Annotated in this window: 53 protein-coding genes (1 of these 53 running past the window's edge); 24 read left to right on the top strand and 29 right to left on the bottom strand. The window is 69.8% G+C overall.

Annotated elements, in window-relative coordinates; genetic code table 11:
* The 5 genes from QM582_RS12775 to dapA all read right to left on the bottom strand — a co-directional run.
* Nucleotides 1-1065: the 5' portion of an Mrp/NBP35 family ATP-binding protein gene (locus tag QM582_RS12775; protein WP_415084949.1), read on the bottom strand. The gene continues 90 nt to the left of window position 1, outside the view; the window shows 1065 of its 1155 coding nt (coding positions 1-1065); the start codon lies at nucleotides 1063-1065; its stop codon lies beyond the left edge, outside the window.
* 245 nt (nucleotides 1066-1310) lie between these two features.
* Nucleotides 1311-1883, bottom strand: a complete 573-nt coding sequence (locus QM582_RS12770) for a DUF1003 domain-containing protein (protein ID WP_415084947.1) — start codon at nucleotides 1881-1883, stop codon at nucleotides 1311-1313.
* On the bottom strand, nucleotides 1870-3093 hold the full coding sequence (locus tag QM582_RS12765; RefSeq protein WP_415084957.1) for a magnesium transporter MgtE N-terminal domain-containing protein: 1224 nt from the start codon (nucleotides 3091-3093) through the stop codon (nucleotides 1870-1872). The genes QM582_RS12770 and QM582_RS12765 overlap by 14 nt, the downstream gene beginning before the upstream one ends.
* Nucleotides 3094-3249: 156 nt before the next feature.
* Nucleotides 3250-3645, bottom strand: a complete 396-nt coding sequence (locus tag QM582_RS12760; RefSeq protein WP_415084946.1) for a sec-independent translocase — start codon at nucleotides 3643-3645, stop codon at nucleotides 3250-3252.
* A gap of 222 nt (nucleotides 3646-3867) precedes the next feature.
* Nucleotides 3868-4749, bottom strand: a complete 882-nt coding sequence (gene dapA, locus QM582_RS12755) for a 4-hydroxy-tetrahydrodipicolinate synthase (protein ID WP_415084945.1) — start codon at nucleotides 4747-4749, stop codon at nucleotides 3868-3870.
* A gap of 125 nt (nucleotides 4750-4874) precedes the next feature.
* On the opposite strand from dapA, the gene QM582_RS12750 reads away from it, so the two are divergent.
* Nucleotides 4875-5534, top strand: a complete 660-nt coding sequence (locus QM582_RS12750; RefSeq protein ID WP_415084943.1) for an O-methyltransferase — start codon at nucleotides 4875-4877, stop codon at nucleotides 5532-5534.
* 237 nt (nucleotides 5535-5771) lie between these two features.
* Here the strand turns inward: QM582_RS12750 and glgC are convergent, their stop codons facing one another.
* Nucleotides 5772-6989: a glucose-1-phosphate adenylyltransferase gene (gene glgC, locus QM582_RS12745; protein WP_415084942.1), complete on the bottom strand. Its 1218-nt coding sequence runs from the start codon at nucleotides 6987-6989 to the stop codon at nucleotides 5772-5774.
* A gap of 216 nt (nucleotides 6990-7205) precedes the next feature.
* On the opposite strand from glgC, the gene glgA reads away from it, so the two are divergent.
* A complete protein-coding gene (glgA, locus tag QM582_RS12740) occupies nucleotides 7206-8390 on the top strand; it encodes a glycogen synthase (RefSeq protein WP_415084955.1) in 1185 nt (394 codons plus the stop codon).
* A gap of 78 nt (nucleotides 8391-8468) precedes the next feature.
* Here the strand turns inward: glgA and QM582_RS12735 are convergent, their stop codons facing one another.
* The 5 genes from QM582_RS12735 to dapE form a co-directional block, all read right to left on the bottom strand.
* Nucleotides 8469-8642, bottom strand: a complete 174-nt coding sequence (locus QM582_RS12735) for a DUF3117 domain-containing protein (protein WP_298131522.1) — start codon at nucleotides 8640-8642, stop codon at nucleotides 8469-8471.
* A 91-nt stretch (nucleotides 8643-8733) separates the two neighbouring features.
* Entirely contained in the window at nucleotides 8734-9165 is a 432-nt protein-coding gene (locus QM582_RS12730; protein WP_415084939.1) for a DivIVA domain-containing protein, read from the bottom strand.
* Nucleotides 9166-9216: 51 nt separating this feature from the next.
* On the bottom strand, nucleotides 9217-9945 hold the full coding sequence (locus QM582_RS12725) for a TIGR00730 family Rossman fold protein (protein ID WP_415084954.1): 729 nt from the start codon (nucleotides 9943-9945) through the stop codon (nucleotides 9217-9219).
* Nucleotides 9946-10001: 56 nt separating this feature from the next.
* On the bottom strand, nucleotides 10002-10928 hold the full coding sequence (locus QM582_RS12720) for an LCP family protein (RefSeq protein WP_415084938.1): 927 nt from the start codon (nucleotides 10926-10928) through the stop codon (nucleotides 10002-10004).
* A gap of 215 nt (nucleotides 10929-11143) precedes the next feature.
* Nucleotides 11144-12199 (bottom strand): succinyl-diaminopimelate desuccinylase, encoded by a 1056-nt coding sequence (gene dapE, locus QM582_RS12715; protein ID WP_415084936.1) that lies wholly within the window; start codon nucleotides 12197-12199, stop codon nucleotides 11144-11146.
* A gap of 60 nt (nucleotides 12200-12259) precedes the next feature.
* Between dapE and dapD the strand changes: the two genes are divergently transcribed.
* The gene (gene dapD, locus QM582_RS12710) at nucleotides 12260-13189 is read left to right on the top strand and encodes a 2,3,4,5-tetrahydropyridine-2,6-dicarboxylate N-succinyltransferase (RefSeq protein ID WP_415084934.1); all 930 of its coding nucleotides are present in this window, start codon (nucleotides 12260-12262) and stop codon (nucleotides 13187-13189) included.
* A 35-nt stretch (nucleotides 13190-13224) separates the two neighbouring features.
* Nucleotides 13225-14034 carry a hypothetical protein gene (locus tag QM582_RS12705; RefSeq protein ID WP_415084933.1) on the top strand — a complete coding sequence of 270 codons (810 nt, stop codon included), beginning with the start codon at nucleotides 13225-13227 and terminating at the stop codon, nucleotides 14032-14034.
* 247 nt (nucleotides 14035-14281) lie between these two features.
* Here the strand turns inward: QM582_RS12705 and dapC are convergent, their stop codons facing one another.
* Both dapC and fdxA read right to left on the bottom strand, forming a co-directional pair.
* On the bottom strand, nucleotides 14282-15382 hold the full coding sequence (dapC, locus tag QM582_RS12700; RefSeq protein ID WP_415084932.1) for a succinyldiaminopimelate transaminase: 1101 nt from the start codon (nucleotides 15380-15382) through the stop codon (nucleotides 14282-14284).
* Entirely contained in the window at nucleotides 15379-15699 is a 321-nt protein-coding gene (fdxA, locus tag QM582_RS12695; RefSeq protein ID WP_415084930.1) for a ferredoxin, read from the bottom strand. The genes dapC and fdxA overlap by 4 nt, the downstream gene beginning before the upstream one ends.
* 72 nt (nucleotides 15700-15771) lie before the next feature.
* Between fdxA and QM582_RS12690 the strand changes: the two genes are divergently transcribed.
* A complete protein-coding gene (locus tag QM582_RS12690; protein ID WP_415084928.1) occupies nucleotides 15772-16248 on the top strand; it encodes a hypothetical protein in 477 nt (158 codons plus the stop codon).
* A gap of 116 nt (nucleotides 16249-16364) precedes the next feature.
* On the opposite strand, the gene QM582_RS12685 is transcribed toward QM582_RS12690, so the two are convergent.
* Entirely contained in the window at nucleotides 16365-16694 is a 330-nt protein-coding gene (locus QM582_RS12685; protein WP_415084926.1) for a hypothetical protein, read from the bottom strand.
* A gap of 172 nt (nucleotides 16695-16866) precedes the next feature.
* Between QM582_RS12685 and QM582_RS12680 the strand changes: the two genes are divergently transcribed.
* Together QM582_RS12680 and QM582_RS12675 are read left to right on the top strand one after the other, a co-directional pair.
* Entirely contained in the window at nucleotides 16867-17373 is a 507-nt protein-coding gene (locus QM582_RS12680; RefSeq protein ID WP_415084924.1) for an AAA family ATPase, read from the top strand.
* Nucleotides 17374-17449: 76 nt separating this feature from the next.
* Nucleotides 17450-17779 (top strand): hypothetical protein, encoded by a 330-nt coding sequence (locus QM582_RS12675; protein WP_415084922.1) that lies wholly within the window; start codon nucleotides 17450-17452, stop codon nucleotides 17777-17779.
* A 27-nt stretch (nucleotides 17780-17806) separates the two neighbouring features.
* On the opposite strand, the gene QM582_RS12670 is transcribed toward QM582_RS12675, so the two are convergent.
* The 3 genes from QM582_RS12670 to sppA form a co-directional block, all read right to left on the bottom strand.
* Entirely contained in the window at nucleotides 17807-18667 is an 861-nt protein-coding gene (locus QM582_RS12670) for a bifunctional 5,10-methylenetetrahydrofolate dehydrogenase/5,10-methenyltetrahydrofolate cyclohydrolase (RefSeq protein WP_415084921.1), read from the bottom strand.
* A gap of 170 nt (nucleotides 18668-18837) precedes the next feature.
* A complete protein-coding gene (locus tag QM582_RS12665) occupies nucleotides 18838-20559 on the bottom strand; it encodes a VanW family protein (RefSeq protein WP_415084919.1) in 1722 nt (573 codons plus the stop codon).
* A 62-nt stretch (nucleotides 20560-20621) separates the two neighbouring features.
* Nucleotides 20622-22340: a signal peptide peptidase SppA gene (gene sppA, locus QM582_RS12660; RefSeq protein ID WP_415084918.1), complete on the bottom strand. Its 1719-nt coding sequence runs from the start codon at nucleotides 22338-22340 to the stop codon at nucleotides 20622-20624.
* Nucleotides 22341-22472: 132 nt separating this feature from the next.
* Here sppA and QM582_RS12655 point away from each other — a divergent pair, with 132 nt between their 5' ends.
* Nucleotides 22473-23087: a lipoprotein LpqH gene (locus QM582_RS12655; protein WP_415084916.1), complete on the top strand. Its 615-nt coding sequence runs from the start codon at nucleotides 22473-22475 to the stop codon at nucleotides 23085-23087.
* Between the two features lie 128 nt (nucleotides 23088-23215).
* Here the strand turns inward: QM582_RS12655 and QM582_RS12650 are convergent, their stop codons facing one another.
* The 4 genes from QM582_RS12650 to QM582_RS12635 form a co-directional block, all read right to left on the bottom strand.
* Nucleotides 23216-25642: a peptidoglycan-binding protein gene (locus QM582_RS12650; protein WP_415084914.1), complete on the bottom strand. Its 2427-nt coding sequence runs from the start codon at nucleotides 25640-25642 to the stop codon at nucleotides 23216-23218.
* Nucleotides 25643-26165: 523 nt separating this feature from the next.
* Nucleotides 26166-28235 (bottom strand): transketolase, encoded by a 2070-nt coding sequence (gene tkt, locus QM582_RS12645; protein ID WP_415084912.1) that lies wholly within the window; start codon nucleotides 28233-28235, stop codon nucleotides 26166-26168.
* A 172-nt stretch (nucleotides 28236-28407) separates the two neighbouring features.
* Nucleotides 28408-29730 carry an MFS transporter gene (locus QM582_RS12640; RefSeq protein ID WP_415084911.1) on the bottom strand — a complete coding sequence of 441 codons (1323 nt, stop codon included), beginning with the start codon at nucleotides 29728-29730 and terminating at the stop codon, nucleotides 28408-28410.
* A 210-nt stretch (nucleotides 29731-29940) separates the two neighbouring features.
* Nucleotides 29941-32208, bottom strand: a complete 2268-nt coding sequence (locus QM582_RS12635) for a glycoside hydrolase family 3 C-terminal domain-containing protein (RefSeq protein WP_415084909.1) — start codon at nucleotides 32206-32208, stop codon at nucleotides 29941-29943.
* Nucleotides 32209-32372: 164 nt separating this feature from the next.
* Between QM582_RS12635 and QM582_RS12630 the strand changes: the two genes are divergently transcribed.
* A complete protein-coding gene (locus QM582_RS12630; RefSeq protein ID WP_415084907.1) occupies nucleotides 32373-33338 on the top strand; it encodes an NAD-dependent epimerase/dehydratase family protein in 966 nt (321 codons plus the stop codon).
* Nucleotides 33339-33425: 87 nt separating this feature from the next.
* A complete protein-coding gene (locus tag QM582_RS12625) occupies nucleotides 33426-33548 on the top strand; it encodes a hypothetical protein (protein WP_415084906.1) in 123 nt (40 codons plus the stop codon).
* A gap of 30 nt (nucleotides 33549-33578) precedes the next feature.
* Here QM582_RS12625 and QM582_RS12620 read toward each other — a convergent pair whose 3' ends face one another.
* From QM582_RS12620 to QM582_RS12605, 4 genes are all read right to left on the bottom strand, one after another.
* Nucleotides 33579-34850, bottom strand: a complete 1272-nt coding sequence (locus QM582_RS12620) for a F390 synthetase-related protein (protein ID WP_415084904.1) — start codon at nucleotides 34848-34850, stop codon at nucleotides 33579-33581.
* Nucleotides 34843-35685, bottom strand: coding sequence for an MBL fold metallo-hydrolase (locus QM582_RS12615; RefSeq protein ID WP_415084902.1), 843 nt, complete (start codon nucleotides 35683-35685; stop codon nucleotides 34843-34845). Before QM582_RS12615 ends, QM582_RS12620 begins: the two co-directional genes overlap by 8 nt.
* A 28-nt stretch (nucleotides 35686-35713) precedes the next feature.
* Entirely contained in the window at nucleotides 35714-36700 is a 987-nt protein-coding gene (locus QM582_RS12610) for a 3-oxoacyl-[acyl-carrier-protein] synthase III C-terminal domain-containing protein (RefSeq protein WP_415084900.1), read from the bottom strand.
* Nucleotides 36701-36763: 63 nt separating this feature from the next.
* Complete coding sequence (locus tag QM582_RS12605) at nucleotides 36764-41155, bottom strand: acyl-CoA dehydratase activase-related protein (protein WP_415084898.1); 4392 nt, start codon at nucleotides 41153-41155, stop codon at nucleotides 36764-36766.
* 112 nt (nucleotides 41156-41267) lie between these two features.
* Here QM582_RS12605 and QM582_RS12600 point away from each other — a divergent pair, with 112 nt between their 5' ends.
* Nucleotides 41268-41846 carry a TetR/AcrR family transcriptional regulator gene (locus QM582_RS12600; RefSeq protein WP_415084897.1) on the top strand — a complete coding sequence of 193 codons (579 nt, stop codon included), beginning with the start codon at nucleotides 41268-41270 and terminating at the stop codon, nucleotides 41844-41846.
* A gap of 44 nt (nucleotides 41847-41890) precedes the next feature.
* Here QM582_RS12600 and pulA read toward each other — a convergent pair whose 3' ends face one another.
* The 3 genes from pulA to QM582_RS12585 form a co-directional block, all read right to left on the bottom strand.
* Complete coding sequence (gene pulA, locus QM582_RS12595; protein ID WP_415084895.1) at nucleotides 41891-44575, bottom strand: pullulanase-type alpha-1,6-glucosidase; 2685 nt, start codon at nucleotides 44573-44575, stop codon at nucleotides 41891-41893.
* Nucleotides 44576-44686: 111 nt separating this feature from the next.
* Entirely contained in the window at nucleotides 44687-45079 is a 393-nt protein-coding gene (locus QM582_RS12590) for a YbjQ family protein (protein ID WP_415084893.1), read from the bottom strand.
* Nucleotides 45080-45108: 29 nt separating this feature from the next.
* Complete coding sequence (locus QM582_RS12585; protein WP_415084891.1) at nucleotides 45109-46908, bottom strand: ABC transporter ATP-binding protein; 1800 nt, start codon at nucleotides 46906-46908, stop codon at nucleotides 45109-45111.
* Nucleotides 46909-47219: 311 nt separating this feature from the next.
* On the opposite strand from QM582_RS12585, the gene QM582_RS12580 reads away from it, so the two are divergent.
* The 9 genes from QM582_RS12580 (at nucleotide 47220) to QM582_RS12540 (ending at nucleotide 53430) form a co-directional block, all read left to right on the top strand.
* Nucleotides 47220-48491 carry a citrate synthase gene (locus QM582_RS12580; RefSeq protein ID WP_415084889.1) on the top strand — a complete coding sequence of 424 codons (1272 nt, stop codon included), beginning with the start codon at nucleotides 47220-47222 and terminating at the stop codon, nucleotides 48489-48491.
* Entirely contained in the window at nucleotides 48488-49093 is a 606-nt protein-coding gene (locus QM582_RS12575) for a GNAT family N-acetyltransferase (RefSeq protein ID WP_415084887.1), read from the top strand. Before QM582_RS12580 ends, QM582_RS12575 begins: the two co-directional genes overlap by 4 nt.
* A gap of 93 nt (nucleotides 49094-49186) precedes the next feature.
* Nucleotides 49187-50257 (top strand): redox-regulated ATPase YchF, encoded by a 1071-nt coding sequence (gene ychF, locus QM582_RS12570; RefSeq protein WP_415084885.1) that lies wholly within the window; start codon nucleotides 49187-49189, stop codon nucleotides 50255-50257.
* 51 nt (nucleotides 50258-50308) lie between these two features.
* Nucleotides 50309-51364: a ParA family protein gene (locus QM582_RS12565; protein ID WP_415084883.1), complete on the top strand. Its 1056-nt coding sequence runs from the start codon at nucleotides 50309-50311 to the stop codon at nucleotides 51362-51364.
* Complete coding sequence (locus QM582_RS12560; RefSeq protein WP_415084882.1) at nucleotides 51345-51986, top strand: hypothetical protein; 642 nt, start codon at nucleotides 51345-51347, stop codon at nucleotides 51984-51986. The genes QM582_RS12565 and QM582_RS12560 overlap by 20 nt, the downstream gene beginning before the upstream one ends.
* 261 nt (nucleotides 51987-52247) lie before the next feature.
* Nucleotides 52248-52370, top strand: coding sequence for a type II toxin-antitoxin system RelE/ParE family toxin (locus tag QM582_RS12555; protein WP_415084880.1), 123 nt, complete (start codon nucleotides 52248-52250; stop codon nucleotides 52368-52370).
* A 10-nt stretch (nucleotides 52371-52380) separates the two neighbouring features.
* Entirely contained in the window at nucleotides 52381-52680 is a 300-nt protein-coding gene (locus QM582_RS12550) for a HigA family addiction module antitoxin (RefSeq protein WP_415084879.1), read from the top strand.
* Between the two features lie 97 nt (nucleotides 52681-52777).
* Nucleotides 52778-53017 (top strand): type II toxin-antitoxin system Phd/YefM family antitoxin, encoded by a 240-nt coding sequence (locus tag QM582_RS12545; RefSeq protein WP_415084878.1) that lies wholly within the window; start codon nucleotides 52778-52780, stop codon nucleotides 53015-53017.
* Nucleotides 53014-53430, top strand: a complete 417-nt coding sequence (locus QM582_RS12540) for a type II toxin-antitoxin system VapC family toxin (RefSeq protein WP_415084876.1) — start codon at nucleotides 53014-53016, stop codon at nucleotides 53428-53430. Before QM582_RS12545 ends, QM582_RS12540 begins: the two co-directional genes overlap by 4 nt.
* A gap of 215 nt (nucleotides 53431-53645) precedes the next feature.
* Here the strand turns inward: QM582_RS12540 and QM582_RS12535 are convergent, their stop codons facing one another.
* Entirely contained in the window at nucleotides 53646-53879 is a 234-nt protein-coding gene (locus QM582_RS12535; protein WP_415084874.1) for a hypothetical protein, read from the bottom strand.
* A 225-nt stretch (nucleotides 53880-54104) separates the two neighbouring features.
* On the opposite strand from QM582_RS12535, the gene QM582_RS12530 reads away from it, so the two are divergent.
* From QM582_RS12530 to QM582_RS12515, 4 genes are all read left to right on the top strand, one after another.
* Complete coding sequence (locus QM582_RS12530) at nucleotides 54105-55070, top strand: aldo/keto reductase (protein WP_415084872.1); 966 nt, start codon at nucleotides 54105-54107, stop codon at nucleotides 55068-55070.
* Nucleotides 55067-55468, top strand: coding sequence for a MerR family transcriptional regulator (locus QM582_RS12525; protein ID WP_415084870.1), 402 nt, complete (start codon nucleotides 55067-55069; stop codon nucleotides 55466-55468). The genes QM582_RS12530 and QM582_RS12525 overlap by 4 nt, the downstream gene beginning before the upstream one ends.
* Entirely contained in the window at nucleotides 55465-56517 is a 1053-nt protein-coding gene (locus QM582_RS12520; RefSeq protein ID WP_415084868.1) for a phosphotransferase family protein, read from the top strand. The genes QM582_RS12525 and QM582_RS12520 overlap by 4 nt, the downstream gene beginning before the upstream one ends.
* Nucleotides 56518-56628: 111 nt before the next feature.
* Nucleotides 56629-56853, top strand: coding sequence for a hypothetical protein (locus tag QM582_RS12515; RefSeq protein ID WP_415084867.1), 225 nt, complete (start codon nucleotides 56629-56631; stop codon nucleotides 56851-56853).
* Nucleotides 56854-57035: the final 182 nt, after the last annotated feature.

Below are 57035 nucleotides of genomic sequence, written 5' to 3'. Positions count from 1 at the left end.
GGCCGGCTTGGCGCTGTCGGCCACCACGACCGGCATGCCGTCGTCGCCGCCGACCCGAACCGCCGGGTCGAGCGGCACCTCGGCCAGCAGCGGGATCTGGTAGCCCAGCCGGGTGGTCAGCGTGTTGGCCACCTCCGCGCCACCCCCGGTGCCGAACACATCGACCCGGTGGCTGCCGCCGCAGTGCGGGCACTCGGCGTCCAAGTAGCTCATGTTCTCGACGACGCCGATCACCTTCTGGTCCATCATCGACGCCATCGTCCCAGCCCGCTCGGCCACCTCGGCGGCGGCCTGCTGCGGCGTGGTGACCACCAGCACCTCGGCGTTGGGCAGCTTCTGTCCCAGCGACAACGCCACGTCGCCGGTGCCGGGCGGCAGGTCGAGCAGCAGGAAGTCCAGATCGCCCCAGAACACGTCCGAGAGCAGCTGGTGCAGCGCCCGGTCGAGGATCGGACCGCGCCAGGCGATCACCTGATCGCGGCTCGCCTTGAGCATGCCCATCGAGATCACCTTGAGACCCAGGGTGGGCACCGGCAGGATCATCCCGTCCAGCGATGTCGGGCTGGCATCGACCACCCCCAGCATCTGCGGAATCGAGTGGCCGTAGATGTCGGCGTCCAGCACGCCCACCGACTTGCCCTGCTCGGCCAGCGCCATCGCCAGGTTCACCGTCACCGACGACTTGCCGACGCCGCCCTTGCCGGAGGCCACCAGGATCACCTGGGTCAGGTTGTTGGCGTCCGCGAACGGGATAGCGCGCTCGGCGATGCCGCCGCGCAGCTGGCGCTTCATCTCGGCGCGCTGTTCGTCGTTCATCGCGCCCAGGGTCAGGTTGATGCCGCACACCCCCGGCACCGCCGTGACCGCGGCGGTCACGTCATGCTCGATGGTGCTCTTCATCGGACAGCCCGGAATGGTCAGCAGCACGGTGAGCGAGACCACGTCGTCGTCATCGACGGTCAACGACTCCACCATGCCCAGCTCGGTGATCGGACGCTTGATCTCGGGGTCCACCACCCCGGCCAGCGCCTCTCGGACGGCGGCGAGCAGTTCGTTGTCGGGCATGCCCTGAACCCTACTCCGGGCCGCCTTCACCGCCGTCGGGTATCGCGCAGGGCGTACTCCGGACACGTCCGGAACGATCGGGGGCGGTTCTCGCTGATCGGGGACGGTTCTCAACGGTCGGGGACGGTTCTCGAGCGTCGAAAACCGACCAGGGGGGACAGATCTACCCGGCTAGAACCGTCCCCAATCGTCGAATTTCAACCGTCCAGAACCGTCCCCAACCGTTGAGAACCGTCCCCGTTGGTTCAACGGGACTGGTGCGAACCATCCCGACCGGATGGACGCCCCCCATCCCGGACGCCGGAGCGCCCGGACTCCCGGCTGGTGCGGGAGCCGTCCTCGGCGTCCTCGCCCTTGTCGAGTTCCTCCAGCAGGTCGCGCAGCTCGCTGCGGATGAAGTCGCGGGTGGCCAGGTCACCGATCCGCATCCGCAGCGCGGCGATCTCGCGGGCCAGGAAGTCGGTGTCGGCGCGGGCCTGGGCGGCCACCTCGCGGTCATGCTCCAGGCTGACCCGCTCGCGGGCCTCCTGGCGGTTCTGCGCCAGCAGGATCAGCGGCGCCGCATAGGACGCCTGCAGCGACAGCAGCAGGGTGAGGAACAACCAGGGGAAGGGGTCGATCTGCCATCGATCGGGCGCCAAGCTGTTCCAGCCCAGCCAGGCCACGATCAGCACGGTCATCCAGATCAGGAAGCTGGCGGTGCCCATGAACCGGGCGAAACCCTCGGCGAACGTGCCGAAGACCTCCGCGTCCACCCGGACCCGGGGCAGCCAACGGCGTTCCCGTCCCGGCGTATTGAGTCGGTCACTGGTGGACATCGGTCACCCCTTTGCGCAGTTCGTCCAGCTGAATCCCGCGCCAGTCGTTGGGCAGGATGTGGTCGAGCACGTCGTCCACGGTCACCGCGCCGAGCAGCCGGCCCTCGGCGTCCACCACCGGCGCGCAGACCAGGTCGTAGGTGGCGAAGTAGCGCGACACCACGGCGATGTCGGAACTCGGGGTGAGCGGCGTGATGCCCTTGTCCACCAGGGACGCCGCCAGCGTCGACGGCGGTTCGCGAAGCAGCCGCTGGATGTGCACACCGCCCAGGAAGCGCCCGGTCGGGGTGTCCAGCGGCGTCCGGCAGACGAAGGCCAGGCAGGCCAGCGCCGGCGTCAACTCCTCGTTGCGCATCATCGCCAGCGCGTCGGCCACGGTGGCGTCCGGGGCCAGGATCACCGGCTCGGGCGTCATCAGGCCGCCCGCGGTGGACGCGTCGTAGCTGAGCAGCGAGCGGACGTCCTCGGCCTCCTCGGGCTCCATCCGCTCCAGGATGTCCTCGGCCACCTCGGGCGCCAGCTCGGCGATCAGGTCGGCGGCGTCGTCGGGATCCATCTCCTCCAGGACGTCGGCGGCCCGCTCGGCCTCCAGCGACTGGATCACCTCGACCTGCTCGTCCTCGGGCAACTCCTCCAGCGCCTCGGCGAGCAGCTCGTCGTCCATCGCCTTGACCACCTCGGCGCGCCGCTGCGGGTCCATGTCGTGCAGCTCGCGGGCGACGTCGGCCGGCTTCATCTCCTGCAGTTCGGCGAGGATCTGATCGGCGCCGCGCCCCGGGATCAGGGTGAAGTCGGGCACCTCGTTCCAGGGCACGATGGTGATGTGCGGCTTGGCGAACGGACGCCGGCGCGCCTGATCGCGCAACGCCACCTCGGACAGCTCCCAGTCCCGCTGCCGGGCCCGGCGGATGGCCAGGTCGTAGATGGTGAACGGCTCGGGGTTGCCGCGCCGGAACACGGTGCGGTCGAACAGGTCGTCGATGGCCAGGTTCTCCTGCTCGCGCGATTCGAACCGGCGGGTGTTGACCACGCCCGAGATGATCACCTGGTTGGGGTCGATGGAATGCACCCGCTCCATCGGGAAGAAGATCCGGCGCATCGCGAACAACTCCACCACCAGGCCCTTGACCCGGGGCGCCCGTTTACCGGGACGGTTCTGCAATACGACGTCGCGCACCTTGCCGACCTGGTCGCCGCTGGCGTCCAGCATCGGGAGTCCCTTGATCCGGGAGACGAAGATCGAGGAGGTGGAGGTCACTGTGGGAGGTTAGCGCGTCCCGCCTCGAATCGACCCCGCAAGGACCCGGATTCGAGCCGCGCAGCGCGCCCCGATCACCGCCGCACACGGCCTAACGCCGCGGGCCGCTCAGGTGGCCTCGGCGTCGAACGGCGGCACCGGGCGCTCGGCGTCCGGGACGTCGTCGTCATCCTGGTCCGGGTCGGTCTCCGGGCCACCCGCGATCGCGTCGTCCAGGCTGCTCCGGGCACCCCTCACCTCGGCGGCGACACTGTCCAGTTCGGCGGTGGCGTCCGGCCCCAGGTGCTTGGCGATGAACGCCTTGGGGTTCAGGTCGGAGAGCTGCAGATCGGCGTATTCCGGCCCGAGCTCCTCCCGCAGCCGGCCCTGGGCGTCGTTGGCGATGCGGCGGACGTAGTGCAGCACCCGCGCCGCCTTGCGGGCCAGTTCGGGCAGTTTCTCGGGGCCGAACAGGATGATGGCCAACACGAGCAGCAGGACGATCTCGCTCGCATTGAAGTCCATGGCTCACAGGGTAGTGGGCGCGGTCGTCCGTCCGTCCACAGCACAGCCTGCGGGTTCGGCGTCCCTGCACCGGACGGTTCGGCCTGGCGACGCCCGGACGGTTTCCGCGGCCGTCCCCTCGGACGGGCGCGACGTAGCTGCGCTTGGGACAGGTGGCTACGTGGACTCCGGACGGGGAGAGGGGGCGCACCCGAGTTGCGGTCGGACGCGGGACGCGAGCTCTCAGAGCCCGGCCGCGTCCAGCACGGCGACGAAGCTTGCGGCCTGCTCCGGCGAGGCGGCCAGCAACGGCGCCCGCAGCACCGCGGGGGCGAAGCCCCGGGCCGCCAGTCCGGCCTTGACCAGCATGCAGCCCTGGGTGGCGAACACTCCGGTGAAGACCGGCAGCAGCGCGGCGTTGTCGGCGATCGCGCCGGCCACGTCCCCGGCCAGGAATTTCTCCATCATCGCCTTGGCCCGGGCCCCGGTGAAGTGCGTCGAGGTGCCGACCACACCGACTCCGCCGACGGCGAGCAACGGCAGGGTCAGGGCGTCGTCACCGGAGTAGTAGTGCAAGCCGGTGGCGGCGATCACCGCGGCCGAGGCGACCAGGTCGCCCTTGGCGTCCTTGACCGCGACGATCCGCGGATGCTCGGCCAGTTCGAGGAAGGTGGCCGTCTGGATCGGCACGCCGGCCCGGTGCGGGATGTCGTACAACATCACCGGCAGGTCGGTGGCGTCGGCGACGGCGCGGAAATGGGCCGCCACGGCGTCCTGCGGGGGCTTGGAGTAATACGGCGTGACCACCAGCAGTCCGTCGGCACCGGCCGCGGCCGCCTGCTCGGCGAGTTCGATGGTGTGCCGGGTGTCGTTGGTCCCGATCCCGGCGACGATCATCGCCCGATCGCCGACCTCGTCCTTGACCGCGGCCAGCAGCGCGGACTTCTCGGCGTCCGTGGTGGTCGGTGACTCGCCGGTGGTGCCGTTGATCACCAAGGCGTCGTTGTGCTGGACGTCGACTAGCCGGGCCGCCAACTTTCGGGCCTGCCCCAGGTCGATCGCACCGTCGGCGTCGAACGGTGTGACCATCGCGGTGAGCAGGCGGCCGAACACAGGCTGGGACATGGCGGCAGTGTAACGGCGCCGGTTGAACCGGTGAGGCTGCCGGGGCCGCGGGAGGCCAGGTTTCGGCGGTCGACCAACCACGGAGCCGGCAGCCACGCCCGGCACCGCTTCGATAGGCTGACCCCGTGAGTCCCGCATCGCGTTCGTCCGCCAAGGCTGCCAACCCGTCCCCGTCCTGGGCGTTCTCGGAGTCGTTCGTCCCCGACGACGACACCATGCGGCTGGCCCGCGCGGCCAGCCGTCAGTTGGCCCTCACCCCGGCAAGCCAGGGCGTCACGTCCGCGCTCACCTTCCTGGCCCGGCTGGTCCGGGCCCGCGCCGTGGTCGAGATCGGCACCGGCGCCGGGGTCTCCGGGCTGGCACTGATCCGGGGCATGGAGCCCGACGGCATCCTGACCAGCATCGACCTGGAGACCGAGCACCAGGTCGCGGCCCGGCAGATCTTCGCCGCCGAGGGCGTCCCGACCCGGCGCGTCCGGCTGATCGCCGGCTCGGCGCTGAACGTGCTGCCGAAGCTCAGCGACGGCGCCTACGACCTGGTCGTGGTGGACGGCGACCCGCTGGAGTTCGTCGAATACGTCGACCAGTCCCAGCGGCTGCTGCGCAGCGGCGGCGTGCTGGTGCTGCATCACGCGCTGTGGAAGGGCCAAGTGGCCGATCAGGCCAACGAGGACGACGAGACGATGATCATCCGCGAGGCGCTCCAAGCCGTCCAGGAGATGGACGATTTCACCGCCACCCTGCTCCCGATCGGCGACGGCCTGCTGGTCGCGGTCAAGAGCTGAACCACCGCGTCCCCGGCACCGATCGGGCGCGCACCGCAAACCCCTGCCTAACTGTCTACGCCCTCCCACATACGGGAGGGCGTAGATAGTTAGGCAGGGCCTTGTCGGACGGCGACCCGATCCCGGACGCGGGACCCCGGTCCCTGACACCCGGCCCCGGACACCTGACCCGGATCCCGGACGCCGAACGGCCGGCCCGGGGAACCGGGCCGGCCGTCACGGGTAGCTGGGACGTGGTTACGGGCTGGGGATCGGGAAGTTCTTGGACACCACGGTGAGGCCCTCCTCGACGTGGAAGCCGCGCGCCTTGTCGTGCTCGGGATCGACACCGATCTCGACACCGTCGGGCACGTGCACGTTCTTGTCCAGAATCGCCCGCCGGACGACCGCGTTGCGGCCGATCTTGCAGCCCGGGAAGACGATCGACTCCTCGACCTTGGCCCACTTGTCGACGATCACGTTCGGCGACAGCACGGAGCGGTCGACGTCGCCGCCGGAGATGATGCAGCCGGCGCTGACGATCGAGTCCTCGGCGTTGCCGCGCAGGGTGAACTTGGCCCCCGGCGCCTGCACCTGGTTGGTGAACATCGGCCACTGCCGGTTGTACAGGTTGAAGTCCGGATCGACCGAGATCAGGTCCATGTGGGCGTTGTGGTACGCCTGGATGGTGCCCACGTCGCGCCAGTAGTTGAGGTCGCGCTCGGTGGCACCCGGCACCTGGTTGAGGGTGAAGTCGTACACCCCGGCATCGCCGGCGTTGACGAAGTCGGGGACGATGTTGCCGCCCATGTCGTGCTTGGTGTCGCGGGCCGCGTCATCGTTGAGCGCCTCCACGAAGGCCTTCCGGGTGAAGATGTAGTTGCCCATCGAGGCGAAGGACTCCTCCGGGCTGTCCGGCAGGCCGGGCGGGTCGGCCGGCTTCTCCAGGAAGGTCTTGATCTTCGCGTTCGCGTCGGCGTCGATCACGCCGAAGGCGCTGGCCTCCGACCGCGGCACCCGAATGCCGGCGACGGTGCAGCCGAAGCCCGATTCGATGTGCTGATCGAGCATCTGCGAGACATCCATCCGGTAGATGTTGTCCGCCCCGAACACCACGACGTAGTCGGGATCCTCGTCGTTGATCAGGTTCATGGACTGGTAGATGGCATCGGCGCTGCCTTGGAACCACTGCTTGCCGGTGCGCTGCTGAGCCGGCACGGACGTGACGTAGGCGCCCAGCAGGGTGGACATCCGCCAGGTCACCGAGATGTGCCGGTCGAGGGAGTGGGACTTGTACTGGGTCAGCACACAGATCTTCCGTAGATCGGAGTTGACCAGATTGGACAGGACGAAGTCGATCAGGCGGTAGGTGCCGCCGAAGGGGACAGCCGGCTTGGCACGGTCTGCTGTGAGGGGCATCAGCCGCTTGCCTTCACCGCCCGCCAGGACGATGGCCAGGACGCTCGGTTTGCTCATGACTCGAACATAGAGGCCACCGCTGCTTCGGGACAGTGCTCCGGACGAAATTCTCCGACCGTGTCGCCGGGCAGGCCCCGCAACCGGGCGGCGATCAGGCGTTCCGGGGCCGCGCCCGGGCGTCCCGCCGTCTCAGCCAGGGGGCTCCGGCGTCCCGCGAGTGACGCCGAGCCCTCCCCCGGCGCCGGTGCGGTGTGCAACGATCCGGTCATGTCACTGCGTGTATCCATCCTCACTCGTGAGTATCCACCGCACATCTACGGCGGCGCCGGCGTCCACGTCGGTCAGCTGGTCCCGCAGTTGCGCAAATTCACCCAGTCGGTCGACGTCCAGTGCATGGGCGAGCCGCGCGACGGCGCGACGGCACACGCCGAGGACTTCCCGCCCGGCGCCAACGCGGCGCTGCGCATCCTCGGCACCGACATCTCCATGGCCGCCGCCATCCCCGAGGTGGACGTCATCCACTCGCACACCTGGTACGCCCAGTTCGCCGGCATCGTCGCCGGTGAGTTCCAGGACGTCGCGACCGTCGTCACCGCCCACTCCCTGGAGCCCGACCGGCCCTGGAAGGTCGAGCAGCTCGGCGGCGGCTACCGGGTCAGCTCGTGGATCGAGAAGACCGCCTACGCCGAAGCGGACGCCGTGATCGCGGTCTCCGCGGCGATGATCAAGAACATCAAGGACGCCTACCCGTTCGTCGACGACGACAAGATCCACGTGGTCAAGAACGGCATCGACCCCGAGGAGTTCAAGCCGGACCAGAACACCGACGTGATCGACTCCCTCGGCGTCGACCGGGACAAGCCGATCGTCACCTTCGTGGGCCGGATCACCCGGCAGAAGGGCCTGATCCACCTGGTCCGGGCCGCGCAGCAGTTCGATCCCGACACCCAGGTGCTGTTGCTCGCCGGCGCCCCGGACACCCCGGAGATCGCCGCCGAGTTCGACACCGCGTTCGCCGATCTGAACAAGACCCGCAGCGGTGTCACCTGGGTGCAGGAGATGCTGCCGCGGGCCGCCGTGCGTCAGGTGCTCACCCATTCCACGCTGTTCGCCTGCCCGTCCATCTACGAGCCGCTGGGCATCGTGAACCTGGAGGCGATGGCCTGCGAGATCCCGGTGGTGGCTTCCGCCGTCGGCGGCATCCCGGAGGTCGTGGTGGAGGGCGAGACCGGCCTGCTGGTCGACTACGACCCGGCCCAGGCCGGCGACCCCGCGTTCATCAAGGGCTTCGAGGAGAAATTCGCCGAGAGCGTCAACACTCTCACCCGCGATCGCGGCCGGGCTCGCCAGATGGGTCTGGCCGGACGCCAGCGCTGCATCGACGAGTTCAGTTGGGAGAAGATCGCCCAGGAGACCGTCGACGTCTACAACAAGGCGATCGCCGCGCACAACAGCTGATCGCGCCGCCGAACCGGCCCACGCAGAAGGCCCCCGGGATTCTCCCCGGGGGCCTTCGCGATATTCGGGTCGCCTGGATCAGGCGGGATTCACGACGCCGGTCAGCGCTTCCAGAAGTTCCGCCGCCTCGGCCGCGTTCATCTCGATGACCAGGCGTCCGCCGCCCTCGGCTGGGATCCGCATGGCGATCACGCGCCCTTCCTTGGCCACCTCGATAGGCCCGTCGCCGGTCCGCGGCTTCATTGCTGCCATTGCTCACCCTCGTTCTGGTTGTGGACTTACCCGGTCCATTATTCCAGAACGCTGTGTCCGATGCCCGGAAGGCCGGGAGGCCGCCGGCGTCTCAGCCAGGACGCGTCCCCTCGCCGGCTTCGGACGCCTCCGCGGATTCGGCGCCGCGGCCCGGCAGTCCCGGTCCGGACGCCCAGCCGGCCTCGGTCGGTTCGGCCTCGGCGGGGGCCCGCACCGCGACCTCGACGGCCGGCTCGTCCGGGGCCGGCTGGGCGAAGCCCTGCCACTCCGGCGAGACCGCCGGGCCGCCGTCCAGCTGCCGGGCCAGCCGGTCGAGCAACTCGTCCACCTGGTCCATCGAGTAGCCGCGCGGCACCACGGCGAACCGCAGCCCGCGCAGATCGTCACCGGTCAGCACCCCGGTCGGCACGTGCGGCCGCGGAGTGTCGGTGACCGTCCCGGGCAACTCGCCCAGCCGTCCGGACGCGGCCACCGCCGCCAGGCCCAACACCGCGACGGCAACCATCCACAGCACCCACTGCATACCGCGATCCTATGCAGTCCGGCCGGCCAGTGCTCCGGCGGACCAGCCTTGTCAGGTTCCGTTGCCGGTCGGGCCCGGCATGGTCACCCAGCGAATCGCCTCGCCGACGTCGTCGGTGACGTTCAGCAGATCGAGGTCGATCTCGGAGATGTAGCCGTCGGTGAGCACCGCGCCGCGGATCCAGTCCAGCAGCGGCTGCCAGAACGCCGTCCCGAACAGCACGATCGGGAACGAGGTGACCTTGCGGGTCTGGATCAGGGTGAGTGCTTCGAAGAGTTCGTCGAAGGTGCCGAACCCGCCCGGCATCACGATGAACCCCTTGGAGTATTTGAGGAACATCACCTTGCGGGCGAAGAAGTAGCGGAAGTTGATGCCGAGCGTGACGTGCTTGTTCAACGACTGCTCGAAGGGCAATTCGATGCCGAGTCCGACCGAGGTTCCGCCGGCCTGGGCGGCACCCTTGTTGACCGCCTCCATGATGCCCGGCCCACCACCGGTGATGGCGCCGAAGCCGGCCTCGGCCAGGCCCCGTCCGATCTCGACGCCGGCCTGCCACATCGGGCTGTTCTTGGGCGTCCGGGCCGAGCCGAAGACGCCGATCGCGGGTCCCAGCTCGGCCAGCGTGCTGAAGCCGTCGACGAACTCGGCCTGGATCCGCAGAATCCGCCACTGGTCGCTGTGCACCCAGCCGGCGTCGCCCTTGCCGGCCAATAGCCGCTGATCGGTGGTGGTCGGTTGAACCTGTCCCTCGCGCCGGATCACCGGGCCCTGGGTGCGCATGCGCTTGCTCACCTCGCCAGGGTAGAGGCTCGGTCTCGGCCGGGAACAGACCGCGATCAGGGAACCCAGGTGTCCATGGTGTCGGTGTTCAGCGCGCGTCCGAGCGTGGTCACCTTGGCCTGGTCGGGCAGCACGTACCGCTCGCCGGTCGGCAGCGCACCGCGTTCCCCGGTGGGCAGTTTGACCGCTTCCAGGCTGCGTTGGTCGGAGCGCAGCCGCAGGTCGACGAACAGCTCGATCATGGCGCGGGCGTCCAGCCCGTCGTCCACCACGATGTCGCCGGCCAACTGGTCGAGCACCGCTTTCACGGTGCCCGGGTTGAGCAGCGCGTTGCTGGTCAGCAGCCGCTCGACGATGCCCTGCAGCACCAGTCGCTGGCTTTCGGCACGGTCGAGTTCGCCGGGCGTGCCGGCGTCCTGGCGGACGAAGGCCAGCGCCTCCTCGCCGGACAGCGTGATCCGGCCCCGCGGGAACGCGAAGCCTTCGCTGGTGGCGTCCACCGGGTTGTCCACCGGGACCCCGCCGAGCAGGTCGATCAGCCGGGACATGCCGGGCAGCCAGGTGATCGCCACGTGGTCGATCCGGACGCCGAGCAGGGTCTCCACGGAATCCACCGTGGCCGCCGAGCCGCGCTGGACGTAGCTGGGGCCCAGCCGCACCGGGCTGCCGTCGCTGCCGGTCACCAGCAGTTCCCGGGGCAGCGACACCACGTGCACCCGCTGCCGCGAGCCGTCCACGTGGATCACCAACAGCACGTTGGCGCGTCCGCGCTGGTACTGCGAGTCGGTGCCGATCAGCAGCAGGTTGAGCGAGCCGGGCGTGCCGGGTGCGCTGACCGCGTCCCGGGCCGGCAGCAGGGCCGCTTCCCGGCGGATCCCGGACATCGACAGCCACAACGAGCCCACCGCGGTGACCGCCACGATGGCGACGGCGAGCAGGCCGGCCAGAACTCCCAGGCCGACACGTCGAAACCGCCGGAGCACCGGCCTACGCGGGCGCGTCCGGGAATAGGTAAGAAAGTCGTTGATGGTCCGATCCCCCCGGTCGGCTCATTCTTCGGTGCCGTGCATCCCTCACAGAGGCTCGATCCCCTCCCGAAGGATCGCCGGCGAAATGCCAGCGTACACGGACCGGCCGATCAGGGCCTCCGCCACGGGTCGCCCGCACGGGTGACGCCTGAGAGTCTCGGTGGCTTTTCTCAGCCCAGCCAGCGCAGCATCGCGTCACGGCAGGTGAACAGGTCGGCGACCGGGCAGAACTCGTCGTCGGCGTGGGCCTTCTCCGGGTTGCCGGGCCCGAAGTTGACCGCCGGGACGCCGAGCGCGGAGAACCGGGCCACGTCCGTCCAGCCGAATTTGGCGGACGGCTCCCCGCCGACCGCGGCCAGGAAGGCGGCCGCCGGCGGGCGGTCCAGGCCCGGGCGGGCGCCGGCGGCGGCGTCGGTGAAGGTGAGTTCGTAGCCGTCCAGCACCGTCCGGCAGTACTGCTTCGCCTCCTCGACGCTGCGGTGCGGGGCGAAGCGGTAGTTGATCGCGATGGTGCACCGGTCGGGGATCACGTTGCCGGCGATGCCGCCCTCGATGGCGACCGCGTTGAGGCCCTCGTGGTAGCGCAGCCCGTCCACCTCGGGCTGCTCGGGCTGGTGGTTGCGCAGCCGGTCCAGCACGTCGGCGGCGTCGTGGATGGCGTTGTGCCCCATCCAGGCCCGGGCGGAATGCGCCGCGCGTCCGGTGGTGGTGACGGTGAACCGCAGGGTGCCCTGGCAGCCGCCCTCGATCCGGGCGTTGGACGGCTCCATCAGCACCGCGAAGTCACCGGCCAGCAGTTCGGGACGGGTGGCGGCGATCCGGGTCAGCGAGTTGGCGGCGGACTCGACCTCCTCGTGGTCGTAGAAGATCCAGGTCAGATCGCTGGACGGCTCGCGCAGCGCGACCGCGCAGGCCAGCATCACCGCGACACCGCCCTTCATGTCGCAGGTGCCGCGGCCGTAGATCAGCTCCCCCTCCACCCGGGACGGCAGATTGCCGGCCACCGGGACGGTGTCCAGGTGGCCCGCGACCACCACCCGCTCGGCCCGGCCCAGCTGGGTGCGCGCGATCACCGTGTCGCCGTCGCGCAGCACCTCCAGGTGCGCACTGTCCCGCAGCGCCCGCTCGATCTGGTCGGCGAGTTCGCGTTCGTTGCCGCTCACCGACTCGATGTCGACGACGGCACGGAACAAGGCGACCAGGTCGCCGCGGGGATCCAGGGTCATGACAGCAACCTATCCATCCGTCCGGAAGAAGTGTCGGACCCGCCCGCTAGGCTGGCCGCCATGACCGACACCCGCTCCGCCTGGGGTTGGGGGCTGGCCACCGTCCATGCCTCCGGCCAGGTTCTCGACACCTGGTTCCCCGACCCGCAGCTCGGCCCCGCGTCCGGTGACGCCGTCCCGGAACAGCTGGCTTCCGCACAGGCCGGCGACGCCGACCGCGGCGTCCGCACCGAGACGATGCTGGTCGAGATCGACCTCGACGCCCCGCCCGCCTCCACTCCGGACGCCTATCTGCGGCTGCACCTGTTGAGCGCTCGGCTGGTCCGGCCGCGCGAGCTCAACCTGGACGGCATCTTCGGGGTGCTGCCGAACGTGGTGTGGACGTCCGCCGGCCCCTGCGCGGTGGAGGGCTTCGAGCAGGTCCGGATGGCGCTGCGGGCCGGACGCGGTCAGCTCACCGTCTTCGGGGTCGACAAATTCCCCCGGATGGTCGACTACGTGGTGCCGTCCGGGGTGCGGATCGCGGACGCCGACCGGGTCCGGCTGGGTGCCCATCTGGCGTCCGGGACGACGGTCATGCACGAGGGCTTCGTCAACTTCAACGCCGGCACGCTGGGCGCCTCGATGGTGGAGGGCCGGATCTCGGCCGGCGTGATCGTCGGCGACGGCAGCGACATCGGCGGCGGGGCGTCCATCATGGGCACCTTGTCGGGCGGCGGCAAGGAGATGGTGACCATCGGCGAGCGCTGCCTGCTGGGCGCCGAGTCCGGGCTGGGCATCTCGCTCGGTGACGACTGCACCGTCGAGGCGGGGCTGTACGTCACGGCCGGCACCAAGGTCACCCTGCCGGACGGCGCGGTGGTGAAGGCGCGTGAGCTGTCCGGGCGCTCCGGACTGCTGTTCCTGCGGAACTCGCTGACCGGCGCGGTCCAGGTCCGGCCGAAGGCCGGCGGGTCCTTCGAGTTGAACGCCGCGTTGCACGCGAACTGATGCGTCCGCACTGGCCCCGTCTCATCGTCGTACTGGTGGCCGCCGTCGCCGTGCTGGCGGGGCTGGTCTGGGGTGGCGCGGCGATCTGGTCGAACGCGACCAAGCAGCCGCTGCCGATGGACGATCAGTGCCGCGCCAGCGCCGACGGGGCGACGGTCACCCTCACGCCGGCACAGGCGGTGAACGCGACGATCATCACCTCGGTCGCGTTGACCCGCGGGCTGCCGGCCCGCGCGGTGACCATCGCGCTGGCCACCGCCTATCAGGAGTCCGGCATCCGCAATCTCGACTACGGGCACGCCGACTCGGTGGGACTGTTCCAGCAGCGGCCGAGCAAGGGCTGGGGCACGGTCAAGCAGATCATGGACCCGTACTACTCCTCGACGCAGTTCTACAAGGCGCTGGTGCGGGTGAAGGACTGGCGCACCGGCGACATCAACGACGTGGCCCAGGCTGTGCAGCGGTCGGGCCATCCGGACGCCTACCGCAAGCACGTCAGCAAGGCGCAGGTACTGTCCGCGGTGCTCACCGGCGGCACCCCGGGCGGATTCAGCTGCAAGATCGGGTCGCCGGGCAAGGCCGACGCCGCCGGTCTCGCGAGCCTGCTCGGCAAGGCGCTGAAGGGGCTGGCGGAGGCCAAGGTGACCGGCCAGACGGTGGTGGTGTCGGCCGACAGCGAGCGGAACGCCTGGGCGGCGGCGAATCTCGCCATCGCGCACACCGACGCCTACGGCATCGCCCGGGTCAGCGTCGGCGCCGCCGACTGGGTGCACGACACCCGCACCCTCGGCTCCTGGACCGGCATCGGCGGCGGCCGCACCGTCACCATCGCCTTCCGCTCCTGAGGTTCACGGCAGGGTTCTGACCACCGCCGCATCCCTCAACGCTTCCATAGGGTGACCCGAGCCACTTTCTCGTTGTTATGAACGGCGTTGCCGGCCGAGGTTCGGGGTCGAACCACTTTCTGGTTGATGTGGATACCCCCTCGGGGTATCTCGTATCCACCGGAATCCGGTTCGACGCCGACTGGCCGGGGCGGAGCCGGACGATAACCACCACAAATCGGTTCGAGGGGGCTCGGCATCCCGCGATTCAGCCGGCGGTGAGCCGGGCGGCCGCCGCGGCGATGCGTTCGTCGGTGGCGGTCAGCCCGACCCGGACGTGATCGCCGGACGCCGGGCCGTAGAAGTCGCCGGGGGCGACCAGGATGCCGCGCTCGGCCAGCCAGTCGACGCTGTCCCGTCCGGATTCGCCGCGGGTGCACCACAGGTACAGCGAGCCCGCCGAATGGTCGACCCGGAAACCGGACGCCTCCAGCGCCGGCCGCAGCAGTTCCCGGCGGCGCCGGTACCGCTCGCGCTGCTCGGCGACATGCGCCGAATCGGCCAGCAACGCGGCCATCGCCGCCTGTACCGGTGCCGGCACGATGCCGCCGGCGTGCTTGCGCAGTTCCCGCAGGTCGCCGACCAGTTCGGCGTCACCGGCCACGAACCCGGCCCGGTAACCGGCCAGATTCGACCGTTTGGACAGCGAGAACACCGCCAGCAGGCCCTCCAGCGAACCGCCGTTGACGTCCGGATGCAGCACCGAGACCGGCTCGGCGTCCCAGCCGAACTCGCCGTAGCACTCGTCGGAGGCCAGCACCGCGCCACGTTCGCGGCAATACCGCACCCAGGCCGCCAATTCGTCGGCGGACAGGATCACGCCGTGCGGGTTGGCCGGCGAGTTGATCCAGACCAGCGCCGGGCGCAGGTCGGCGATCTCCGCCGGGTCGTCGCAGGCCACCACGTCCGCACCCACCAGCCGGACCCCGACCTCGTAGGTCGGGTAGGCGATCCGCGGGATCACCACGACATCGCCCGGGCCGAGGCCGAGCAGGTGCGGCAGCGCGGCGACCAGCTCCTTGGTGCCGATCACCGGCAGCACACCCTCGTCGGCCACCGGGACGCTGTCCCAGCGGTCGGCGAGGTGGCTGCGGATCGCGGAGCGCAGCGCGGGCGTCCCCCAGGTGGTCGGGTAGCCGGGCGCATCGGACGCCGCGGCCAGCGCCCGGCGTCCCAACTCGGGCGTCGGATCGACCGGCGTGCCCACCGAGAGGTCGACGATGCCGTCCGGGTGCGCCAGGGCACGGGCCTTGGCACCCGCCAGGGAATCCCAGGGGAAGTCCGGCAGGTTACGGCCGCGGAGCCTCACTCGCCCTGCGGCGGCAGGCCGAGGACGTGCGGATGGTCGGCGTCGATCGGACCCATCTTGGCCGCGCCGCCGGGCGAACCCACGGTGTCGAAGAACTGCACGTTGACGTCGTAGAACACCTTCTGGTCGGCCGGAACGTCGTCCTCGTAGTAGATCGCCTCGACCGGACAGACCGGCTCGCAGGCGCCGCAGTCGACGCATTCGTCAGGCTGGATGTACAGCATTCGGTTGCCCTCGTAGATGCAATCCACGGGACACTCCTCCACGCAAGCCAGGTCTTTAACGTCGACGCAGGGCTGCGTGATGATGTACGTCATCTCGATCCTCTCCGAACCTTGTTGAATCGTGGAACACTCTAGCGTGCGAGGCCGGAGTCGAAGGGGGTGCCCATGGACGCAGTGAGCCGTCTGAACCCCCCGATCCGGCTCGGCGAACGGGTCAGTCTGCGGCTCAGCGAGCCGGCCCGCGACCTGATCGGATTCGTGATCGCCCTCGATCCGCTGACGCTGGAAGACCGGCACGGACGGCCGCACGTCGTGGCACCGGGCACGGCGCTGGCGGCCCGCCGGGTGGGGGTGTCGTTGGGACGTGACCCTCGGACCGCACCTCGAGAACTGCTGGACGACCTGGCGGCCCGGGCCGGGGTGACCGGGGAACCCGAACTGCACCGGATCAGCGACCTGTTGGCCGGACGCCCCGCGCCGGCGACGGTGCCGCCCGGTCGCGGCGGGTGGAGCGACGGACCGCTGCACGCCCGGGTGGAGGGGGAATGGCTGACCACCAACGTCACCGACCCGGCGCTGCTGGCCGAGCTCGCCTGGTGGGCCACCCGGCAGAACGCCCGCAGCATCCAGATCCGCCGCTGAAGAAGCGCTGAATCGGGGCCCGGCCCTGCCCGGCCCGCGGCCACACGCCGCCGACAAGGGATTTCGCCGAGTTCGACCGACCCGCTCGCCGGTGACCGGCGGGCTGCTTTCGGGGCTCAGCCCTGCTGGCGACGGCTTCGCGCGTAGATCAGGTTGACCAGGACGATGCCGATCCAGGCCACCAGGAGCCCGGGCATGCCGGCGGCGTCCGCGCTGATCGCGGTCAACGGGATGCCGATCGCCAGCGAGACGATGGCCAGCACGAACACCGTCTTGTCCTGACGCGGCTGCTGCATCGCCGGCGGGTACGGGTGCTGCGGCGCGTGCTGCGGAGGCGGCGCCGGCTGGGCGGGAGCCATCCCCGCGGCGGTGGGCGGGACCGGTGCGGTCGGGGGCTGGCTCCACAACTGGTCGTTGGTCGGCTCCCGGAAGTCCGCGCTGCTCATGTCGGCAAGCGTAGCCGCCTCCCGCGTCCGGGCCGTATCGACTCCGGATGGGCGCTGCCGCCAGCATCGGCCGGCCCTGGACCGGAACGGCGCGCAACGATGGGAGCCTGCCCGGGCGGCTCCGACCCGGGTTGCTCCGGCGGCTCGGCGACGCAGATGTCAGGCTGGGGGCATGCGAGGGTTCGTGCTGGTCGGCGGCTGGCCGGGATCGGGCAAGACGACGCTGTCCCGGGCATTGGCTGCGGCGCTCGCGGTCGACTACCTGGCCAAGGACGACGCCAAGGAGGCCCTGATGGACGCGCTCGGCGCACCGCACGGCGTCGAAGAGTCGCGACGGCTCGGGCGCGCCGCGGTGGCGGCGACGTTGCGGCTGGCGCAGGGTTGTCGGGCGGCGGTGATCGACTCCACCTGGTACCCGTACACGGCTCCGCTGGTCGCGGCCCTGCCCGGTCCGTTCGTCGAGCTGCGCTGCACCGTGCCGGTCGAGGTGGCCCGGCGGCGCTATCGCTCCCGACTCCGCGACCCGCGCCACCTGGACGCCGACCGGAGCGAAGCCGAGCTGTGGGGCAGCCCGGTGGAGCCGCTCGGCGTCGGTCCGCTGATCGAGGTCGACACCGCCCATCACATCGCCATCGACCGGTTGGCCGAACGGGTGCGCGCCACGCTCACCGACGAGTGACGACGCCTCCGTGGGGCGTGGGCGGCGGCGTCCGGGGGCAAGAGCCCGCACAGGATGCCCCTCCTACACTGGCGGCATGCCTCGCACCTCGTCCCTCGTCGTCGGCACGCTGGCCGGCCTCCTCACCCTGGGCGGCTGCAGCCAGGCCGGGGTGTCCACCGACGACGCCTACAAGGTGGGTTGCCCGGCACTCGACGCGGTGGCCGCGTCCGGCTCGGTGGTCGGCAAGGTGGCGCTGGCCGGGCTGGAGCAGCTCCGCGACTCCGGCAATGTCAGCGGCGACGCGAAGAAGTGGGTGGAGACGTCCATCTCCTTCCTCTCCGACCCGCAGAAGGTCAGCGAGGCGGACAAGAAGTTCGTCAAGGACGGCTGCGCCAACCACGGCTACCCGCTGAAGAACTTCTGACGTCGCCGTCCGGACGCCGGCGCCGGCTCAGCGAGCGGCGCGCCGCTCGGCCGCCTCGACGGTGTTGCGGAACAGCATCGCGATGGTGGTCGGGCCGACCCCGCCGACCCGCGGTGTGACCCAGCCGGCCACCTCGTTGCAGGCCTCGTCCACGTCGGGCAGCAGCCGCTTGCCCTCGTATCGGACGCCGCCGCCGACCACCACTCGACCAGGGGTGATGTGCTCCGGCTTGAGGATGCCCGGCACTCCGGCGGCGGCGATCACCACGTCCGCGGCCCGGGTGTAGTCGGCCCAGTTCGGGACGCCGGTGTGCACCACGGTCACCGCGGCATTGCCGCCCGGACGCTTCAGGGACAGCAGCATGGACAGCGGCCGGCCCAGCGTGAAGCCCCGGCCCAGGACCACCACGTGCCGCCCGGCCACCGGGATCTGGTAGTGCAGCAGCAGCGCCTCGATGCCGGCCGGGGTGCACGGCAGCGGGCCGGGCATGCCGAGCGCCAGGCGTCCCATGTTCACCGGGTGGGCGCCGTCGGCGTCCTTGTCGGGGTCGAGTTCGGCGAGCGCGGCCTCGTAGTCGAGGTGCCCGAGAATCGGGTGCTGGATCAGCACCGCGTCCACATCGTCATCGGCGTTGAAGTCGCGGATCGCGGCCACCAGATCGCTCTGCGTCGCGTCGCCGGGCAGCTGCACGTGGCGTCCACCGAAGCCAAGGGACGCCGCCCGCTCCTGCTTCATCCGGATGTAGCCGGCGGACGCCGAGTCGTCGCCGACCAGGATGGTTCCCAGCCCCGGGTTGTGCCCGGCGTCCCGGAGCGCCGCGACCCGCGGCTCGAGGTCGGCGAACACGGCATCGGCAACCGGCTTGCCCGGCATCATCACAGCACTCACAAGAGGTCAGCCTATGCCGTCCCGGACGGAGGGGTGGAGACGGCGTCGGTGGGACGAAAGGAACCGTCCCCAACGTCCCACGGCCGAGCTGGACGGCCGGCGCTGACGCAACCAAAGCGGAGGTGGCGACAGGCGGACCCCGGGCAAGCCCGGGATGACGTGGGCGGGCCTCAGGGCTTCTTGCCGCAGACCACCGGGGTGAGGGTGTTGTAGCGCCAGAAGAACGGCTCGGACTTCACCAGCTTCTTGCCCTGGTAGAAAAGCCGGTTGTAGCGGACGTCGAAGCCGCTCATCGCGCTTTGGGAGACGCAGCCGGGCGAGGGGTCGTATTGGGTGGGGCCGGGGCTGCGGTAGTTGCTGCGCACCGGGGTGGAGGCCTTCACCGTGTACCGCTTGGTCGACCAGACCCGCACCGTGACCGAACCGGTCTGGCCGACCTTGCCGGTGGTCCAGGCCTGCAGCACCACCCCGTAGGGCGAGTCGTTGCGGAACTTCATGTCGACGCTGACCCAGTCCAGGGTGGCCTCCCGTCCGACCGGGTAGCGGCTGAAGTACAGCGAATGCGGCTTGTGGTAGACGTCCTCGAGGCCGGCGAAGAAGATCGCGTTGAACGTCGTGGTGGTGGCCTGCGAGATGCCGCCGCCCTGCAGGGTCTTGATCTTGCCGCCCTCGATGCCGCCGCCGGCCATCCAGCCGGCCGCCGCGGTGCGCTTGCCCAGCGTGGCGTTCATGCTGAAGGTCTCGCCGGGCTTCAGGAAGGTGCCGTTGACCATCCGGGCCGCCTTGCCGATGTTGTTCACCCGGTAGGCCGATCCCGGGTAGTAGGTGGTGAACTTCCCGGTGATCTCCTTGACCCCGAGCTTCTTGGCGTCCTCGGTGCTGAACTTGGCCTTCTGCACGGTGGCTTCGACGGTGACGGTGCGTCCGTCGGTCTTGTCCAGGACGCCGAGCGCGGCCTTGGCCAGGGCGTCCGGGTCGAGACCGATGCCGTCGACGGCGGGGATGATCTTCGGCTTGCCGTCGGCGATGGTGATGTCGGCGTCCTTCGGCTGCTTCAGGCCGAGCCCCTTGATCTCCTTGCCGGCCGCGGCGATCAGCTTCTCGGCGTCCAGCGCGGCGGCCAGGGTGCCGTCGGCTGGCCGGAAGGAGAGCCCCGCGGCGATCATCGCCGGGCTCAGCTGGAACGATCCGGACGATCCGGTCTTGACGGTGATCGGCGAAGCCAGCGCCGCCTTGCCGACGGTGGTCGCGACCTGGTCGGCCTCGGCGGTGGTGACCTCCGGCTCGGTCTGCGCGACCACGGCCGCGACCTGGTCGGAGCCGGCGAACTGCGCGGCGAGGGCGTCCGCGGTCTGCGGCTGCTGCACGGTGACCCCCGGCTTGCCCTCGGTGCGGACGATGCGGGCGTCGGTGACGCTCAGGCCGGCGTCGGTCGGCTTCACGTCGGCCTTCTCGGCCAGCCCGGCGACGGCGGCGGCCAGCTTCGGCTGGTCGCGGGTGACCACCGGGGCCTGCTCGCCCCCGCCGGTCAGCACGGTGACGATGGTGAGCGGGTTCCAGCTGCGGCCGGCCCCGGACGTGGCCACGGTGGCGGCGTAGTCGATGCCGAGCCCGAGCTCGGCGGCGGTGGTCCGCAGCGTCTGGTCACCGGCGGTGACGGTCAGCGGCCGGGTCAGCCGCGGCCCGAGTTCGGCCTGCAGCCTGGCCGTCGCGTCCGCCGTGCTCAACCCGCCGATCGGGACGCCGGCCACGGACGCGTTCCGCGGCGTGCTGTCGCCGGCCATCAGGTAGCCGGCCAGGTAGCCGCCGGCCAGCACCGCCACACCTCCTCCGGTCACCCACAGGGCACGTCGGCGGCCACCCCGCGCTGGCTTGTCGAAGGATGTGGACACGGGCGCTCCTGAGGTTCGGCGTCGGGTGTCCGGTCATTTTACGTGAGCGGGCCGAACCCCGGTCAGCCGCCGAGGCCACCGTCCAGCCGGATCGCGAAGGGCAGGCTCAGCACCCCGTGGGCGGTCAGCCCGAGCCGGGACGCGGCGTCCGCGATCAGGGTGTCGAGGTCGAGCCGGGCCGGGGCGAAGGTGACCGCCCCGGAGACCGACTCGCTGGATTCGGCGGGCCGGAGCTGCTTCAGGAAGCCCAGCATCGAGACGGCCCGGGCGGCCACCTCGTCGCGGCGCAGCCCGGCCAGCGCGCAGGCCCGGTCGATCGCCGTGCCCATGCCGCCCAGATGGTCGATCAGGCCGCGCTGCTTGGCGTCCAGGCCGGTCCACACCCGGCCGTGCGCCAGCGGCTCCAGGACGTCCAGCGCCATCCCGCGGTCGGCGGCGGCCTTCCCGGTGAAGTCGGCGTAGATGTCGTCCAGTCGGCGATCCAGCGCGGCCCACTGCTCGTCGCTGAACCGGCTGTTCGGCGACATGAAGGACGCCCAGGCGCCGGCCGTCACGTCGCTCATCACCAGGCCCAGCTTCTCCTTGATCCCGGTGCTGACGAATTTGCCGGCCAGGACGCCGATCGACCCGGTCAGCGTGGTGGGCTGAGCGACGATCTCGTCGGCCGGCATCGCCACGAAGTAGCCGCCGGAGGCCGCCACGTCGCCCATGCAGGCCACCACCGGACGCCCCGACTCGCGCAACCGCAGCACCTCGCGGCGGATCGCGTCCGAGGCGATGTAGGAGCCGCCGGGCGAATCCACTCGGAGCACCACCGCCTTGACCTGATCGTCCGCGGCAGCCGCCCGCAGCTGCTGGCAGACCACCTCGGACGCCGCGACCGGCTGGCCGCCACCCTGCCGCGGCGGGCGTCCGGTGACGATCCCGCCGCGCACCTCGACCATCGCGACGGCCGGCTTCAACCGGGCCTGCACCAGCTCTTTCGCCGCCGACACCTTGCTGTAGCGATGCACGAAGCGCAGGCTCGCGGTCTCACCGGCCCAGGCCCGGCGGGCCTCGGCGTACACCTCGTCGCGGTACCCGATCCGGTCGATCAGGCCGTGCTCCCGGGCCTGCTCGGCGGTCAGCATGCCGGCGTCCACGCTGGCCCAGACCTGCTCGGCGCTGCGCCCCCGGCGCTGCGCGATGGTGTCGACCGCCCAGTGCGTGATCGAGTTGACGATCTGCTGCATCATCTCGGTGTTCGCCGGACTGATCTCGTGCGCCGCGTAGGTGTCGGCGGCGGTCTTGTACTCCTTGCGCTGCCCGAATTGCGGCTCCAGGCCCACCTTGTCGAAGACGCCGCGGAGCAGGGTGATCTGGGCCCGCAGCCCGCCCAGCCCGAGTTCCCCGGACGGCTGCAGCCAGACCTGCTCGGCGTGCGCGGCCAGGGTGTAGGGCAGCAGTCCGCCGCTGAACTCGCCGAACGATTCGGTGTAGGCCCAGACCGGCTTGTGCTCGGCGAAGCCCGCGATCAGGTCGGCCAGTTCGCAGCACTGCGAGGCGCTGATCGGGCAGGTGCCCAGGTGCACGATCAGGCCGGCGACCGCCGGGTCGGCGGCCGCCTCGGCCAGGCCGTCGCGCAGCGCGCGCATGGTCGGAGCGTTGATCAGCCGGAACGCCTCCAGCGGGTTGGCGGGGGCATTGCTCAGCACCGAGTGGTCCAGGTCGAGTTCGAGGATGACTCGGTCACCGGCGGGGGATTTGCGCAACAACGACGTCAGCATGGCGAGAGGATCCATGGCGACAGCGTATGCCGCTCCGGCTCGCCGACCGTGGACAACGCGAACCTGCCGCGGACGCCGAGCCGACGGATCGGTGGTCATCAGCGCGCCACCGCCGCACCGACCGGCCCAAGGTCCGAGGATGTGGGGATGATCACGCGTGAACAGTCTCGAATCCGGGCATGGCGCCGGATCGGCACACCGGCGGTGGCGACCGCGCTGATCGGCCTGGTCCTGGGCGGCTGCGCCCGGGTCAACCCGCTCAGCACCACAGCCCCCTCCGACACCCCTATCGCGTCGGCGTCCGGCACACCGGGGACATCCTCCGAATCTCCCTCGCCCTCCCTCTCCCCCAGCGCCCCGGCATCGGACGGCCCGGAGGTGGCGGCGACCGGGACCCTGAAGCTGTACTCCCCCGCCAGCACCAAGCTCGCCGGAACCTGCCGCAGCATCGCCGGCGTCCCCACCCTGACCGTGGCCGATCACACCAACGACTTCTTCGAGACCGTGGACGTCGTGGTGGCCCTGTCGGCGCAGAAGAAGGCGGTGCAGAAGCTGACCATCCAGCTGGGCGAGGACTCCGAACTGGTCAAGCGGTCGCTGAGCTACGACGCCGCCCAACCGGCCAAGGACACCTCGGCCGAAGTGACGGCGAAGGGGTCGGAGTACACGGTGTCCGGCAAGCTGGCCAGCGAGGAGAACGGCAAGGCTGCCGGCACCATGCCGGTGACGCTGGTGGTGACCTGCGCCGGCCCGGACTGGTAGCCGCCACCCCTGAGCACCGCCACCCCGAGCACCGACGCCCAGAGCATCGTCCCCCTGAGCGCCGGCTCCCTTGGGCATCGAAGGACTTCGGCGCCCAAGGGTCCGCGCTCAGCGACCCTGCGGGCCGGCTATTTCGCGATGGTGACGGAGACCTTCTTCTCCACGGTGGTGTAGCCCGGCTTGGTGCCGCGCACCACCACGCCGATGGTGGCGCCCTTGTCCTTGCCGGTGAGCTTGTAGCTGGTCTTGGTGGCCCCGGAGATCGGCGCACTGCCGCGGTACCACTGGTAGCTCAGCGCCACCGTGCCCGGTCCCCAGTCGCCGCCGTTCGCGGTCAGCGTCTTGCCCACCTTGCGGGTGCCGGCGATGGTCGGCGTCTTGGCGGTCAGCACGCCCTTGGCGACGGCGGCGGTGGGCTCCGAGGTCCGGCTGGCCGGGACGTAGCCGCTCAGGCTGCCGCTCACCTTGACCGTCATCGCCGCCCCGGCGTCGGTGGCGGTCAACAGGTAGCTCCGCTTGTCGGTGCCCTTGACGGCGACGCCGTCGCGGTACCACTGGTAGGACAGTACGGTCGCGGCCGGCGTCCAGCTGCCCGGCTGGGCGGTCAGGGTGCTGCCGACCCGGACGGTGCCGGAGATGGTCGGGGTGCTCGCGGTCAGCAGCCGCGGGACGGCTGCGGTGGCCGCCGAGACCCGGGTCACCGGCGCATAGCCGGTCTTGCTGGCCGTCACCGCGACGCTCAGCGTCGAGCCGGCGTCCGCCGTCGTCACCGGGTAGCTGGACTTGGTGGCTCCGTCGATCCGGGCGCCGCCGCGGTACCACTGGTAGGCCAGGCTGACCGGTGCCGGCGCCCAGGTTCCGGGTGCCGCGGTCAGCGTGCCGCCGACCTTCGCCTCACCGGAGACCGTCGGCGTCGGCGTCTGGGACAGGCTCAGCAGCGGCACGGCGGCGGTCTTGGCGGAGATCCGCACCGTGGTGGTGTAGAGCCGCCGGGATCCGGTCACCCGGACGCTCAGCGCGTGGCCGGCGTCCGACACCGTCACCGGGTAGCTGCTCGCGGTCGCGCCGCCGATCTTGGTGTCGCTGCGGTACCACTGGTAGCTGAGCCGGACCGAGCCCGGGCCCCAGCTGCCGGGCGCGACGGTGAGCTTCTGCCCGACGGCGGGCTTGCCGGAGATCTTCGGGGCGCCGGCGTCCAGGGTCATGAACAGCGCCGCCCAGGTTCCGGAGTCGACCACGCCGCTGGCGGTGCGGCCCGCCGACGCCTGGAACTGCTTGACCGCGGACGCCGTGTCGTCGGTGAAGCTCGACGACGTCCCGGCGTCGTAGCCGGCGGCGGCGAGCAGGGTGGCCAGTGCGCTGACCGCACCGCCCTTGGCTCCGCTGGAGAGCTTGACCGCCAGTGCACCCAGGGTGATCGGGCCGGCCTCCCCGTCCACGGTCAGCTTCTTCGCCTTCTGGAATTTCTTCACCGCCGCGACGGTGGCCGCGTCGTACTTGCCGGTGGTGGGAACCGCGTAGCCGGCGACGCCCAGCAGGTACTGGGCCGCGGTCACCTTGGCGCCGGAGTCACCCGAGACCAGGACCAGGTTGAACGGCACCACGTCGTGGTCGCGCAGGCCGTAGCTCTCGATCAGCTGGGTCAGCTTGGCCGCGTAGCCGGCGGCGTCCTTGGGGCGGTCCGCCGCGGCGACGGCCTTCACGTAGGCCGACACGTCGCCGATCGCCGCCCGTGCCGCGCTGTAGCCGGAATCTTCCGCGACGGCCGCGGCGTGCGCGGCGACGGAGTCCGCGATCGAGCTGAACTTGGCGTACTTGGTTCCGGAGATCGTCACGCAGCCGGACTGCAGCCGGCTCGCCGCGGACGCGGTCACTCCGTCGCTGCCGGCCAGCCGGAAGGTGGACAGCCGGCGCAGGCCGGCGTAGTACTTGCGGGTCTTCCAGTAGCTGAGCGTGGTCCGCACCACGCCGTAGGCACGGCTGCGGGCCTCGATGATCCGCCAATCGCCCCCGGAGAGCTTCTGAGTGAGCACCGCGACGTGGCCGATGCCGTTCGAGCGGGCCGGGTTGTTGCGCAGGAAGACCAGGTCGCCGACCTTGGGCGAGCCGGTCACCTTCTTGGTCGCGTCGTACTGCCAGGCGGCCAGGTCGGTGATCTTGTTGCCGGAGCGCCCGTAGAGCCACTCCACCAGTTCCGAGCAGTCGAATTTGGCCGGGTCGGTGTTGCTGATGGCTGCCTCGGCACCGAGCACGTACGGCTTGCCGACCTGGGCGTCGGCCAGCTTCGCGAACTGCGCCGGCGTCATCGCCGAGCTGCAGCGGGTGTTGAAGTAGTTCTTGGCCTGCTTGGCCGCCGAGGACGTCCCCCAGTCACTGTCGGCGATGGCCTGCGCGATCGACACCGAGGCCGGCACCCCGTAGTCCTTCTGCGCCTGCTGCGCCGGTCCGACCAGGCTCTTGATGAACGCCTTCTGGGCGGCCGAGATGGTAGCGGCACCGACATCCGGGACATCGGACGCGATGAGGCCGGCCGTCAGAGTCACAGCAACGGCCATGGACAACAACTTCGATGGGGGGCGCACATCATTTAGCTATCGACCGACCATTGCCCAAGGCAAGTCGCACCATGAGGATCTGCCCTCAGGTCTTCCTCAGCCGCGCCTATGACTAGGGGTTTTGCCGTGGACTTTTCCTCAACTAAACATTCAGAGTTGGGTTGAAAATCTCAGACAGACCGCTCTGCGGGACTGTCGGGCACCATCCGGATAACCGGCCGCCAACCCATCGAAAAGGACGCCGAAAAGGGCATCGGAATTACATTGGTGTAATTTATCGCGCATCCATGGAGAGCCTTGGAAACTACATTGATGTCATTTGTTCGGCGGTCGCCGGCGCCGCAGCGAGAGGCGTCCCCCAGCGCCCGGGACGGTGCGGTTCCGGACCGGAACGAGGACGGTCCGGGTGTGCTGCCCCTGGCAAGGCCCGCGCCGCTCGGCTGAGGTGCGGTTCCGGGCCGGAACGAGGACGGTCCGGGCATCGCGAGTGCGATGCCCGGACCGTTGGCTCGGTTCGGTGAGATCAGCCGATCAGCGCCCGGGCCTTGTCGGCCACCGCCTGCGCGGTGATGCCGTACTTCTCGAACAACAGCGCACCATCGGCGGAAGCGCCGAAGTGATCGATGCCGACCGCCTCGGTGTTGCCGCCGAGCAGGTCCTTCCACCCCACCACGACACCGGCCTCGACGACCACCTTCGGCGTACCGGCCGGCAACACCTGCTCGCGGTACTCGTCGCTTTGGGCTTGGAACCACTCCACGCAGGGCAGCGACACCACCCGGGCCGGCACCCCCTCAGCCTCCAGCGCCTCGGCCGCAGCCAGCGCCAACTGCAACTCCGACCCGGTGCCGACCAGGACGACCTTGGGCTCCGCGGAGGCCTCCTTGAGCACATAGCCGCCCAGCGCGGTGTTCTCCGCACCGGCCAGGCCGGACCCCTCGGAACGATCCAGGGTCGGCACGTTCTGCCTCGACAGGATCAACGCCGCCGGCCGGTTCTTGCTGCGCAGGATCTGCGCCCAGGCATGCGCGGTCTCGTTGGCATCACCGGGACGCACCACGTCCAGATTCGGAGTCAGCCGCAACCCCATCACCTGCTCGATCGGCTGATGGGTGGGACCGTCCTCACCGACACCGATCGAGTCATGGGTGTAGACGAAAATGGACGGCACATGCGACAACCCCGCCAGCCGCGGCGTGATCCGCATGTAGTCGACGAACGCCAGGAAGGTGCCGCCGTAGACCCGGGACAGGCCGTCCATCGTGATCGCGTTCAGGATGTTGCCCATCGCGTGCTCGCGGATACCGAAGTGCAACGTCCGGCCCCCCGGGGCACCGGTGAACTCGTGACTGGACCGCTCCGCCGGAATGAACGAACCGACACCGGCCATGGTGGTGTTGTTCGAACCGGCCAGGTCGGCCGATCCGCCCCACAACTCCGGCACCGCGCCGGCCAGCGCCGACAACACCTTGCCCGAAGCCGCCCGGGTCGCCATCGAACCCGGCTCGAAGACCGGCAGCGCCGCGTCCAGACCCTCCGGCGCCTCCTTGGCGAGCACCCGGTCCAGCAGCGCGGCCTTCTCCGGGTTGGCCGAACGCCACGCCTCGAACCGCGGATCCCACTGCGCCCGCAGTTCCTTGGCGCGAGCGGCAGCATTCGCGCGGGTCACGTCCACCACCGCGGTATCGACCGCGAACGGGACATCCTCGAAACCGAGCTCCTTCTTCAGCCCGCTGATCTCGGCAGCACCCAGCTTCGCGCCATGCACACTGTGATCGCCCGCCTTGGTCGGCAACGGCCACCCGATGATCGTGGTCACCTTGATGAAGTGCGGCTTGTCGGTGACCTGCCGGGCCCGCTCCAACACGTCGTACAGCTCGGCGACCTTCTCCTCGTAGCTGGTGAAACCGTTGGTGAAGTCGACGTGGTAGGTGTCCCAACCGTAGGCGGCATAGCGCGCCTGGACGTCCTCGGAGAACGCGATCTTGGTGTCACCCTCGATCGAGATCCGGTTGTCGTCATAGATCAGGAACAGATTGCCCAGCTCCTGGGTCGCGGCCAGCGAGGACGCCTCACCCGAGACCCCCTCCTGCATGCAGCCGTCACCGGCGATGCAGTACACGTCATGATCGAACACCGACTCGCCCGGCGCCGACGCCGGATCGTACAGCTCCCGCGCATGCCGGGCGCTCATCGCGAAGCCGACCGCGTTCGCCACCCCCGCACCCAACGGGCCCGTGGTGCACTCGACACCCTTGGTCAGGCCGAACTCCGGATGACCCGGGGTCAACGAATCCCACGTCCGCAAGCTCTCGATGTCGCCCAGCTCAAGACCGAAACCGTTCAGATACAACTGGGTGTACTGGGTCAGCGACGAATGCCCCGCCGACAACACGAACCGGTCCCGACCCAACCAACGCGAATCCGACGGATCCGACTTCATCACCTTGGCATAGAGCAGGTAAGCGATCGGCGCCAGCGACACCGCCGTGCCCGGGTGACCGTTGCCGACCTTCTCGACGGCATCGGCGGCCAGCACGCGGGCGATGTCGACCGCCTTCGCGTCCTGCTCCGTCCAGGTCAGATTGCTCATGGAAATCGTCCTCTCGGTGCCACGCCTCACTGCGTGGAGACATAGGTGAACCCAACGGCCCCAACCCTATTGGTTCCCCGGAGGCGGTGAGCAGCCGGTCCAAGCGAACGGAACGCAGACGAGCATCCGTTCAGCCGCGGCAGCGGCTCGGACGGACGTTCACCGGCCGCGGCTACCCCTCCAGCGCCCGGCCGGTCTGCTCGGGCAGCGCCAGGGCGGCACCGGCGGCGAGCAGGAAGGCCACCCCGAAGACGCCGAAGACCAGCACCATGCCGCCCGCGCCGAGCAGCAGCGGAACGCTCAGCGGCGCGATCATGGACGCGATCCGTCCGAACGCGGCCGCCGCGCCGGTGCCCTTGCCGCGCACCCCGGTCGGGTAGATCTCCGGGCCGACCGCGTACAGCGCGCCCCAGGCGCCCAGGTTGAAGAAGGACAGCGCGCAGCCGGTGACGATGATCATGGTCTCGGTGCTGGCGAAGCCGAACGCGGCCGCGGCCAGGGCCGAGCCGGCCAGGAACACCGACAGGGTGCTGCGGCGTCCCCACTTCTCGATCAGCCAGGCGGCGACGGCGTAGCCGGGCACCTGGGCGAGGGTGATGATCAGGGTGAACTCGAAGGAGCGCACCAGCGGGAAGCCGCGCTGCACCAGCAGGGTCGGGATCCAGGTGAACGCGCCGTAGTAGGACAGGTTGATGCAGAACCAGACCGCCCACAGCGCCGCGGTCCGGGCCCGGTAGCCGGGCGACCAGATCGAGTCGGTGGGGGTGGCCTTGGCGGCCGGGAGTTCCGGGCTGGGCACCGGGGCGATGCCGGCGGATTCCTCGAAGCCGCGGACGGCGGCCTCGGCTTCGTCCAGGCGTCCCTTGGCCTCCAGGAAGCGGACCGACTCGGGCAGTCCCCAGCGGATCACCGCCGCGTAGATGGTGGGCACCACGCCGACCGCCAGCGCCCAGCGCCAGCCGTCCGGGGAGGCCGGCACCACCAGGTAGCCGATCAGCGCGGCCAGGATCCAGCCGATCGCCCAGAACGCCTCCAGCGCCACCACCACCCGGCCCCGGATGGCCCGCGGCGCATACTCGCTGACCAGGGTGGACGCCACCGGCAGTTCGGCGCCGAGGCCGATGCCGACGACGAAGCGCAGCACGATCAGCATCGCCACGCTGCCGACCAGCGCGGACGCCCCGGTGGCGACGCCGTAGACCAGCAGGGTGAGCGCGAAGACCTGGCGGCGTCCGAGCTTGTCGGCGAGCAGTCCGCCGAGCGAGGCCCCGATGGCCATCCCGACGAAGCCGATCGAGCCGATCAAGGACAGCGTGCCCGAGTCGAGCTTCCATTGCGTCGCCAGGGCCGCCATCACGAAGGAGATCAGCCCGACGTCCATGGCGTCCAGGGCCCAGCCCAGGCCGGAGCCGACCAGCAGCCGGCCGTGCTTGCGGGTGAACGGAAGCCGGTCGAGACGCTCCGAGCGGGTCAGCGCGGTATCGAGGTCAGCCATTATTGGTCCTCCTTGCCAATAAGCTGCCTCAGTGTAGGCCCTGTCGCCGGGGCCGGGCGTCCGAGAGCGGCCGGATCGGACGCCGCCGTCGGCGGATCGGGCCAGCTGTCGGCGGGACCGGGCATGGGTCAACGGCCGGTCATCGGTCGGACAGGGCAACGGTCGGACAGGGCATCGGTCGGACAGGGCATCGGTCGGACAGGGCATCGGTCAGCGGCCGGTGCGCTCCCGCCACCGGGCGATCAGGACGTCCAGCGCCTCCAGTTCCACGCCGCCGCCTGCGAAGGCGGCCAGGCTGCGCATCGGCTGGGTGCCCATGCCGCGCAGGAAGGCGGGTTCCAGGATCACCGCCGGCGCCTGCCCGCCGGCGATCGCCTCGGTGAGCAGCTCGCGTCCGACCGGATCGGCCACCCATTCGAACAGCGTGGAGAGCCGGCCCAGCGGGGCGGTGACCGGCGGCGCGTCGATGTGCAGCGTCTCGGCGAGCACGATGTCGCGGGAGTTCCGGCCGATCTCGACCACGAACTCGCCGGCCTCGATCACCCAGCGTCCGAACCGTTCGGAGTAGTAGGCGAACGCCCGGGCGTCCAGGTCGATGGTCACCCGGGTGCTCTCACCGGGTTCCAGGGCGACTTTGGCGAAGCCCTTCAGTTCCCGGATCGGACGGTCCACCGCACATTCGGGGTCGCGCAGGTAGAGCTGCACCACCTCGGCGCCGGCACGGTCCCCGGTGTTGGTCACAGTGACGCTCACCGCGGCCCGCAGCGAGTCGTCCGCGGCCGTGCCGGAGATGTCGACGGCCAGGTTGGTGAGGTCGAAGGTGGTGTACGACAGGCCGAATCCGAACGGGAAGGCGACGTCCTGTTCGGCCTTGTCGTAGGCCCGGTAGCCGATGTAGATGCCTTCGCCGTAGTCGACGATGTGGTCCCCGCCGGGGAAGTTGAGGTAGGAGGGGTTGTCCTGCAGCCGCAGCGGCAGGGTCTCGGCCAGCCGTCCGGACGGGTTCACCGCGCCGCTCAGCACGTCGGCGATCGCTCCCCCGGACGCCTGCCCGCCGAGCCAGGCCTCGACCAACCCGCGGGCGTGCGGCAACACCGGACGCAGGTCGACCGGGGCGCCGTTGACCAGCACGACGACCACCCGCGGGTTGCGCCGGGCCACCGCGGCCAGCACGGCCAGCTGGTCGGCGGGCAGGTCGAGGTGCACCCGGTCGAAGCCCTCGGACTCGTCGAGATCCGGCAGCCCGATGAACACCACGGCGACGTCCGCACCGGCTGCCGCCGCGGCCGCCTGCCGGCGCAGTTCGGCCGGGTCGGCGTCCGGACCGTCGGGCAGCAGGTAGCCGGGGGCGAAGGTGAGGTTGCCGAATCGGGACCGCAACGCGTCCAGCGGGAGGTCGACCCGGGTCGGGTTGACCTCGGACGAGCCGGCGCCCTGGAACCGCGGGGTGCGGGCGAACTCGCCGATCACCGCGACGGACCCGGTTGCCGGCAGCGGCAGCAGCGCGTCGTCGTTGGCCAGCAGCACCACCGATTCGGCGGCAGCGGCCCGGGCCAGGGCGTGGTGGGCGTCGGCGTCGAAGGTCTCCTCGCGATCCAGCACGCCGATCCCCTTGGCGACCAGTTCCAGCACCGTCCTGGCGCGCGCGTCCAGCACCGCGGCGTCCAGTTCGCCGGCCTCGACGGCGGCGACCACGGCGTCCGGGCTGTGCGGCAGCAGCGGCGGCATCTCCAGGTCGGTGCCGGCCCGCAGCGCCGGGACCCGGTCGTAGACCGCGCCCCAGTCGGACACCACCAGGCCGTCGAAGCCGAACTCGCCGCGCAGCACCTCGTCGAGCAGCCAGTGGTGCTCGCTGGCCGGGGTGCCGTTGACGGAGTTGTAGGAGCACATCACCGTCCAGGGCCGGCTCGCCCTCACCACCCGCTCGAAGCCGGCCAGGTACAGCTCGCGGAGCGCCCGTTCGCTGACCCGGACGTCGATCCGCTGCCGGTCGGTCTCCTGGTTGTTGGCGGCGTAGTGCTTCACCGAGGCGCCCACGTCACCGCCGGACTGGATGCCGTCGACCATCCCGACGGCGAGCTCACCGGCCAGCACGGGGTCTTCCGAGAAGTACTCGAAGTTGCGGCCGCACAAGGGGGAACGCTTCAGGTTGATGCCCGGGCCGAGGATCACCGAGAGCTTCCGGGCGCGGGCCTCCTGGGCCAGCGCGACGCCGATCTGGCGGGCCAGGGCAGGATTCCACGACGACGCCAGCGCCGAGGCGGTCGGGAAGCAGGTGGCGGTGAGTTCGTCCTCGTTGACCAGGCCGCGGCCGCTCGCGGACTGGGAGCGCAGGCCGTGCGGGCCGTCGCACATCATGATCGCCGGGACGCCGAGCCGCTCGATCGGCCGGGTCAGCCAGAAGCTGGACCCGCTGGTCAGGGCGGCCTTCTCGGCCAGGGTGAGTTGCTGCAGCACGGCGGCGACGTCGAACGTCACGGATCCTCCTCGATCGGCCGGGCAGCGGCCCGGGACCGGTCAGTCTAGGGCGGGCCGTCCGCCCCCACCCCGGCCCCCAACCCCGCGCTCGCCTAACAATTTGGCGCTCGCTGAGTTCAGCGAGCGCCAAATAGTTAGGCGAGCGGCGGGACTAGGGTGAATGGATGCGGATCCTGCTGACCGGCAGTAACGGTTTCGTGGGCGGACGGGTGGCTGCGACTGCGCGCCGGCGCGGCTGGCAGGTGATCGGGCTGGGGCGCCAGCCGCGTCCGAACGGCCCGGTGGAGGCCTACCACCGGCACGACCTGGCCGATCCGCTGCGACTGGACGAGACGGTGGACGCGGTGGTGCATTGCGCCGCGCTGGCCTCGCCGTGGGCCCGTCCGGAGGCCTACCGGCGGGCCAATGTGGACGGCACCCGGCACGTCCTGGAGTGGGCCCGCTCCCACGGCACGCCGCCGGTGCACTACGTGTCGTCGTCCAGCGTCTTCTACATCCAGGCCGACCAGCTCGGCATCACCGAGGACTCCCCGATCCCGGCGCCGGAGCGGCAGATCAACGTCTACTCGCGCAGCAAGCTGGCCGGTGAGCGGCTGATGCGGGCCTACGCGGGCGCCTGGAGCATCGTGCGCCCACGGGCGGTGTTCGGACCCGGCGACACGGTGCTGCTGCCGCGGGTGGTGCAGGCCGCCAGAGCCGGACGGCTGCCGCTGCTGGTGCGTCGCGACCCGTCCCCGGTGCTGACCGACCTGACCCACGTCGACGTGGTGGCCCACTACATCGTCGAGGCGGTGGCTCACGGCGTCACCGGCGCGGTCAACCTGACCAACGGCGAGCCGGTCGAGCTGTACCCGTTCCTGTTCGGGCTGCTGGACGACCTGGGCCTGCCGCGTCCGGCCCGCCGGGTGCCGGTCGGGGCCGCGATGGCGCTGGCCAGGGGTTCGGAGATCGCCTCGGCCACCGTGCTGGGCTATCGCGAGCCGCCGATCACCACCTTCGGGGTGTCGATGTTCACCCACTCCAAGACCTTCGACGTGACCCGCTGCCGCACCCTGCTGGGCCCGCCCCCGTTCAGCGTCGAGGACGGTCGGCGCGACCTGGTGCAGTGGTGGCGAAACGGCGGGCACTGAGTGATGCCGGGCCTGGGACCGCTCGCTCTCTTGCACGACCACGTGGGGTACTGGACTGAAGCTCCTTGTCGCGCTCATGATGGATGCATGGAGAGCGAAGAGCAGGTCGCCGTCGTCTGGGGCTCCTGGCACGACGCCCCGCCGCTGCCGGACGACATCGACGACGTCGACCCCGAAGTCATCGAGTTGTTCGAGAACGGCGGCAAGTAGCCACAGCGGCTGCGGAGGACGTACCGGAGATCAGCCTTCCCGGCGCACCCGGCGGCGTTTGGCGGTCGGCGGCTCCACCGGCCAGGGCATCCCGATGATCTCGGGCACCACCAGGCCGCGGGAGCGCAGCAGCCCCTGCAGTGCCAGGTGCGCGGACGCCTGGGCGCGCTGCGGACGGACCGCCAGCCGCAGGCTGCCGTCGGTCCGCTGCACCAGCCGGAAGTCGGCCACCGCGGGAGCGGCCAGGATCGCAGCCCGGACGAAATCGGCGAACAGCGGACGAGTCTCACCCGCCGGCGTCGCGAACTGCAGCACGTCGTCGGCCCGACCCTCGATGCGGGCCACGGTCGCGAACGGCGAACCGCACGGGCAGGCGTCCGGTCCGGGCAGCAGCACGTCGCCCAGCCGGTAGCGGATGATGGCCTGGCTGCGCCGGTACAGGTCGGTGACGATCGGCACGAACCGGCCGCTGGCTTCGTCGATCACCTCGCGTTCGACGTGCACCAGGTCTTCGTTCAGGTGCAGCGTGCCGTGGCCGCAGCTGATCCCCAGGAAGCCCTCGGTGGCCTGGTAGACCTGCCGCACTCCGACCCCGAAGCCGGCCGAGACCCGGGCCGCGACGTCGTCGTCCAGGACATCCGCGATCGAGTAGACCACCGGGGGCGGGGCCGGTGCAGACCAGCCCGGCCAGCGGGCGGCGAGGTCGTCCAGCAGCTGCGGCGGGGCGGCCAGCACGGTCGGCGCGAACGCCCGCAGTTGCTCGGCGACGGCGTCCGGATCGAGGGCGAGGTCGATGTAGCGGAAGACGACCCGGCCGCCGTCCACCGACTGGTAGAGCGGGCCGCCGGAACGCAGCACCAGCGCCACCCGAGCCGGTTCGCGCAGGCTGGGCAGCGCCTTGGCCAGCACGGTGCCGGCCCAGCGGGCCCGCTCCTGCGGCGAGGTGAGGAAGACGCCCTGGCGTCCGGAGGTGCCCGACGACAACCCGACGCTGACCCCGGCCAGGGTGGCGTCGAAGGTCCGCGCGGCCTCGGCCTCGCGGGCGGCCGCCAGGCACTCGTCGAGGCTCAGCCCGCGATCGTTGAGACCGTCGAAGTGCTCCAGCCAGCCGGCCTTGTCGAGCACCGGGAAGGCGTCCAGCTCAGTCGCCTCGACGCCGGCGTGGTACGGGAACACCCGGCGGGCCCGGCCGAGCACGGCCCGCAACCGCCGGCGCTGGTACCGCTCCAGTGCCCCCCGGCTGCCGAACCGGCGCAGCCGGGTGCCGAGCAGCGCGCCCAGCACGCGCCACCGGTCAGCCACGGCCACCGACCCGATCGAGGCTGGCGACACAGTGCGACGGCACGATCGCCAGTTCGGGACGGTCCGCGTGCAGCCGGGTCAGCTCACCGACCACCTCTTCACAGCGCGGCCGGTCGCCACGCAACGGCGGCGGCGGCAACTCGCCGTGGGTGAAGGCACGCTCGTTCCACACCGCGTCCCCGACCAATAGGACGCCGTCGGCACCGACGCGCGGCAGCCACAGCCCCAGGTGTCCGTCGGTGTGCCCGGGCAGCGGCAGCACGAACGCCGCGCCGTCGCCGAACAGGTCGTAGCCGTTGCGCAGCCGCCCGCCCAGCCCGGTGCCACCGACCGCCAGCCCGGCCAGCGGCAGCAGCCGATCCTCGATGTCGTCGGGTAGCAGCGCGGGCACGAAGCCGTGCCGGGTGTTCACCCAGGCCGAGCGAGTTCGCCAGCCGGACGCCAGGGCACCGTCCCCGACCACCACCCGGGCCTCCGGGAAGTCGCGCAAACCGGCGACGTGATCGCCGTGCAGGTGCGAGAGCACGATCAGCCGGACCTGCTCGGGCGCGACGCCGCGCTGTCGCAGCTGGGTCACCACGGCGTCCGAGGCATCGCAGGTCACCGGCAGCAGCGCCGCGTACAGCCGGTACGGCAGCGCCGCGGTCGCGGTGTGGAAGCGGGGCGCGTAACCGGTGTCGAACAGCGCCACCCCGCCGTCCGGGTGCGGGATCACCGCCACCGCGGACGGGAACTCGATCGGTCGCCAAGCCCCGCCGCGGCGGACGAACCGCTCCAGCTGGACGCAGTGCCCGGCGATCAGCAGCGCGAACCCGTCCCTCGGAAATCCGGTCATCGGAACAGTCTCTCCCTCATCGAGCCGTTCAGTAGCGCAGCACCGCGCCGCCGAACAGCAGCCCGGCGCCGGTGCCGATCAGCAGGCACAGCTGGCCGCGGCGCAACCGACCGGTGTCGACGGCGTGGGCCAGGGCGGTCGGCATGGACGCCGACACCTGGTTGCCGCGCTCGGCGAGGATGTCGATCACCGTCCCGGGACGCACCGGCAGCCGCTCGCGGAGGAACCGCAAGCCCAGCCCGGACGCCTGGTGCGGCACCACCGCGTCGATCGCGTCCGCACTCACCCCGGCCTCGGCCAGCAGCCCGTCCAGGAAGCCGGGCATCTCCCGGGCAACCAGCTTCATCATGCCCAGGCCGTCCATGGTGAACAGGTAGTCGTCCGGGCTCGGCGGCGGGGTGATCGCGTTCCACCGGGTGCCGCCGGCCGGGATCCGGCACAGCCCGGCCGCGCTCGGGTAGCCGGTGAGCCGCAGCGCCAGGATCTCCGAGCTCGGCGACCTCTCCAGCAGCACCGCCGCGGCGCCGTCGCCGAACAGCGCGCTGGATTCCAGGTCGGCGTGGTTGAGGCCCTTGGAGGCGATGTCGACGGCCGCCACCGCGACCCGGCGCCACCCTCCGGCGGCCATCCCGAAGCAGGCCTGCTGCAGGGCGGTCAGGAAACCCAGGCAGGAGGCGTTGACGTCGAACGCCTGCAGGACGCCGTCGCGCGCCCCAAGCCGGGCCGCGGTCAGCATCGCGGTGGTCGGCATCGGTTGCTCCGGCGCCACCGAGGCGACGATCAGGGCATCCAGGTCGTCGACGCTCCAACCAGCCCGGTCCAGCGCCTGGGCAACGGCGTCCGCGGTCATCCCGAGGCTGGTCTCGTCCGGCCCGATCCAGTGCCGCGCGACCACCCCGGAGCGGGCCAGCGTGGTGCCGGACGCTCGGCCGTGAGCGGCGTCCAACTCCGCCGAACTCACCCGCACAGCGGGGGTGTGACTGCCCACCGAGACGATCCGAACCGGCCACGACATGGCGGCAAAGGTAGCAGCCGGTCGGACCGGTCCCGGCGCCGCTCCCAGCTCGCGGCGGAGCCCTCAGCCGGGGACCCGGTCGTCCTCCCAGGCGGTCGGCACCATCACGCGTCCGGCCAATTCCACCGGCACCTCGGCGATGTCGTCCGGCCAGTTCAGCGTCACCGCCGGCCCGTCGGGACGGACGTCGGCCGCAGCGGCGTCCCGGCCGTGCCGCTTGTGCGCGGTGGCGACCATCAGCTTGATCCGGTTCAGCTGGTTGGTCTCCGAGGCCCCCGGGTCGTAGTCGACCGAGACGATGTTGGCCTGCGGATGCCGGCGCCGCAGCTCGGCGAACATGCCCTTGCCGACCACGTGGTTGGGCAGGCAGGCGAACGGCTGGGCGCAGATGATGTTCGGCGCACCGATCTCGATCAACTCGACCATTTCGGCGGTAAGCAGCCAGCCCTCGCCGGCCCGGGTGCCGATCGAGATGATCCCGTCGGCCTTCGCGGCCAGGTCTTTCATGGTCGGCGGAATGTCGAATTTCCCGCTGCGGCGCAGCGCGGTCGCCACCGGCTGCTGGAATTTCTCGATCAGCCAGGTGACCATCTTCTTCACGTGATGCGAGCGCGGCCCGATCCCGAGGGTCTCCCACTGGTACTGCGCCGAATACAGCGGCATCAGGAAGAACTGCAGAATGCCGGGCAGCACCGCCTCACAACCTTCGGCTTCGACCACGTCGACGACGTGATTATTGGCGTCCGGATGGAATTTGACCAGGATCTCGCCGACGATGCCGACCCGCGGTTTGCGGGGTTCGTCGCGCAGCGGCAGGGCATGGAAGTCGCGGACGATGGCGCGGATCAGGCCGGTGTAGCCGATGCTGCGGCCCAGCGTCGCGGAATGCCCGCCGGCCTGCAGGAACTCCTGGCAGACCACGTCCCATTTGTCGTAGAGCGCCTTCGCGGCTCCCGGCACCGCCTCGTAGGGACGGGTGCGCAGCAGCACGGTCTGCAGCAGGTCGCCGAGGATCAGCGCCTGCACCGCCGGCATCAGCAGCGACGGGGTGATCGTGAAGCCGGGGTTCGTCTCCAGCCCCTGGACGCTGATCGCCAGCACCGGCACCTGCGGGTAGCCGGCGTCCGCCAGCGCCTTGCGCAGCAGCCCGACGTAGTTGGTGGCCCGGCACATTCCGCCGGTCTGGGTGATCGCCACCGACGTCCGGTCCGGGTCGGCCTCGCCGGAGCGGATCTTGTTGACCAGCTGGCCGACCACCATGATCGCCGGGAAGCAGGCGTCGTTGTTGACGTACTTGAGCCCCACTTCGACGTCCTCGGCGCTGGCCCGCTCCAGCAGCCGGACGTCGAGGCCGAGCTTGCGCAGCACCGGGATGACCAGCCGGAAGTGCACCGGGGCCATCTGCGGCGCGTAGATGGTGTGGGTGTCGCGGGCGGTCTCGTCGAACAGCCGGCGCTCGCCGAGCGGGCCGAAGGTGCTCACCGTCGCCGAACCGCGCCGCTCCGCGGCGGCCGCCTTCATCGACCGCAGCCGGATGGTGGCCGCCCCCAGATTCGACACCTCGTCGATCTTGAGCAGGGTGTACATGTCGCCGGCCTGCTCCAGGATCTCCTGCACCTGATCGGTGGTGATGGCGTCCACCCCGCAGCCGAACGAGTTCAGCTGCACCAGGTGCAGGTCGGGCTGCCTGGTCACCGTCGCCGCGGCCTCGTAGAGCCGGGTGTGGTACGCCCACTGGTCGCGGACCCGGATCGGACGCGCCAACCGCGGCTCGCCGGGGTCGATGATCGCGTCCTCGGTGAGCACCGCCATGCCGAGCCCGTTGATCAGGCTGGGCAGGCCGTGGTTGACCTCCGGATCGACGTGGTACGGACGCCCGGCCAGCACGATGCCCTTGATCCGGTGCTCGGCGATGTAGGCCAGCGCCCGGCGTCCCTCGGCCCGGATGTCGGCCTTCACCTTGGCGTCCTCGGCGTAGCCGGCCTGCACCGCCTCGGTCGCCTCGTCCACCGTGACGTTCCAGTCGGCGAACACCTCGACCAACCGCCGGGCCAGGGTGTCGGGGTCGTTCAGGTTCAGCATCGGCGCCAGGAACCGCACCCCGGGTTCGCGCAGCCGCGGCAGGTTGCGTTCGATCACCTGCGGGTAGAACGCCACCACCGGGCAGTTGAAGTGGTTGTTGGCGCCCTCGCTCTCCTTGGCCTCCAACGGCACACAGGGATAGAAGATGGTGTCGATGCCGCGATCCAGCAGGGCCTCGATGTGGCCGTGGGCCAGCTTGGCCGGGTAGCAGACGTTCTCGGACGGGATGGTCTCCATGCCCTGCTCGAAGACGTCGTGGCTGGACCGGCCCGAGATGGTCACCCGGAAGCCGAGCCTGGTCAGCACGGTGAACCAGAGCGGGAAGTTCTCGTACATGTTCAGCACCCGGGGAATGCCGATCTCGCCCCGGGTGGCCTTGTCGTGGGTGAGCCGGCGGTAGCCGAACAGCCGGCGGTATTTGTAGTCGAACAGGTTCGGCAGCTCCGACTTCTTCGGCACCCGCTCGGTGCTGGCGCCGCGTTCGCAGCGGTTGCCGGAGACGTGCCGGGTGCCGTCGCCGAAGGTCGAGATGGTCAGCTGGCAGTGGTTCTGGCAGAGCCGGCAGGTGTCCAGCGTGGTCTCCACGGTGAAGTCGTCCAGTTCGTCCGGCCCGAGCAGCTGCGACCGCTCACCGGCGGCCCACTGCCGGCGGGCGGTCAGCGCGGCGCCGTAGCCGCCCATCAGGCCGGCGATGTCGGGCCGCACCACCTCGGTCTCGGTGAGCAGCTCGAAGGCGCGCAGCACGGCGTCGTTGAGGAAGGTGCCGCCCTGGACCACCACCTTGGCGCCGAGCTGGCTGGCGTCCTTGAGCTTGATCACCTTGTACAGGGCGTTGCGGACCACCGAATAGGACAGCCCGGCGGCGATGTCGCCGACCCCGGCACCCTCGCGCTGGGCCTGCTTCACCGACGAGTTCATGAACACCGTGCAGCGGGTGCCCAGGTCGACCGGGGCGGACGAGTCCAGCGCCAGCTGCGCGAAGGACTGCACGTCGGCGCCCATCGCGGCGGCGAAGGTCTGCAGGAAGGAGCCGCAGCCGGACGAGCAGGCCTCGTTGACCGCGATCGAGTCGACGGCGCCGTTGCGGATCTTCAGGTACTTCATGTCCTGGCCGCCGATGTCGATCACCGAGGTGACCCCGGGGGCGATGTGCTCGGCGGCCCGGTAGTGGGCCATCGTCTCGACCTCGCCGTCGTCGATCCGCAGCGCCGCCCGGACCAGGCCCTCGCCGTACCCGGTGACGCAGGCGCGGGCCAGGTAGGCGTCGTCGGGCAGCCCGGCGTAGATCGAGCGCAGGATGCCCAGGGCCGCCGACACCGGGTCGTTGCTGCCCTGGTAGTGGCTGAACACGATGGCGCCGGACTCGGTCATCAGCACCGCCTTGACGGTGGTGGAGCCGGCGTCGATGCCCAGGAAGAGCGGTCCGCGCGCGGTGGCCAGGTCGTCCTTGGCGATGGTGGCGGCGCGGTGCCGCAGCTCGAACGCCTCCCGCTCGGCCGCGTCCCGGAACAGTGGACGCAGCCGGACGCTGTGCAGCGGGATGACCACCTTGTTGCGCAGCCGGGCCACCAGTTCGACGACGGTGACGGCGTCCGAGCCGGTGGCGGCGGTCAGGGCGGCACCGATCGCCACGTACAGATGGGCGTTCTTCGGGGTGGTGAACGACTCCACCTGGTCGTCCAGGGCACGGACGTAGGCCTGCCGCAGCTGCGGCAGGAAGTGCAGCGGACCGCCCAGGAAGGCGATGTTGCCGCGGATCGGGTGGCCGCAGGCCAGTCCGGCGATGGTCTGGGTGGCCACCGCCTGGAAGATGGACGCCGCCAGGTCGGTGTGCGCCGCGCCCTGGTTCAGCAGCGGCTGCAGATCGGATTTGGCGAACACCCCGCAGCGGGAGGCGATCGGGTACAGGTGCCGGTGCCGGGCGGCCAGCTCGTCCAGGCCGGCCGGGTCGGTGTGCAGCAGGCTGGCCATCTGGTCGATGAACGCGCCGGTGCCGCCGGCGCAGGTGCCGTTCATCCGCTGCTCCACCACCGGGTGCAGGAAGGTGATCTTGGCGTCCTCGCCGCCGAGCTCGATCACCACGTCCGCCTGCGGCACGAAGCGCTCCACCGCCGCGGTGCTGGCGATCACCTCCTGGACGAAGCCGACACCCATCAGTTCGGCGATGGACAGCCCCGCCGAGCCGGTCACCGCGCACCGGAAGCGCCGTTCGGGGAAACCTGAGGCGACCTCCACCAGCAGGGCCCGCAGCGCTCCGCGGGCGTCGGCGTTGTGTCGGCGGTAGGCGCTGAACCGGATCTGGTCACCGTCGAGCACGACGGCCTTGACGGTCGTGGAGCCCACATCCAGGCCCAGGGCAAGATCGCGAGGCATGATTCCTCCGTTCAGAACGATCGTTCTGTCCTGTCTTCGATTATTCAGGATGATCGTTCTGGCCGCCGGAGTTTCGGCGAAAAGCCGGGGCCGGCAGCGGTAGCCTGCGGATGTGACCAGCGCAGCGCGACCAGCTCCCGGGGTCCGCGACGCGATCATCCGGGCGACCACCGAACTGATCCGTGACAAGGGCGTGGGCAACACCTCGATCTCCGACATCGTGGCCCGCTCGGGCACCTCGGCCGGGGCGATCTACCACCATTTCGGCAACAAGGAACGGCTCATTCTCGCGGTCGGCGAGAGCATCCTGGCCAAGCCGATGACCATGGTGCTGCAGACCAATCCGGAATTATCGCCGGCCGGTCTACTGGAGGCGGCGCTGGGCCACGTCACCCGCGACCGGCAGACCCCCGAGCTGCTGCTGCAGATCTGGGCCGGTGCCAAGGCCGACCCGGCACTCGGCGCCCTGGTCCGCGGCGAGGTGGCCACCGCCCGGCTGACCGTGCGCAATTTCATCGCCGGCTGGTGCGCACGGCACGCACCCCAGGCCGACCCGGACGCGCTGGCCGACCTGGTCATGGCGCTGGTCGCCGGCTACGCCGTCCAGCGCGCCTTCGGGATCGCCGCCGAACAGACCGGGCTGAGCGAGCCGGCCAAGCGGCTGCTGGAGAGCCTCGGCGAACCGGGTTAGTGAGTGCGGCGGGGATTGCGGCCGGGACGGCCGGCAGCAACCCGTCACCAGGGGCGGACGAAGACCGCGTAACTGCGGGCCGGCACCCGGACCCACTCGCCCTGCACCCGGGCGCCCTTGACGATCGGGTCGTGGCCGCGGGCCTGCACCGGATGCAGCAGGTGCCGGGCGTCCAGCCCGGGCACCGGCAGCCGGACCGGCAGCGGCGTGGCGTTGAACACGGCGACCAGGCTGCTCCACTCGTCCTGGCTGGGCGCCCCGACCCGGTCGTCGACGTGCATCACGATCACCCCCGGCACCTGATGGGCGGTGTTGGAGACCGGGAAGGTGAGCTTGGTGCGGACGTCGTGCCCGGACGCCAGCCGGAACAGCCGGGTGGAGGCCCGCAGCCGCAACAGATCCAGCGCCTGGGCGTGCGCCTCGGCGATGTCGTCCGGGCTCGGCTTCAGTGCGGGGTCGGCCAGGAAGGGACGGAAGAAGTCCCACTTCGGGCCGTTGTCGCCCTCGGGCGGCAGGCCGGCGCCGAAGCCGTTGTCGGTCATCGTCCAGTCCAGGAAGTTGAACCAGTCCCCGGAGTTGTAGGAGTTCCGGTCCAGGCTCTTGCTGCGCAGGATGTCGGTGCCGGCATGCCACATCACCGGGCCCTGCCCGAGGGTGACCAGGGCCAGGCACAGCGTGTTCAACCGGACCCGGTCGGCCATCGGCGTCTCCACCGGCAGCTTCAGGGTGAGCGCGTCGAACAGGGTCTCGTTGTCGTGGGCGTCGACGTAGTTGATCACCTCGTCCGGCTCGGACGCATAGCCGGCCGGCCCGCCGTTGTACTCCAGCTCGTCGCCACGGACGAACACCCGGCGGCTGTTGGACGGCAGCCAGTAGTCGCGCAGGTTGCCGGTCAGGCCGAGTTGGATCAGGTCGGTGTCGGACAGCAGCCGGTCACGCTGCTGGTAGCCGTCGCCGTTCAACGCGGCCCCGTTGGACGCGGTGAACAGCCCGGTGCCGAAACCCTGCCCGCGCGGATCGTGATCGAACGGCCCACCGCCGCGGACCGCGTCCCGGATCCGGTCGTTGAAGGTGCCGATGCCGGTGCCGCCCAGGTTGCCCTGCCGGGCCTGGACGAAGCGGGCGTCGTTGGCCACCTCGCCGAAATTCCAGCCCTCCCCGTAGAGCGTGACGGCCCGGCCGTCCACCCCGTCCCGCTCGGGGGTGAGGGCGTCCAGGGCGGCCCGGACGGCGAGCAGATTGGCCCGGCTGTGGTGCCCCATCAGGTCGAAGCGGAAGCCGTCCACCTTGTAGTCGCGGGCCCACAGCACCACCGAGTCGACCATCAGCTTCTGCGCCATGGCGTGTTCGGTGGCCACGTTGGGGCAGCAGGTGGACTGTTCGGTGAAGCCCAGCGGCGAGAGCCGGTGGTAGTAGCCGGGGACGATCCGGTCCAGCACCGATTTGGTGTTCTGGCCGTGGCTGGCGGTGTGGTTGAAGACCTGGTCGAGCACCACCCGCAGGCCCAGCGCGTGCAGCGCGCCGATCATGGCGCGGAACTCGTGGATGCGTCCGGAGCCCTCGGCGCTGGCCAGGCTGGCGCAGTAGGAGCCTTCGACGGCCTGGTAGTGCCAGGGGTCGTAGCCCCAGTTGTAGGGGCTGTTCGCCACCGTCAGGGCGATCAGCCGCTGCTGGTGCGGGCTGTCGGCGGGGAGCGCGCGCAGGTCGGCCTGGGGCGGCCGGCGCTGCCGCTCCTTGGCCTCCTCGACGCTCGCGTTGTCGAACACCGGCAACAGCTGGACGGTGTTCAACCCGGCGTCGGCAAGGCGTTTCAGGTGCCGGGTGCCGAGACTGTCGCGGGTGAAGGCCAGGAAGGAGCCGCGCTCCTCGGCCGGCACGCTCTTGTCGCTGATCGAGAAGTCCCGCACGTGCAGCTCGTAGATCACCTGGTCGACGGCGTGCCCCAGCACCGGCTGCGGGGCCTCCCGCCACTGCTGTGGCGCCAGCGCCGGATCGGCCAGGTCGACGATCACCGAATGGGTGGAGTTGACCGTGAGCGAGACCGAATAGGGGTCGGTCACCTGATTGGTGACCACCCGGCGTCCGCTGGGCGCGTAGACGGTCACCTCCCAGCGGTAGCGGGCGGCCCGCCAGTCCGCGGCGCCGGTGACCGACCAGCAGCCGTCGGGTTCGCGGGTGGCAGGCACCGCCTGCCCGGGCGCGTGCAGGTCGTCCGAGGGCCGCCACAGCCGCAGCCGGACGTCCCGCGCGGTCGGCGCCCAGAGCCGCAGCGTCGGCGCCTCGTCGTGCCAGCTGAGCCCGAGCCGGGCGCCGGTGGCGGCCGCGTACAGCTCGTCCAGGACGCCGGGGTGCTGCAGCGCGCCGGCGTTGACCAGGCGTCCGGACGGCTGGTGCAGGCTGAGCACCACCTGGCCGCGCAGGATCTGCTCGGCCTGCGCCGCGGCGGCGGAACCCAGCCGGAGACACAGGTAGCCGCGCAGCTGCGGACGCTCGGCGAGCACCGGCTCCGGCAACCCGTCCGGGTCGAGACGGACCTCGTCGGTGCCCCAACTGACCGGCTCGCGGGCGGCCGGGTCGATGCCGCCGTCCGGCGACCAGTGCAGCCGCCAGTCCAGGTCGGCCGGGTCGACGCCCGCCGGCACCTCGTCGATCGGCCAGGCCAGCAGATCGCGCCGCACCCAATGCCCGGGGGCCAGGGACAGGTCGGGCGGACCGTGCAATTTGCGCATCAGGGCAACCTCATCGTCGAAATCTTCCGCGCCCCATCGTGCCCCGGTGCCGGCGACGCCGGGCTGCGCCTCGCCGCCCGACGTTCAGCGGCCGAGGCGCACGGGTCGGCCTCAGCGCATCGGCTGCTGGCCGCGGGCCTTGGCGTCGGCGATCGACTGCGGGGTGGCGCCCGGCTCGCCCTCCGGGATCGGCACGATGACCACCGCGGTGCCGTAGCAGCACACTTCGGAGAACTGCGCGGCGATCTCGCCGGTGTCGAAGCGGCAGCCGACGATCGCGTTGGCACCCATCTGGGACGCCTGCTCCCACATCCGGCTCATCACCTGCTGCCGCGAGTCGTAGACCAGCTGGGTGTACTCGTTCACTTCGCCGCCGCCGATCGCCCGGAAGCTGGCGACGAAATTGGCGCCGATGTTCGCGGAGCGCACGGTCATGCCCATGACCTCGCCGAACACGGCCTCGATGCGGTAACCAGGAATGTCGTTGGTGGTGACGATCAGCATTCGCACATCGTATTGCCCGGCCGGCGTCCTCAATCGGATCCGCCGAGCAGATGGGCGTAGCGGCCGCCGGCGGCCCGGAGTTCGGCCTCGGTGCCGCGCTCGACGATCCGGCCGGCGTCCAGCACGACGATCTGGTCGCTGTCGGCCACCGTGGAGAGCCGGTGCGCGATGGTCAGCGTGGTGCGTCCCCGGGCCAGCACGTCCAGGGCGGCCTGCACTTCGCGTTCGGTGTCGTTGTCGAGGGCGCTGGTGGCCTCGTCCAGCACCAGGATGCGCGGGTCGCGCAGCAGCGTCCGGGCGATCGCCAGCCGCTGCCGCTCACCGCCGGAGAAGCGGTGCCCGCGGGAGCCGACGACGGTGTCCAGGCCTTCCGGCAGGTCCTCCACCAGGGCGGCGATCCGGGTCGCCCGGAGCACCCGCCAGAGTTCGTCGTCGGTGGCGTCCGGCCTGGCCAGCAGCAGGTTGGCGCGAATGCTGTCGTGCACCAGGTAGGTCTCCTGGGACACCACGCCGATGATCCGGCCGCGGTCGGCGGCGGCGGTGTCACGCAGGTCGACACCGTCGATGGCGACCCTTCCGGCGGTCGGGTCGTCGAGCCGGACCAGCAGGGACGCCAGCGTCGACTTCCCGGAGCCGGTCTCTCCCACCACCCCCAGCGAGCCGCCGGCGGGGATGGTCAGGTCGATGCCGGCGAGCACGTCCCTGTCGCCGTCGGGATAGCGGAACCGGACGCCCTCGAAGCGCACCTCACCGCGCACCGCGTCCGGATCGACCGGGACCGGGCTCGCCGGCTCGGGGACGCCCACCGGCAGGTCGAGGTAGCCGAAGATCCGGCTCAGCATCGCCATCGACGCCACCCATTGCGCGCCGATGTTGAGCAGGCCCATGATCGGCCGGAAGATCGCCGCCTGCAGCGTGGTGAAGGCGATCAGCGTGCCGATGGTGAGCCCGGGGGTGAGCGTCGGGAAGCCGGCCACCAGGTAGATCAGCGCCGGGATGGCCGCGAAGACGATCTGCATCGTCGCCATCCGCCAGCGCCCGGCCAGCTGGGAGCGCAGTTCCAGCCGGACCAGTTCCTCGGAGGTGACCGCGAACTGTTCCGAGCGCGGTGCGGCCAGGCCGAGGGTGCGGTTCAGGGTGGCGCCGTTGATCCCCATCGACTCCTGGATCTGCTCCTGCAGGTCGGCCAGCGCGCGCTGCCGGCGGGCGGTCAGGTCACGACGCACCAGAGCGACCCGGCGGGTGGTCCAGATCGCCGGCGGCAGCACCAGCGCGGTGAGCACGGTGAGCTGCCAGCTGAGCGCGACCATCGCCGCCGCCGTGGCCACCGCGGTGGTGAAATTGGACGCCACCGAGGTCGCGGTCGAGGTGATCACCGACTGCAGGCCGGCGATGTCGTTGGTCAGCCGGGACTGCACCTCGCCGCCGCGGGTGCGTTTGAAGAAGTCCAGCGACAGCGACTGCAGATGGTCGAAGACGCCGACCCGCAGCCGATGCATCACCCGTTGTCCGACAGCGGTGGCCAGCCAGGTCTGGGCGACGCCGAAGAGCCCGGTGACGGCCGCCACGGCGACCATGCCGGCCACGCACCAGACCAGCAACGTGGTGTGGCGTTGCGGCAGCGCGGTGTCGATCACCTCGCGGACCAGGAACGGCTGGGCCAGGCCGGCCACCGAGGTGGCCACGATGGTCAGGGTCAGCACGATCAGGCGTCCGCGGTCGCCGGCGAACAGCGTCAGCACTCGGCGGGCCGAGACCGGCGACTCGGCGAGTTGGGCACGATCGGCCGGATCGACCCGGGCCGGTCCGCGTTCGACCACCATCTCCATGCGGCACCCCCTCTGCGGTCACAGCGAGGTTAGAGGCTCCACCAAGGGGGGCTGTCGAGGTGAGCGTCGTTCCGGTGCCAGCCGAGGCACCGCCGAGGGAGTGGTGACGGAGCCCGGATGGCCGAGCCAAAGATGATCGAACGAAGGGGTGTCCGTGAAGGACGACCGCGATGGACGACCGAGCGACGAAGGCGTCCCGTCTCAGCCCGGCGGGCCGTCCGGGCGGAATACACGACCGGACCGGCACCCCACCGGGGTCTCAGTCTGCGGCGTCCGGGCGATGCCCTGGAGTGGCTGCATAAGGTGCGAACATGGCCGATTCGTTGCACATCAGCGCCGGTGAGTACACCGGCGACCTGCCGATCTCGGAAGGCACCATCCGAGCGACGGGGTTGTCGGCGGTGCCGACCGACCGTGGTCCCCTGACCTCCTACGACCCGGGATTCGTGAATACCGCCGCCTGCCGCAGCGCGATCACGTATATCGACGGCGAAGCCGGAATCCTGGAGCATCGGGGATACCCGATCGAGGAACTGGCCGAGCATTCGACGTTCCTCGAGGTCGCCCATCTGTTGATCAAGGGTGAACTGCCGACGGGGCCCGAGCTGGAGGAGTGGAATTACCAGGCCAACCGGCACCGCTTGGTGCACGAGAATGTATACGAGATCATTCAGGCCTTCCGTTACGACGCCCATCCGATGGCCAAGCTGATGGCATCGGTCGCCTCGCTGATGACCTTCTACCCCTCGTCGCGCCGCATCTCCGATCCCGCGACGCGGGAGCTGAACGCCTTCCGGCTGCTGGGCAAGATGCCCACCCTGGCGGCGGCCGCCTTCCGGCACTCGATCGGACGCCACTTCGTCTACCCGAGCGACGAACTGGGCTACGTGGAGAACTTCCTGGCCATGCTGTTCCAGTCCCAGCAGCGGGTCTGGCGGGCCGATCCGCGACTGGTCCGCGCCCTGGAGGTGCTGTTCATCCTGCACGCCGACCACGAGCAGAACTGCTCCACCACCGCGGTCCGGACGGTGGCCTCGTCCGGCAACGACCTGTACACCTCGTGCGGGGCGGGCATCGGCGCGCTCTTCGGCCCGCTGCACGGCGGCGCCAACGAGGCGGTGCTGAAGATGCTGCGCGAGATCGGCAGCCTCGACCGGGTTCCGGAGTTCATCGAAGGCGTCAAGAACGGCAAGGGCCGGCTGATGGGCTTCGGCCACCGGGTCTACAAGAACTACGACCCGCGGGCCAAGGTGCTCAAGAAGGCCGCCGACGACGTGTTCGAGGTGCGCGGCACCAACCCGCTGCTGGACATCGCGGTGGAGTTGGAGAAGATCGCTCTCAACGACGAGTACTTCGTCTCCCGCAAGCTCTACCCGAACGTGGACTTCTACTCCGGACTCATCTACGAGGCGCTCAGCTTCCCCTCGGAGATGTTCACCGTGCTGTTCGCGGTGCCCCGGACGGCCGGCTGGATCGCGCACTGGCAGGAGCAGTTGACCGATCCCGATCAGCGGATCATCCGGCCCAAGCAGATCTACACCGGGCACGAACGGCGTCCGTACGTTCCGTTGGACCAGCGTTGAGCCAGTCACCAGCCGCGCATCAGCCCTGGGTGCGGCCGGTCACACTGACCGGCTGGGGCGTCCGGCTGGTGCCGCTCAGCACCGACCATGCGGCGGGGCTGGCGGCGGCGGCCGCGGACGGCGAGCTGTGGAAGCTGCGGGTGACCAGCGTCCCGGAGCCCGGCCACGAGCTCGGCTACATCCGCGAGGCGCTGGCCGAACCTCACCGGGTGCCGTTCGCGGTGCTGCACGACGCCACCGGGCTGGTGCTGGGCAGCACGAGCTACCACGACATCGTCGAGCCGGTGCGGCGGACCGAGATCGGCTACACCTGGTACGGCCGCAGCGTGCAGCGCAGCCACGTCAACACCGCGTGCAAGGTGCTGCTGCTGACCCATGCCTTCGACATCCTGGGCGCCGCCGTGGTGGGCTGGCGCACCGACCACGAGAACTACGCCAGCCAGAAGGCGATCGAGCGGCTCGGCGCGCAGCGCGACGGCCAACTCCGGCACCACAAGCTGCGCCGGGACGGGTCGGTGCGCGACACCGTGCTCTACAGCATGCTGGCGTCGGAATGGCCGGAGGCCAAGGAGCGGCTGACGGCACGGTTGGCGTCCGGCTGAGGACGTCCCGGCACGCCGTCCGGTTCGAGAATGCTGTTCCCGCAACCGGGCAGCTGGACGGACGCCTCCGACGGCACCACTACGCTGTCCCGCGTGGCTTTGACAATCGGCATCGTCGGGCTGCCCAACGCGGGCAAGTCCACCCTGTTCAACGCGCTCACCCGCAACGAGGTGCTGGCGGCGAACTACCCGTTCGCAACCATCGAACCCAACGTGGGGGTGGTCGGGGTGCCGGACGAGCGGCTGCCGCAGTTGGCGAAGCTGTTCGGTTCGGAGCGGATCGTGCCGGCCACGGTGAGCTTCGTCGACATCGCCGGCATCGTGAAGGGCGCGTCCGCCGGTGAGGGCATGGGCAACGCGTTCCTGGCCAACATCCGCGAGGCGGACGCCATCTGCCAGGTCACCCGGGTGTTCCGCGACCCGGACGTCACCCACGTCGACGGCGCGGTGAACCCGGGCAACGACATCGACACCATCACCACCGAGCTGATCCTGGCCGACCTGCAGACCGTCGAGAAGGCACTCCCCCGGCTGGAGAAGGAAGCCCGGCTGAACAAGGACCGCCGGGAGACCCTCGAAGCGGTGCAGGCCGCGCAGCAGATCCTCGACTCCGGACGCGGCATCTACGCCGCCGGCGTCGACCGCGAGCCGCTGCGGGAACTGTTCCTGCTCACCGCGAAGCCCTACATCTACGTGTTCAACTGCGATTCGGACGAACTCACCGACACCGCCCTGCTGGACCGGATGCGCGAACTGGTCGCGCCGGCGGAAGCGATCTTCCTGGACGCCAAGATCGAATCCGAGCTGGTCGAGATGGAGCCGGACGAGGCGCGCGAGTTCCTGGTCGAGATGGGCATCGACGAGCCCGGCCTGGACGTCCTGGCCCGGGTCGGCTACGAGACCCTCGGCCTGCAGAGCTACCTGACCGCCGGCCCCAAGGAGGCCCGGGCCTGGACGATCCGCAAGGGCGCCACCGCTCCCGAAGCGGCCGGGGTGATCCACACCGACTTCCAGAAGGGCTTCATCAAGGCCGAGGTGGTCTCCTTCGACGACCTGCTCCGGCTGGGCGGCATGCAGCAAGCCAAGGCCGCCGGCAAGGTCCGCCTGGAGGGCAAGGACTACGTGATGGCGGACGGTGACGTGGTGGAGTTCCGTCACAGTTAGGTATCTGCATCGGTGCAGCCAACCATGTCAACGATTGAGTCAGGAGATCGTGTGAAGAGCATTGCCATGTTCAACAACAAAGGCGGGGTTTCCAAGACCACGACTTCGTTCAATCTCGGCTGGATTCTCGCGGAGCGCGGGCACCGCGTGTTGCTGGTCGACGCAGATCCGCAGTGCAACCTGACGGGTATGGTGATGGGCTTCAATAGCCATGCTGACCTCGAAGAGTTCTACGCTGCCCACCCCACACGGAACCTAAAGGCCGCACTGCGTCCTGCGTTCGAATCTCAACCGGTACCCCTCATGCCCGTTGACTGCGTAGAAGTCGAGGGAAGGGCGGGTCTGTTCCTCCTCCCCGGTCACGTCGGCCTCGCGGAGTACGAGGTCCAGATGGGTCTCGCGCAGGAACTGAGCGGCAGCATCCAGGCGCTTCAGAATCTTCCGGGCTCGATCCGCAGACTGTACGAGTTGACGGCGGCTCAACTGGACGTGGATTACGTCATCCTTGATCTCAGCCCTGGGCTCGGAGCCATCAACCAGAACATCGTGATGACGGCTGATTACCTTATCATTCCAACGACTCCGGACGTGTTCAGCGTGATGGCGCTGGATTCGCTCTCACGCGTGCTGCCGCGCTGGCATAGTTGGCTCACTCGGGCTGCGGCGATGGAGATCTTCCAGGAGGCTGCATACCCCTTGAACCCTCCTAAGCTCAAGTTTCTCGGGACGATCGTGCAGCGGTATCGCACTCGCGCTGGAACACCGTCTAAGGCGTTCCAGGCGTACTTCGATAAGCTCGATGCTGCCATGAAGGACACTCTTGTTCCTCAGCTGGAGAAGATGAGCGCGCTGCTTGACGTCGCGCAGTATGCGAAGCACTCAGACGAGAACTCGCTGTACCGTCTCGCCAGCGTCTCCGATTTCAATGCTCTGATAGCTAGCAGTCAGGCCAACCAAACACCGGTGTTCTCTCTTACACAGGAACAGGTGCAGCGAGGGGGCGCGGCATGGGCCATCACCGAGAAGAACATTCAGGCTTTTCGTCTGGTCTTTGAGGAGCTTTCGGATCGGATCGTCGCGCTGACGAGTGAAGAAGATGCGGTCTGAGTTCGCTGGCGTTCTCGAGGTCTTCTCCTCCGAGATAGCGGGCTGCGGGAATGTGGTCGGTATCGCCGATAACCTTGCGCCGCAGGCGCCAGCGTTGGATCTGAGCGACCTCTATCGCCATAGTCTCGCCGGGGCGGTGTCTGCACTCGATACATGCGTTCACTCGCTTGTGAGGACGGCGATCTTGCTCCAACTGCAAGGGATCGGCCCTGCACTCAACGCGCAACTGCCGGTTCCCGTCGATCTCTTCCGCCGCTGGTACGGAGGTGATGCCTCCGCGCTGAACGAGATTGCGCTAGCCATACGACTCGCCCACGGCCGGTGGACGATGCAGTTCGCGAAGGACATAGCAGACGCGGTGCGGTTGGTCTCGGCTCATCCTCTGTGGATTTCGATCGCGGGTGGCGATACCGAAGCAGCAAAGAGCCTGAAGTCATCGCTAGATCTGGTCATACAGCGACGTAACTCGATCGCGCACGAGTCAGACCTTGATCCGTCCACGGGAAGCAAGTGGCCGATCACATCCGAGCACGCAATCGCTGCAATCGAAGTGGTCAGAGAGCGGGGCAACGCAATCGTTGCTCACGTGGCAGCTGACTTCCCGGATCGACCGCCTGTCTGACATCGCGAATGAACCCACGGGTAGGAGGTCAATTGACGGCGAAGTGGTGAAGTTCCGATTTAACGTCTAGCGTTATTGACGAACTGCGTTATGCACTGGCCGGGTGATCAGGTCGGTCGCCGACCGCGACACCGAACTCGTTTGGCGCCGCCAAGCGGCGAAACGGATCGATCCACGAATTCACAAGACGGCGAACAGGAAGCTCCACCTGCTGGATGCGGCGACGACGCTGGACACGTTGCGCGTTCCACCGGCAACCGCTTGGAGGCACTCAAGGGCGACCGAGATGGGCAGCACAGCATCCGGATCAACGACCAATGGCGGATCTGCTTCTACTGGAGCGACGGTGGCGCCGACGACGTGCAGATCGTGGACTACCACTGAGGAGGGGATGATGGCCGAGAAGATCTACTCGCCGATCCACCCGGGCGAGGTCCTCATGGAGGACTTCATCAAGGGGTTCGGCATCACACAGAACAAGCTGGCGGTGTCGATCGGCGTGCCGCCGCGCCGGATCAACGAGATCGTGCATGGCAAGCGCGCCATCACAGCCGATACGGCGCTGCGCCTCGGGCGCTACTTCGGGGTGCCCGCGCAGTTCTGGCTCAACCTGCAGACGCGCTACGAGTTGGAACTCGCGGAGGATCGTGTGGCCGATCAGATTGCGGCGATCACGCCGCTGCAGGTCGCATGACGAGGCTGCTGGCCACACGGACCGCCTCGAGTGCTTGCCCGCAACCGCTGCGCGGCGTAACGTAGGTACGTACCTACAAGCCGCGGAGGTGGTGGCGATGACAACGATGACGGCCCGCGAGTTCAACCGTGATGTCAGCGCCGCGAAGCGCGAGGCCAACGATGGTCCGGTCGTGATCACTGATCGCGGCGAGCCGGCCTACGTGCTGATGTCGATCGCGGAGTACCGCCGCATGGGCGAGAAGGGTGCGTCGCTCGTCGATCGTCTGAGCATGGACGACGACCTCGACATCGAGTTCCAGCCCGCCCGCATTGAACTCGCCGTTCCCGAGTTGTGAGTTATCTACTCGACACCAACGTGGTCAGCGAGCTCCGCAAATCGGAGCGTAGGGCCGACCCCGGGGTGCGCGCCTGGGTCGCCGCGCGTGCGGTGTCCGGTCTCTACCTCTCGGTGATCACCGTCCTCGAAGTCGAGGTTGGGATTGCACGGCTGGCCAGGCATGATCCGGCTCAGGCAGAGCGTCTGCAGACGTGGCTCGACGACGAGTTGCTCGACGCCTTCTCCCGCCGGGTCCTCCCCGTCGACATACCTGTTGCACGCTACGCGGCACGGCTCCATGTCCCTGACCCCAGGCCGGAGCGGGACGCCCTGATCGCGGCCACGGCAGCCGTCCACGGCCTGACCGTCGCCACACGCAACGTCAAGGACTTCAACTCCCTCGACGTAGCTGTCGTCAACCCGTGGAGTTGAACTCAGGAAGAGGCTACGTCCGGACGCGAGTAGGTCAAGGCGAGATCGCCCCTAGTGGCCAGGCCTCCGGAACAGACGGTCGTCGTCGCCCAAAGCTGGGGTTGATCGATGCAGCGAAGGACGTGGACGAGTGGGAAGTCCGCGGCGCTGCAAGCTCAGGCGATCCGCTGGCCGACTACTCGATGTCGGCGGGCTGCGCGCGTAGTCGGGGGACGTCACCACGCACGCAACGCCTCCATGTCGCGCAACACCTGGTCAGCCTCCGCGCGGTCGTGCGGGTCCGCGGCCACCGCCTCCGCCTCCGCGCGGAGCCGAGCCCTCCCGTGCCGTGCCGCCGCCTCGATGAGAGCGTTGCGCACGGCAGTCGACACCGGAGTGCCGTCGGCTGTGAGCTCCTCGAGCGCGAGTCGCGCGTCCTCATCGGGGCGGAAGGTGATTGTCGCGGCCATGACTCCATGGTGTCACCGTCTGTAAGACAGCGTGAGGCCGGCTGCGTCGTCACGGACGACCAGCTGTTCGCGCTGATCGATTCGGGAGGGCGGTGACCGACGAGTCTCGACACGAGCGTGACCGTCCCACTGCTCGTCGCGTCGCATCAGGCGCATGAGGCGGTCAGGCTAAGAGGCCACGTCCGACTTGACCTGGAGCCGACTCCAGGTAGCAGGGTGGTCGGCATGAAGCAGGTCAGTCTTGGAAGTGCGGGTCCGACGGTTCCTCCGATCGCGATCGGCACGATGTACTTCGGCACACTGGTTCCCCCGAACACTGCGCACGACATCCTCGATGCGGCGCTCGATCGGGATGCGACATTTCTGGACACGGCGAACACCTACGCATTCTGGGTCGACGGCGGCAGCGGCGACGAATCGGAGAGCGTTCTCGGGTCGTGGTTCCGCGCCCGCCCTGGCGCCCGTGATCGGATCGCTCTGGCAACGAAGATCGGGGCGCGCCCACGGCCGGGGTCACGAAGCCTGGACAGCACCCTTGGCCTCAGCAGCCCGATGGTGCGGGCGCAGGTCGAGGAAAGCCTGCGCCGACTGGCAACGGATCACCTCGACGTGCTCTACGCCCACATCGACGACACGAAGGTCCCCCTCGATGAGACCATCGGAGCGTTGCAGGATGAGGTGGTGCGCGGAACGGTCCGAGCAATCGGCTGCTCCAACATCACTGCGGCGCGCCTGGACGCTGCGCTGCGTGCTGCGGCAGAGGGGCCCGGATACGTCGTCGTCCAGCAGCGATTCACCTATCTGACGACCGCGCCTGGTGCCGATCTGTCGCCGCATATGCTGCTCGACGACGATGTGATCGAGCGTGCGACCAAGCATGGGCTGGGCCTGGTTGGATACTCCCCGCTGCTCAGCGGTGCCTATACCCGGGCGGAACGCGCGCTGCCCGATGCCTATCGACACCGGGCGACGTCGGTGCAGTTGGCCGCGTTGGCCGACGCGTCGGACGCGACCGGGCTGGACGCCGGTCAGGTGGTGTTGTCATGGATGGCAGGTCGCGCTCATCCCGTAATCCCGGTCGTTGGGGTGTCGAGCCGTGCTCAACTCCTCTCGGCCGTGGAGTCAGTCAGCAGCCGGCTCCCCGACGACGTGATGTTGGAACTGGAGTCGGCTCGTCAGGTCGCGCCGTGAGCGAGAGCTACCCCATCGGGGACGTCGCCGACCGGCTCGGACTGAGCATCGACGCGCTTCGCTACTACGAGCGGATCGGAGTCGTGCCCCGCGCGGCGCGTGACGCCGGTGGTCGTCGGCGCTACAACGTCGACGACCTGCATCTGCTGGAGGTCCTGATCCACCTGCGCGACACTGGGATGCCGTTGGCCGAGATCGCCGAGTTCACCCGGCTGGTGCAGAAGGACCCGGACGGCGTGCCCGAGCGGCTCGCTCTCCTGCGGACGCACCGGGAGGCGATCGCGGAGCAGATCGCGCGGCTGACCCGCTCGATGAGAGTCATCGACGGCAAGATCGACGACTACACCGAGCGCCTCGGCCCTGCTGAGAGTCGCATGAGGAAGGGGCAGTCCGCATGACAGAGTCTTCGACGACCGTGAACGACTCCGCCCGAGCCGGCGGCGAGCAGGTGGGAAAGCTCGTGTCGATGTCGGCGTCCGAGCTCCGGGACCGTTTGGAAACCCTATTCGCGGAAGCGAGGCCGGGGCGGTCATCGTTCTCGATCGGGCCGCTCAAAGAGCTGAGCGGTGGATGGGCGAACAGCCTCTACGGCTTCACTCTCCGGCCGGCCCCGCCTGCTGATTGGCTAGCGCAGGATCTTGTTCTGAAGATGTACGCGCCGGATGCACGCGGACTCGATCACGCCGAGCGCGAGTTGCGTGCACTCTCAGAGTTGGGGGCGATCGGCTACCCCGTGCCGGGTGTCGAACGCTTCGAACTCGACGGTCGCTCGTTCGGGCGTCCGTTCATCATGATGGAATCCATCGAGGGTGGCTCCTTCTGGGACGCCTTCGAGGCCGCTGATGCGCCCGGACGAGCGCTACTAGTCGAGGAGTTCGTGAAGCAACTCATAGCACTGCATGCTTGTGATCCGCGCTTGCTGGATCCCGACGCTGAACTCGCGCATCCGTACGGCTACATCGAACAGGAGTTGGGGCGGCTTCGCGCCGACAGCGATCAGCAGGCCGTGTTGGGCGAGATCGTGGACTGGCTGGAGATGCACAAGGGCAGCGTCCCCTGCGAGCGGCTTTCCGTCCTGCACCGTGACTACCACCCGTGGAACGTGCTCGTCACCGCGGAACGGCGGCTCGTCGTGATCGACTGGGACTGGCAGATCGGCGACGCACGCTTCGATCTCGCCTGGGCCTGCATGCTGATCTACCGCAGTGGCGCGCCAGAATTGAGAATCTCGGTCCGCAAGGAGTACGAGCACCAGCTGGGATTCACACCCGAAGGTCTGGACTACTTCGAGGTCCTGACGACGGCCCGCTGGCTGTTGAACGTGCTGCCCGCTGCCGCGATCTGGGAGGACTTCCGGACATTCCTGATCGACCCGATACGACGAGCCGAGACCATCCTGAAAGAACACACCGACATCGAGGTCGTCCTTCAAACCAGGGACTGCTGAGCTGGGAGTGGGTGAGCGCGGTCGATGATTCCGAGCTTCGCAGAGCGGCTCCGCGAGGAGCGCCGCCGCACTGGTGATATCGCGATATCATCGAGCCAGGAGGGGGCGCTCATGACGAACGTGCTCATCCGAGGGCTGAGCGACGCGGCGGTGGAACGGATCTACGCCGAGGCGTCCGCGCTGGGTCTGTCCCACAACGAGTTCCTCCGCCGGAAGCTCGAAGGCGCCATGGCTACGAGCGCACATGCCGCCGTGACGCCTGCCGACTGGGCCCGCTCTGCGGCGACCTTCGGCGACCTGGCGGATTCGGACGTGATGGACGCCGCGTGGCGGTGACGAGCTGGCTGATCGACAAGTCGGCGTACGTGCGCATGCAGGCAGGGCAGTTCGTTCACACTGCGCGATCGTCGGTGACTGAGAGCCTGAACGTGGGCTTGCCAGTGGATTGGACGTACGCGATTTCCCGGGTCGTCGACTCACCGATATAGCCGCCCGGATCGACAACGAGCACCGCGTCT

Source organism: Micropruina sp. (genome assembly GCF_047607385.1).
Classification (GTDB): domain Bacteria; phylum Actinomycetota; class Actinomycetes; order Propionibacteriales; family Propionibacteriaceae; genus Micropruina.
Note: the sequence above shows the minus strand (reverse complement) of the source record. Positions and strands in the feature narration are given on the sequence as shown.

What these genes read in the sequence shown, in the direction of transcription:
- QM582_RS12770 (WP_415084947.1), bottom strand. Translation starts at nt 1,883, where the DNA reads ATGTCCACCAGTGACCGACTCAATACGCCGGGACGGGAACGCCGTTGG.
- QM582_RS12765 (WP_415084957.1), bottom strand. Translation starts at nt 3,093, where the DNA reads ATGCTGGACGCCAGCGGCGACCAGGTCGGCAAGGTGCGCGACGTCGTA.
- QM582_RS12760 (WP_415084946.1), bottom strand. Translation starts at nt 3,645, where the DNA reads ATGGACTTCAATGCGAGCGAGATCGTCCTGCTGCTCGTGTTGGCCATC.
- dapA (WP_415084945.1), bottom strand. Translation starts at nt 4,749, where the DNA reads ATGTCCCAGCCTGTGTTCGGCCGCCTGCTCACCGCGATGGTCACACCG.
- glgC (WP_415084942.1), bottom strand. Translation starts at nt 6,989, where the DNA reads ATGAGCAAACCGAGCGTCCTGGCCATCGTCCTGGCGGGCGGTGAAGGC.
- QM582_RS12735 (WP_298131522.1), bottom strand. Translation starts at nt 8,642, where the DNA reads ATGGCAGCAATGAAGCCGCGGACCGGCGACGGGCCTATCGAGGTGGCC.
- QM582_RS12730 (WP_415084939.1), bottom strand. Translation starts at nt 9,165, where the DNA reads ATGCAGTGGGTGCTGTGGATGGTTGCCGTCGCGGTGTTGGGCCTGGCG.
- QM582_RS12725 (WP_415084954.1), bottom strand. Translation starts at nt 9,945, where the DNA reads ATGCGCACCCAGGGCCCGGTGATCCGGCGCGAGGGACAGGTTCAACCG.
- dapE (WP_415084936.1), bottom strand. Translation starts at nt 12,199, where the DNA reads ATGACCCTGGATCCCCGCGGCGACCTGGTCGCCTTGTTCCGTGCCGTC.
- dapD (WP_415084934.1), top strand. Translation starts at nt 12,260, where the DNA reads ATGACCGACACCCGCTCCGCCTGGGGTTGGGGGCTGGCCACCGTCCAT.
- fdxA (WP_415084930.1), bottom strand. Translation starts at nt 15,699, where the DNA reads ATGACGTACATCATCACGCAGCCCTGCGTCGACGTTAAAGACCTGGCT.
- QM582_RS12690 (WP_415084928.1), top strand. Translation starts at nt 15,772, where the DNA reads ATGGACGCAGTGAGCCGTCTGAACCCCCCGATCCGGCTCGGCGAACGG.
- QM582_RS12685 (WP_415084926.1), bottom strand. Translation starts at nt 16,694, where the DNA reads ATGAGCAGCGCGGACTTCCGGGAGCCGACCAACGACCAGTTGTGGAGC.
- QM582_RS12680 (WP_415084924.1), top strand. Translation starts at nt 16,867, where the DNA reads ATGCGAGGGTTCGTGCTGGTCGGCGGCTGGCCGGGATCGGGCAAGACG.
- QM582_RS12675 (WP_415084922.1), top strand. Translation starts at nt 17,450, where the DNA reads ATGCCTCGCACCTCGTCCCTCGTCGTCGGCACGCTGGCCGGCCTCCTC.
- sppA (WP_415084918.1), bottom strand. Translation starts at nt 22,340, where the DNA reads ATGGATCCTCTCGCCATGCTGACGTCGTTGTTGCGCAAATCCCCCGCC.
- QM582_RS12655 (WP_415084916.1), top strand. Translation starts at nt 22,473, where the DNA reads ATGATCACGCGTGAACAGTCTCGAATCCGGGCATGGCGCCGGATCGGC.
- QM582_RS12650 (WP_415084914.1), bottom strand. Translation starts at nt 25,642, where the DNA reads ATGGCCGTTGCTGTGACTCTGACGGCCGGCCTCATCGCGTCCGATGTC.
- tkt (WP_415084912.1), bottom strand. Translation starts at nt 28,235, where the DNA reads ATGAGCAATCTGACCTGGACGGAGCAGGACGCGAAGGCGGTCGACATC.
- QM582_RS12640 (WP_415084911.1), bottom strand. Translation starts at nt 29,730, where the DNA reads ATGGCTGACCTCGATACCGCGCTGACCCGCTCGGAGCGTCTCGACCGG.
- QM582_RS12630 (WP_415084907.1), top strand. Translation starts at nt 32,373, where the DNA reads ATGCGGATCCTGCTGACCGGCAGTAACGGTTTCGTGGGCGGACGGGTG.
- QM582_RS12625 (WP_415084906.1), top strand. Translation starts at nt 33,426, where the DNA reads ATGGAGAGCGAAGAGCAGGTCGCCGTCGTCTGGGGCTCCTGGCACGAC.
- QM582_RS12615 (WP_415084902.1), bottom strand. Translation starts at nt 35,685, where the DNA reads ATGACCGGATTTCCGAGGGACGGGTTCGCGCTGCTGATCGCCGGGCAC.
- QM582_RS12610 (WP_415084900.1), bottom strand. Translation starts at nt 36,700, where the DNA reads ATGTCGTGGCCGGTTCGGATCGTCTCGGTGGGCAGTCACACCCCCGCT.
- QM582_RS12605 (WP_415084898.1), bottom strand. Translation starts at nt 41,155, where the DNA reads ATGCCTCGCGATCTTGCCCTGGGCCTGGATGTGGGCTCCACGACCGTC.
- pulA (WP_415084895.1), bottom strand. Translation starts at nt 44,575, where the DNA reads ATGCGCAAATTGCACGGTCCGCCCGACCTGTCCCTGGCCCCCGGGCAT.
- QM582_RS12590 (WP_415084893.1), bottom strand. Translation starts at nt 45,079, where the DNA reads ATGCTGATCGTCACCACCAACGACATTCCTGGTTACCGCATCGAGGCC.
- QM582_RS12585 (WP_415084891.1), bottom strand. Translation starts at nt 46,908, where the DNA reads ATGGAGATGGTGGTCGAACGCGGACCGGCCCGGGTCGATCCGGCCGAT.
- QM582_RS12580 (WP_415084889.1), top strand. Translation starts at nt 47,220, where the DNA reads ATGGCCGATTCGTTGCACATCAGCGCCGGTGAGTACACCGGCGACCTG.
- QM582_RS12550 (WP_415084879.1), top strand. Translation starts at nt 52,381, where the DNA reads ATGGCCGAGAAGATCTACTCGCCGATCCACCCGGGCGAGGTCCTCATG.
- QM582_RS12545 (WP_415084878.1), top strand. Translation starts at nt 52,778, where the DNA reads ATGACAACGATGACGGCCCGCGAGTTCAACCGTGATGTCAGCGCCGCG.
- QM582_RS12535 (WP_415084874.1), bottom strand. Translation starts at nt 53,879, where the DNA reads ATGGCCGCGACAATCACCTTCCGCCCCGATGAGGACGCGCGACTCGCG.
- QM582_RS12530 (WP_415084872.1), top strand. Translation starts at nt 54,105, where the DNA reads ATGAAGCAGGTCAGTCTTGGAAGTGCGGGTCCGACGGTTCCTCCGATC.
- QM582_RS12520 (WP_415084868.1), top strand. Translation starts at nt 55,465, where the DNA reads ATGACAGAGTCTTCGACGACCGTGAACGACTCCGCCCGAGCCGGCGGC.
- QM582_RS12515 (WP_415084867.1), top strand. Translation starts at nt 56,629, where the DNA reads ATGACGAACGTGCTCATCCGAGGGCTGAGCGACGCGGCGGTGGAACGG.